At 72.5% G+C, this 54,035-nt stretch carries 41 protein-coding genes and 2 pseudogenes; 18 read left to right on the top strand and 25 right to left on the bottom strand.

Annotation, left to right across the window (positions count from 1 at the left end):
- From AB0917_RS10840 to AB0917_RS10830, 3 genes are all read right to left on the bottom strand, one after another.
- The coding region (locus AB0917_RS10840) for a DUF3509 domain-containing protein (protein ID WP_366819174.1) at positions 1–83 on the bottom strand (83 nt) is incomplete at its 3' end.
- Positions 84–110: 27 nt separating this feature from the next.
- Entirely contained in the window at positions 111–992 is an 882-nt protein-coding gene (locus AB0917_RS10835) for a hypothetical protein (RefSeq protein ID WP_366819172.1), read from the bottom strand.
- Between the two features lie 4 nt (positions 993–996).
- On the bottom strand, positions 997–1,608 hold the full coding sequence (locus tag AB0917_RS10830; RefSeq protein WP_366819171.1) for a papain-like cysteine protease family protein: 612 nt from the start codon (positions 1,606–1,608) through the stop codon (positions 997–999).
- Between the two features lie 227 nt (positions 1,609–1,835).
- On the opposite strand from AB0917_RS10830, the gene AB0917_RS10825 reads away from it, so the two are divergent.
- Positions 1,836–2,762 carry a hypothetical protein gene (locus AB0917_RS10825; protein ID WP_366819170.1) on the top strand — a complete coding sequence of 309 codons (927 nt, stop codon included), beginning with the start codon at positions 1,836–1,838 and terminating at the stop codon, positions 2,760–2,762.
- A 21-nt stretch (positions 2,763–2,783) separates the two neighbouring features.
- Here AB0917_RS10825 and AB0917_RS10820 read toward each other — a convergent pair whose 3' ends face one another.
- Together AB0917_RS10820 and uvrA are read right to left on the bottom strand one after the other, a co-directional pair.
- On the bottom strand, positions 2,784–3,212 hold the full coding sequence (locus tag AB0917_RS10820) for a Rieske (2Fe-2S) protein (protein WP_366819169.1): 429 nt from the start codon (positions 3,210–3,212) through the stop codon (positions 2,784–2,786).
- Positions 3,213–3,451: 239 nt separating this feature from the next.
- Complete coding sequence (uvrA, locus tag AB0917_RS10815) at positions 3,452–6,547, bottom strand: excinuclease ABC subunit UvrA (protein ID WP_366819168.1); 3,096 nt, start codon at positions 6,545–6,547, stop codon at positions 3,452–3,454.
- A 177-nt stretch (positions 6,548–6,724) separates the two neighbouring features.
- On the opposite strand from uvrA, the gene AB0917_RS10810 reads away from it, so the two are divergent.
- Positions 6,725–7,414 carry a maleylpyruvate isomerase family mycothiol-dependent enzyme gene (locus AB0917_RS10810; protein WP_366819167.1) on the top strand — a complete coding sequence of 230 codons (690 nt, stop codon included), beginning with the start codon at positions 6,725–6,727 and terminating at the stop codon, positions 7,412–7,414.
- A 77-nt stretch (positions 7,415–7,491) separates the two neighbouring features.
- Entirely contained in the window at positions 7,492–8,148 is a 657-nt protein-coding gene (locus AB0917_RS10805) for an MBL fold metallo-hydrolase (protein WP_366819166.1), read from the top strand.
- Between the two features lie 144 nt (positions 8,149–8,292).
- Here the strand turns inward: AB0917_RS10805 and AB0917_RS10800 are convergent, their stop codons facing one another.
- The 5 genes from AB0917_RS10800 to AB0917_RS10780 all read right to left on the bottom strand — a co-directional run bounded on the left by AB0917_RS10800 (position 8,293) and on the right by AB0917_RS10780 (position 15,372).
- On the bottom strand, positions 8,293–9,312 hold the full coding sequence (locus tag AB0917_RS10800; RefSeq protein ID WP_366819165.1) for a TerC family protein: 1,020 nt from the start codon (positions 9,310–9,312) through the stop codon (positions 8,293–8,295).
- Between the two features lie 242 nt (positions 9,313–9,554).
- Positions 9,555–11,612: a TerD family protein gene (locus AB0917_RS10795; protein WP_366819164.1), complete on the bottom strand. Its 2,058-nt coding sequence runs from the start codon at positions 11,610–11,612 to the stop codon at positions 9,555–9,557.
- Positions 11,613–11,739: 127 nt separating this feature from the next.
- Positions 11,740–12,318, bottom strand: coding sequence for a TerD family protein (locus AB0917_RS10790; protein WP_096629140.1), 579 nt, complete (start codon positions 12,316–12,318; stop codon positions 11,740–11,742).
- Between the two features lie 146 nt (positions 12,319–12,464).
- Complete coding sequence (gene uvrB, locus AB0917_RS10785) at positions 12,465–14,594, bottom strand: excinuclease ABC subunit UvrB (RefSeq protein WP_366819163.1); 2,130 nt, start codon at positions 14,592–14,594, stop codon at positions 12,465–12,467.
- A gap of 130 nt (positions 14,595–14,724) precedes the next feature.
- Entirely contained in the window at positions 14,725–15,372 is a 648-nt protein-coding gene (locus tag AB0917_RS10780; protein WP_366819162.1) for an MHYT domain-containing protein, read from the bottom strand.
- A gap of 232 nt (positions 15,373–15,604) precedes the next feature.
- Between AB0917_RS10780 and AB0917_RS10775 the strand changes: the two genes are divergently transcribed.
- The 5 genes from AB0917_RS10775 (at position 15,605) to AB0917_RS10755 (ending at position 20,724) form a co-directional block, all read left to right on the top strand.
- A complete protein-coding gene (locus tag AB0917_RS10775; RefSeq protein ID WP_366819161.1) occupies positions 15,605–16,492 on the top strand; it encodes a glycerophosphodiester phosphodiesterase family protein in 888 nt (295 codons plus the stop codon).
- Positions 16,493–16,651: 159 nt separating this feature from the next.
- Complete coding sequence (locus AB0917_RS10770) at positions 16,652–17,206, top strand: methylated-DNA--[protein]-cysteine S-methyltransferase (RefSeq protein WP_366819160.1); 555 nt, start codon at positions 16,652–16,654, stop codon at positions 17,204–17,206.
- 220 nt (positions 17,207–17,426) lie between these two features.
- Complete coding sequence (locus tag AB0917_RS10765; protein ID WP_366819159.1) at positions 17,427–18,707, top strand: MFS transporter; 1,281 nt, start codon at positions 17,427–17,429, stop codon at positions 18,705–18,707.
- Between the two features lie 164 nt (positions 18,708–18,871).
- On the top strand, positions 18,872–19,801 hold the full coding sequence (locus AB0917_RS10760; protein ID WP_366819158.1) for a pseudouridine-5'-phosphate glycosidase: 930 nt from the start codon (positions 18,872–18,874) through the stop codon (positions 19,799–19,801).
- An 8-nt stretch (positions 19,802–19,809) separates the two neighbouring features.
- Entirely contained in the window at positions 19,810–20,724 is a 915-nt protein-coding gene (locus AB0917_RS10755; protein ID WP_366819157.1) for a PfkB family carbohydrate kinase, read from the top strand.
- Positions 20,725–20,737: 13 nt separating this feature from the next.
- On the opposite strand, the gene AB0917_RS10750 is transcribed toward AB0917_RS10755, so the two are convergent.
- Both AB0917_RS10750 and AB0917_RS10745 read right to left on the bottom strand, forming a co-directional pair.
- Positions 20,738–21,394 carry a uridine kinase gene (locus AB0917_RS10750; RefSeq protein ID WP_366819156.1) on the bottom strand — a complete coding sequence of 219 codons (657 nt, stop codon included), beginning with the start codon at positions 21,392–21,394 and terminating at the stop codon, positions 20,738–20,740.
- Between the two features lie 37 nt (positions 21,395–21,431).
- Positions 21,432–22,112 (bottom strand): winged helix-turn-helix transcriptional regulator, encoded by a 681-nt coding sequence (locus tag AB0917_RS10745; RefSeq protein ID WP_366819155.1) that lies wholly within the window; start codon positions 22,110–22,112, stop codon positions 21,432–21,434.
- A gap of 86 nt (positions 22,113–22,198) precedes the next feature.
- Between AB0917_RS10745 and AB0917_RS10740 the strand changes: the two genes are divergently transcribed.
- On the top strand, positions 22,199–23,410 hold the full coding sequence (locus tag AB0917_RS10740; RefSeq protein WP_366819154.1) for a pyridoxal phosphate-dependent aminotransferase: 1,212 nt from the start codon (positions 22,199–22,201) through the stop codon (positions 23,408–23,410).
- A gap of 36 nt (positions 23,411–23,446) precedes the next feature.
- Here the strand turns inward: AB0917_RS10740 and AB0917_RS10735 are convergent, their stop codons facing one another.
- The 6 genes and pseudogenes from AB0917_RS10735 to AB0917_RS10710 form a co-directional block, all read right to left on the bottom strand.
- Positions 23,447–25,096 carry a VWA domain-containing protein gene (locus AB0917_RS10735; RefSeq protein ID WP_366819153.1) on the bottom strand — a complete coding sequence of 550 codons (1,650 nt, stop codon included), beginning with the start codon at positions 25,094–25,096 and terminating at the stop codon, positions 23,447–23,449.
- A 131-nt stretch (positions 25,097–25,227) separates the two neighbouring features.
- A complete protein-coding gene (locus AB0917_RS10730) occupies positions 25,228–26,439 on the bottom strand; it encodes an AAA family ATPase (protein ID WP_366819173.1) in 1,212 nt (403 codons plus the stop codon).
- A gap of 377 nt (positions 26,440–26,816) precedes the next feature.
- Positions 26,817–26,902: pseudogene (locus AB0917_RS10725) on the bottom strand.
- A 34-nt stretch (positions 26,903–26,936) separates the two neighbouring features.
- Positions 26,937–27,668, bottom strand: coding sequence for a hypothetical protein (locus tag AB0917_RS10720; protein ID WP_366819152.1), 732 nt, complete (start codon positions 27,666–27,668; stop codon positions 26,937–26,939).
- Positions 27,669–27,746: 78 nt separating this feature from the next.
- Positions 27,747–29,099 carry an SWIM zinc finger family protein gene (locus AB0917_RS10715; protein WP_366819151.1) on the bottom strand — a complete coding sequence of 451 codons (1,353 nt, stop codon included), beginning with the start codon at positions 29,097–29,099 and terminating at the stop codon, positions 27,747–27,749.
- Positions 29,096–32,125, bottom strand: a complete 3,030-nt coding sequence (locus tag AB0917_RS10710) for a DEAD/DEAH box helicase (RefSeq protein WP_366819150.1) — start codon at positions 32,123–32,125, stop codon at positions 29,096–29,098. Before AB0917_RS10710 ends, AB0917_RS10715 begins: the two co-directional genes overlap by 4 nt.
- Positions 32,126–32,504: 379 nt before the next feature.
- Here AB0917_RS10710 and AB0917_RS10705 point away from each other — a divergent pair, with 379 nt between their 5' ends.
- Positions 32,505–32,861 carry a hypothetical protein gene (locus tag AB0917_RS10705; protein WP_366819149.1) on the top strand — a complete coding sequence of 119 codons (357 nt, stop codon included), beginning with the start codon at positions 32,505–32,507 and terminating at the stop codon, positions 32,859–32,861.
- Positions 32,862–33,173: 312 nt separating this feature from the next.
- On the opposite strand, the gene AB0917_RS10700 is transcribed toward AB0917_RS10705, so the two are convergent.
- Entirely contained in the window at positions 33,174–33,872 is a 699-nt protein-coding gene (locus AB0917_RS10700) for a class I SAM-dependent methyltransferase (RefSeq protein ID WP_366819148.1), read from the bottom strand.
- Between the two features lie 56 nt (positions 33,873–33,928).
- Here AB0917_RS10700 and AB0917_RS10695 point away from each other — a divergent pair, with 56 nt between their 5' ends.
- Complete coding sequence (locus AB0917_RS10695; protein WP_366819147.1) at positions 33,929–34,261, top strand: DUF6343 family protein; 333 nt, start codon at positions 33,929–33,931, stop codon at positions 34,259–34,261.
- Positions 34,262–34,303: 42 nt separating this feature from the next.
- On the opposite strand, the gene AB0917_RS10690 is transcribed toward AB0917_RS10695, so the two are convergent.
- The 3 genes from AB0917_RS10690 to AB0917_RS10680 form a co-directional block, all read right to left on the bottom strand.
- Positions 34,304–34,672: a tetratricopeptide repeat protein gene (locus tag AB0917_RS10690; protein WP_366819146.1), complete on the bottom strand. Its 369-nt coding sequence runs from the start codon at positions 34,670–34,672 to the stop codon at positions 34,304–34,306.
- 84 nt (positions 34,673–34,756) lie between these two features.
- The gene (gene coaE / locus AB0917_RS10685; protein WP_366819145.1) at positions 34,757–35,362 is read right to left on the bottom strand and encodes a dephospho-CoA kinase; all 606 of its coding nucleotides are present in this window, start codon (positions 35,360–35,362) and stop codon (positions 34,757–34,759) included.
- 139 nt (positions 35,363–35,501) lie between these two features.
- Complete coding sequence (locus AB0917_RS10680) at positions 35,502–36,440, bottom strand: PAC2 family protein (protein ID WP_326706410.1); 939 nt, start codon at positions 36,438–36,440, stop codon at positions 35,502–35,504.
- A 237-nt stretch (positions 36,441–36,677) separates the two neighbouring features.
- Between AB0917_RS10680 and AB0917_RS10675 the strand changes: the two genes are divergently transcribed.
- Positions 36,678–37,643, top strand: a complete 966-nt coding sequence (locus AB0917_RS10675; protein ID WP_366819144.1) for a right-handed parallel beta-helix repeat-containing protein — start codon at positions 36,678–36,680, stop codon at positions 37,641–37,643.
- A 106-nt stretch (positions 37,644–37,749) separates the two neighbouring features.
- Here the strand turns inward: AB0917_RS10675 and rpsA are convergent, their stop codons facing one another.
- Positions 37,750–39,261, bottom strand: a complete 1,512-nt coding sequence (gene rpsA, locus AB0917_RS10670; protein ID WP_018512105.1) for a 30S ribosomal protein S1 — start codon at positions 39,259–39,261, stop codon at positions 37,750–37,752.
- A 432-nt stretch (positions 39,262–39,693) separates the two neighbouring features.
- Between rpsA and AB0917_RS10665 the strand changes: the two genes are divergently transcribed.
- Complete coding sequence (locus tag AB0917_RS10665; RefSeq protein ID WP_366819143.1) at positions 39,694–40,551, top strand: class I SAM-dependent methyltransferase; 858 nt, start codon at positions 39,694–39,696, stop codon at positions 40,549–40,551.
- Between the two features lie 202 nt (positions 40,552–40,753).
- A pseudogene (hrpB, locus tag AB0917_RS10660) lies at positions 40,754–43,262 on the top strand (ATP-dependent helicase HrpB).
- 159 nt (positions 43,263–43,421) lie between these two features.
- Here hrpB and AB0917_RS10655 read toward each other — a convergent pair.
- Positions 43,422–45,140, bottom strand: coding sequence for a lytic murein transglycosylase (locus tag AB0917_RS10655; RefSeq protein WP_366819142.1), 1,719 nt, complete (start codon positions 45,138–45,140; stop codon positions 43,422–43,424).
- A 202-nt stretch (positions 45,141–45,342) separates the two neighbouring features.
- Between AB0917_RS10655 and AB0917_RS10650 the strand changes: the two genes are divergently transcribed.
- Positions 45,343–46,221: a DUF4184 family protein gene (locus AB0917_RS10650; RefSeq protein ID WP_366819141.1), complete on the top strand. Its 879-nt coding sequence runs from the start codon at positions 45,343–45,345 to the stop codon at positions 46,219–46,221.
- Positions 46,222–46,389: 168 nt separating this feature from the next.
- Here AB0917_RS10650 and polA read toward each other — a convergent pair whose 3' ends face one another.
- Complete coding sequence (gene polA / locus AB0917_RS10645; RefSeq protein ID WP_366819140.1) at positions 46,390–49,101, bottom strand: DNA polymerase I; 2,712 nt, start codon at positions 49,099–49,101, stop codon at positions 46,390–46,392.
- Positions 49,102–49,221: 120 nt separating this feature from the next.
- Between polA and AB0917_RS10640 the strand changes: the two genes are divergently transcribed.
- From AB0917_RS10640 to AB0917_RS10630, 3 genes are all read left to right on the top strand, one after another.
- A complete protein-coding gene (locus AB0917_RS10640) occupies positions 49,222–51,504 on the top strand; it encodes an FdhF/YdeP family oxidoreductase (RefSeq protein ID WP_366819139.1) in 2,283 nt (760 codons plus the stop codon).
- Between the two features lie 89 nt (positions 51,505–51,593).
- Positions 51,594–52,064 (top strand): hotdog fold thioesterase, encoded by a 471-nt coding sequence (locus AB0917_RS10635; protein ID WP_366819138.1) that lies wholly within the window; start codon positions 51,594–51,596, stop codon positions 52,062–52,064.
- A 627-nt stretch (positions 52,065–52,691) separates the two neighbouring features.
- Positions 52,692–53,927 carry a branched-chain amino acid ABC transporter substrate-binding protein gene (locus tag AB0917_RS10630; RefSeq protein WP_366819137.1) on the top strand — a complete coding sequence of 412 codons (1,236 nt, stop codon included), beginning with the start codon at positions 52,692–52,694 and terminating at the stop codon, positions 53,925–53,927.
- The last annotated feature ends 108 nt before the right edge of the window (positions 53,928–54,035 follow it).

Here is a 54,035-nt window from a genome sequence, read left to right as displayed (position 1 = left end):
GGGCTGATCAGGCGCTTGGCCACCACGCCCTGATCGTCGGACAGGGTCAGCATGATGCTGCCATCGAGCCGCTCGATACTCAGGTTGACCCGGCCCCCGGAGCGCTCGGCTCAGGCGTCCGGCGCGGGGGTGCGCCGGGTGCGGCTCCGGCGGCGTACGGCGGCGGCCCCGCCGAGGGCCAGGGCGAGCAGGGCCCCGGCTCCGGCCATCGTGGAGACGGCGGTCAGGGCGGTGTCCGGGGTGCCCGCGCCCGCCGCGTCGGCGAGGACGGGGCCGGGGGCGGGCGCCGGGGCCTGGGCGGCGGGGGCCGCCTCGGGGCCGTAGCCTCCCGCCCGGCCGGACTTCGCGTACCCGGAGCCGGGCAGCTTGTCGCCGTACGCCTCCTTCACCCGCGCCCGGTAGGCGTCCAGCGTGGTGCCCCTGGCTCCCACGGCGGCCGTCGCGTCCTCGTCCAGCGGGAGCACCCGGGAGGCGTCGTGGACGTACCAGGCGTCGATCTGCGGTTCGCGGAACACGGTGCCGCCGGGGAGCTTGCGGGCCCCCTCGGCGGTGTAGTGGGCCTCGTCGTCGCCGGTGGCGATGTTCACCACCTGCCACTTCCCGCTCCCGCCGGCCCTGGGGACGGTCCACAGCGAGGCCTTCTGGCCGTCGGAGGAGACGGCGGTGGCGGCGAGGTAGTCCAGGGTGCTCGGCGCGGCCCCCGGCTTCCCGGCGACGAACGCGGCGGAGAGCGTGCGTACGGGGACGGTCCTCGTCTCGATGCGCGGGGCGGCGGCCGTACGCGCCACCGCTCCCTCCCGGGCGAAGAACCGGGACAGGGTCTCCAGGGTGGCCGGTGCGGAGGCCGCCTCGTGGGCGGCTTCGAGGGTGGCGGCGGTCGGCTTCGTCAGTGCGGCGTGGCCGTCGTCGGCGGTGGCCACGGGGGCGGCGGCGAGCAGGGCGGCGGCGGTGAGAGCGGTGGCGACGGCGAGGCGCCGGGTGGTCGTGGTCATGTCCTCACGCCCCGATCCGGTAGAGCGAGTGGGTCCAGGAGAACTGGTTGTTGTTCACGTACCAGGAGTGCGAGGCCCAGTTGTAGCGGTCGCTGGAGGGCCACGGGTCGCCCCAGTAGACCCAGCTGTTGGCGTCGTCGTAGCCGTAGATGACGTGCATGTGCCCGCCGCCGGACGACCACTGGATGCGGGTCTCGATGGGCCGCCGGGCCGCTATCTCGCTCTGGACGGTCGGGTAGCGCAGCCAGCCGGTGACGTAGCTGCCGGGCCGGACGCCGGTCCAGGACAGGCCGGTCTGGACGTTGCCGAGGGTGGCCTGCGAGTTGGGGCAGTCGTAGCCCTGGGAGCGGTTGAAGGCGGCGTTGCAGAACTGGTTCTGGGAGTAGGTGCGGCCGAACCAGGCGGCGATGGTGTTGCCGCCGGCCGCCCAGCACCAGTTGCTCTTCTGCTGGGCCTGCATGGTGATGTCGAGGCGCTGCGCGGCGGCGATGCCCACACCGCCGTCCTGGGACGGGGACTGGGCCGCGGTGGCGGTGGCCGCGGGGACGGCGAGGAGGGCGGCGGCCAGGAGGGCGGTGAACGACAGCCTTCGGGGCCGGATTCTTCGGTTACGCATGGCGTTCCTCCCAAGGCGGGGGGTGGGGATCGGAGGAGCGCGTCCGGACGCTGATGAGGAGCATCGACCGTTGTCCGGAGCAGGTCAACACGCTTCAATGCGGAGTGACATCGCGGTGTGAACGGCACGGCGCCCGTGTGAACGGAGCCGCCCCGGTCACCTGCTCCCCCGCATGCCCCGGGGGCGGTGTCCCCTCTCCCCCACGTGAACGTTCACCGGAGGCCCTCATGCGGCACACCGAGAGAGAACTGGACCGGGTGCTGCACACCGGCCCCTTCCATCTGGCCCTGCGCACCGCCCTGTCGGTGCGCGGGCTGCCGCTCCACCGGGTGCAGCACCATCTCGCGCACCGGGGCGTCAAGCTGGGGGTGACCAGCCTGAGTTACTGGCAGCAGGGCGTACGGCGCCCTCGCCGCCCGGAGTCGCTGCGGGCCGTCCGCGCGCTGGAGGACGTGCTCGCGCTGCCGGACGACTCGCTGCTGCGGCTGCTGCGGGGCGACGGTTCCGGCGGCGGCGGGGAGCGCCCGGCGGCGCGCTCGTACCGCTCGCTGCTGGAGTCCTCGGGGGCGGTGGAACGGCTGCTGGCGGGGATGGAGTCACCGGTGGACGGCGGGCTGCACACCGTGGACCACCAGGAGCGGGTGCGCATCGGTCCCCGGCGCGAGCTGGCGGGCCGCACCTCGCTCCATGTCGTACGGGCGCACCGGGACGGGATCGACCGCTATCTGGCGGTCCACCGGGGCGACGCCGGGTGCGACCCGTCGCGGATCGCGGTGCGGGCCGGGGAGAACTGCCGGACCGGGCGGGTGCGCTGGGACGCGGAGGCAGCGGTGCTCGTGGCGGAGCTGCTCTTCGACACGCGGCTGCGGTCGGGCGAGACGTACCTCTTCGGCTACGGCTTCGAGGACGGTACGGGCGGGCCCAGCGACGAGTACGTGCGGGGCTTCACCTTCGGCGGCGGGCAGTACGTGCTCCAGGTCGGCTTCGACGAGGCCGCGCTGCCGGTGCGGTGCCGCCGGTTCGAGCAGTCCTCGGCGGGGGCGGCGCGCGCCGCCCGCAGGGACCTCACGCTCACCGGGCGGCACCGGACGGTGCACGTGGTGGAGGAGGGGGTGCGGCGGGGGCTCGTCGGCATCGACTGGGACTGGGACTGACCCCCGGCGTCGGGCGGTGGGTCAGGCTCCCGGGCCCGCGACGAGCTTTCCGCCCTCGGCCGTGACCGGGACGGCGGGCAGCGGCACGGTGGCCGGGCCCTGGACGACCTTGCCGGTGGTCGTGTCGAAGCGGCTGCCGTGGCAGGCGCAGTGGCCCTCGGTGCCCTCGATCTTGGTCAGGACGCAGCCGCCGTGGGTGCACTGGGCGCTGAACGCCTTGTACTCGCCCTTCGCCGGGCAGCTGACGACGAGGCGCTGCTCGCGGTAGAGCTTGGCGCCGCCGACGGGCACCTCGGAGGCCTCGCCGAGGTCGACGGGGGCGGTGGGGGTGGGCTCCTTGGCGTGGCCGAGCTTGGATTCGGTCGAGCAGGCGGCCGCTCCCAGCCCGGCGACGCCGGCGAGCGCGGCGCCCTTCAGCACGGTACGGCGGGGGGCGGGCAGGCCGGGCATGCGGACTCCACGGGTCGTTGTTCGGGGCGGGGCGGGGTGGATCAAGTGGATCAGGTGGATCGGGGTGCGTCGGGTCACGCGGTCACCGGGCGGGCCGGGAGGCGGTGGAGGCCGTGGCCGCCGGTGACACAACCGACAATACCGGCGGCGGACCGACGGCCCGCGGCCGGGCCGGTCCCCCGCCGGTCCGCACACGGCTGTGGCCCCCTCCCGGGCGGGAGGGGGCCACAGCCGTCGGCTCACGCTTTGCGGGCGCGCGTCGCCTTCTTCGCGGCGGTGGCCTTGGTGGCGGTCGCCTTCTTGGCGGTCGCCGTGGCCTTCTTGACCGTGGCGGTGGCCTTGGTCGCCGTGGCCTTGGTGGCCGTCACCTTCTTGGCCGTGGCCTTGGTGCCGGTCGCCTTCTTCGGCGCCGCGGACTTCCTCGCCGTGGTGGTCCTGCGGGCGGCGGTCCTACGGGCCGGCCCCGAGGGCACCGCGGCCTCGCTGATCCGGTCCGCGTCCAGGATGCCCTGGAGGAACTTCCCGGTGTGGCTGGCGGGGACCGAGGCGACCTCCTCGGGCGTCCCCTCGGCGACGACCAGGCCGCCGCCGTTGCCGCCCTCGGGGCCCATGTCGATGACCCAGTCGGCGGTCTTGATGACGTCCAGGTTGTGCTCGATGACGATCACCGAGTTGCCCTTGTCGACCAGGCCGGAGAGGACCGTGATCAGCTTGCTGATGTCCTCGAAGTGGAGACCGGTGGTCGGCTCGTCCAGGACGTAGACCGTGCGGCCGGTGGAGCGCTTCTGGAGCTCGCTCGCCAGCTTGACGCGCTGCGCCTCACCGCCGGAGAGGGTCGGCGCGGACTGCCCGAGCCGGACGTAGCCGAGGCCGACGTCGTTCAGCGTACGCAGGTGGCGGGCGATGGCCGGGACGGCCTCGAAGAACTCCAGGCCCTCCTCGATCGGCATGTCCAGCACCTCGGCGATGGACTTGCCCTTGTAGTGGACCTCCAGGGTCTCCCGGTTGTAGCGCGCACCGTGGCAGACCTCGCACGGGACGTACACGTCGGGCAGGAAGTTCATCTCGATCTTGATCGTGCCGTCGCCGGAGCAGTTCTCGCAGCGGCCGCCCTTGACGTTGAAGGAGAAGCGGCCCGGCAGATAGCCGCGCACCTTCGCCTCCATCGTCTCGGCGAAGAGCCTGCGGACGTGGTCGAAGACCCCGGTGTACGTCGCCGGGTTGGACCGGGGCGTGCGGCCGATCGGCGACTGGTCGACGTGGACCACCTTGTCGACGAGGTCGTCGCCGTCGACCCGGGTGTGACGCCCGGGGACCGACTTGGCGCCGTTCAGCTCGCGCGCCAGGTGGGTGTAGAGGATGTCGTTGACCAGGGTCGACTTCCCGGACCCGGAGACTCCGGTGACGGCGGTGAGCACGCCGAGCGGGAAGGAGACGTCGATGTCGTGGAGGTTGTTCTCCCGGGCGCCGTGGACGGTGAGGCTGCGGGAGGGGTCGACCGGGCGGCGGACGTCCGGCGTCGGGATGGCCCGCTTGCCCGACAGATACTGGCCGGTGATCGACTCCTTGTTTACCAGCAGTTCCTTGAGCGAGCCGGAGTGGACGACCTCGCCGCCGTGCTCACCGGCGCCGGGGCCGATGTCCACGACCCAGTCGGCCACCTTGATGGTGTCCTCGTCGTGCTCGACGACGATGAGCGTGTTGCCCATGTCGCGGAGCCGGACCAGGGTCTCGATCAGGCGGTGGTTGTCGCGCTGGTGCAGCCCGATGGACGGCTCGTCCAGGACGTACAACACGCCGACCAGGCCGGAGCCGATCTGGGTGGCCAGCCGGATGCGCTGGGCCTCACCGCCGGAGAGGGTGCCGGCGGCGCGGTTGAGCGAGAGGTAGTCCAGGCCGACGTCGACCAGGAACTTCAGCCGCTCGTTGACCTCCTTGAGGACCCGCTCGGCGATCTTCTTGTCGCGCGCGTTCAGCTTGAGGCGGCCGAGGAACTCGGCGCACTCACTGATGGACATCGCGGAGACCTCGGCGATGGACTTCTCCATCACCGTCACCGCGAGGACGATCGGCTTGAGCCGGGTGCCCTCACAGGTGGGGCAGGGCACCTCGCGCATGTAGCCCTCGAACCGCTCCCGGCTGGAGTCGCTCTCGGCCTCGGTGTGGCGCCGCTTGACGAACTGGACCGCGCCTTCGAAGGCGGGCGTGGTGTAGGCGCGCTCGCGCCCGTAGCGGTTGCGGTAGCGGACCTCGGTCTGGATCTTGTGGCCGTACAGCAGGGCCTTCTTGGCCCGCTGCGGCAGTCCGGCCCAGGGGATGTCCGTGCGGAAGCCGAGCGCCTCGGAGAGCGCGCCGATCAGCCGGCCGAAGTATTCCTTGGTGTGCCCGTGCGACCAGGGGTGGATCGCCCCCTCGTCGAGCGACTTCTCCTCGTCCGGGACGATCAGCTCCGGGTCGACCTCCATGCGCGTACCGATGCCCGTGCAGTCGGGGCAGGCGCCGAAGGGCGAGTTGAAGGAGAAGGAGCGCGGCTCCAGCTCCTCGAAGGAGAGGTCGTCGTACGCGCAGTAGAGGTGCTCCGAATACATCCGCTCGCGCTCGGGGTCGTCCTCGGGGAGGTCGACGAAGTCGAGGACGACCATGCCGCCGGAGAGGCCCAGCGCGGTCTCGACCGAGTCGGTGAGCCGGCGCTTGGCGCTGTCCTTGACGGTGAGGCGGTCGATGACCACCTCGATGGTGTGCTTCTCCTGCTTCTTGAGCGTGGGCGGCTCGGAGAGCTGGATGGTGGTGCCGTCGACCCTGGCCCGGCTGTACCCCTTGGTCTGGAGGTCGGCGAAGAGGTCGACGAACTCGCCCTTGCGCTCGCGCACCAGCGGCGAGAGCACCTGGAAGCGGCTGCCCTCGGGCAGGCCCAGGACCTTGTCCACGATGGCCTGCGGCGACTGGCGGGCGATGGGGCGCCCGCACTCGGGACAGTGGGGCTTGCCGATCCGGGCGAAGAGCAGCCGGAGGTAGTCGTAGACCTCCGTGATGGTGCCGACCGTCGAGCGCGGGTTGCGCGAGGTCGACTTCTGGTCGATGGAGACAGCGGGGGAGAGACCCTCGATGAAGTCGACGTCCGGCTTGTCCATCTGGCCGAGGAACTGCCGGGCGTACGAGGAGAGGGACTCCACATAGCGCCGCTGGCCCTCGGCGAAGATCGTGTCGAACGCGAGGGACGACTTGCCCGACCCGGAGAGCCCGGTGAAGACGATGAGGGAGTCACGGGGGAGATCGAGCGAGACGTTCTTCAGGTTGTGCTCGCGCGCGCCACGGACGATGAGACGGTCGGCCACGCCGGTCCGCACCTTTCTAGAGAGAAACGGGGGAACTCAGCCCCCGTTCCAGGTTATGGGGGGCGCCACAGCGATGTGGGAAGCTTTGTCTCCTCCGAGCGTATAGCACGCACATTCGATTTACGGACGCCCTTGGGCACCTTCACCCGAATGGGTGGCGGAGCTAGGCTCGGCCGCATGATTGATCACGCGCACGACCTGGGAGCTGTACGCGAAGCGACCGATCGGCTGCTCAGCGAAGCGGGTAAGTGGGACAACGCCGCACTCGCCGAGCCGTCACGGCTGCCCGGATGGAGTCGGGGCCATGTTCTGGCCCACCTGTCACGTAACGCCGACGCGCTCGGAAATGTTCTCCGGGGTCTCCCGATGTACGCGAGCAGCGAAACCAGGGACGCCGACATCGAGGCCGGCGCCCCGCGCCCCCTGGCCGAGCAGCTGGCCGACTTCGAGGAGAGCGCGGACCGCTTCCGGGCGGCGGCCGCCGAACCGGCCGACTGGTCCCGTACGGTCACCCTCCGCAACGGCGTGACGGACTCCGCTTCCCGGGTCCCCTTCCGCCGGCTGATCGAGCTGGAGATCCACCACGTCGACCTGGACGTCGGCTACGAGCTGGAGGATCTGCCGGAGGCGTTCACGGAGCGGGAGATCGCCTTCCTCACCGACCGCTTCACCGGCCACCTGGCCGTCCCCGCCACCACGGTGACCGCCGAGGACGGCCGCACCTGGACCACGGGCGGCGGGGCGGACGGGCCCGCCGTGTCGGTACGGGGGACGGCCGCCGGTCTCCTGGGCTGGCTGGCCGGCCGCCGCGACGGCTCCGCCCTGACCGTGACCGGGGGCGCACTGCCCGCGCTGCCTCCGCTGTAGGCGGGTTCCCGCCGGGGCCGGTGCGGCTCCTCCAGGACACCGTCCGGTCCCGGCGGCGACGGATTAGGGTGAGCCGCATGACGTACAGCGGAGCGGTGAAGGTCGGCGGACCGGCGAGCGTGCACGAACTGACGGATCTGATGATCTCCAAGGTCGCCGTCGGCGCCATGGACAACAACGCCTATCTACTGCGCTGCCGGGCCACCGGCGAGCAGCTCCTGATCGACGCGGCGGCCGAGCCGGCGACCCTGCTGGCGCTGATCGGTGACGACGGCATCGCGTCCGTCGTCACCACCCACCGCCACGGCGACCACTGGCAGGCGCTGGCCGAGGTGGTGGCGGCCACCGGCGCCACCACGTACGCGGGCCGGTACGACGCCGAGGGCATCCCCCTCGCCACGGACGTGCCCGTGGAGGACGGCGACACGGTCACGGTGGGCCGGGTGGAGCTGACCGCCCGCCACCTGACCGGCCACACGCCCGGCTCGATCGCCCTGGTCTACGACGACCCGCACGGGGCCCCGCACCTGTTCACCGGGGACTGCCTCTTCCCCGGCGGGGTCGGCAACACGCACGACGACCCCGAGGCGTTCGCGAGCCTGCTGCACGACGTCGAGACGAAGCTGTTCGACCAACTGCCGGACGAGACCTGGGTCTACCCGGGCCACGGCGACGACACGACCCTCGGCGACGAACGTCCCCACCTGCCCGAGTGGCGCGCCCGGGGCTGGTAGGCGGACCGGAGCGGTGGCCCGGGGGCTGTGTCTGACCGCGGGCCTCTGATGGGGGCGTACGCACAGCGGCCGGGACGGACGGCTCTCGCCGTTCCGTCCCGGCCGCTGCCGGTGGGTCCCTGTGCCGCCCCCGGCGGCCCGGGGTCAGCTGCTGACGCTCTCGGTCTCCTCGTCGGCCACACCGGCGCTCTTCGCCTTGGCGGCCGCCTCGGCCTCGGCCGTCTCCTGCTTCTTGTTGGCGATCAGGCTGGTGATCGTGGTGACCACCAGGACGCCGCAGATGACGGTGAGGGAGAACGGGATGGAGATCTCGGGCACGTGCACCCCGGACTCGTGCAGGGCGTGCAGCACCAGCTTGACGCCGATGAAGCCGAGGATCACCGACAGGCCGTAGCTGAGGTGGACCAGCTTCTTCAGCAGGCCGCCGATGAGGAAGTACAGCTGGCGCAGGCCCATCAGCGCGAACGCGTTGGCCGTGAAGACGATGTACGGGTCCTGGGTCAGGCCGAAGATGGCCGGGATCGAGTCCAGCGCGAACAGGACGTCGGTGGTGCCGATGGCGAGCATGACCACCATGAGCGGGGTCAGGACGCGCTTGCCGTTGCGCTGGATGAAGAGCTTCGTGCCGTGGTACCGGTCGGCGACGCCGAAGCGCTGCTCGATCTTCTTGAGGAGACGGTTCTCCTCGAACTCCTCTTCCTCCTCGCCGGCCCGCGCCTCCTGGATGAGCTTCCAGGCGGTGTAGATCAGGAACGCGCCGAAGATGTAGAACACCCACGAGAAGTTCGCGATCACGGCGGCACCGGCGGCGATGAAGATCGCCCGGAGCACCAGGGCGATCAGCACACCGATGAGCAGCACCCGCTGCTGGAGGTGGGAGGGCACCGAGAACTTCGCCATGATCAGGACGAAGACGAAGAGGTTGTCGACGCTCAGCGACTTCTCGGTGATGAAGCCCGCGAAGAACTCGCCGGACGCCTGGCTGTTGCCGAAGACCAGCAGGCCGAGTCCGAAGAGGATGGCCAGCGCGATCCAGACGACCGTCCAGATTCCCGCTTCCTTGGTCGACACGTCATGGGGCTTGCGCCCGATGAAGAAGTCGACGGCGATCAAGGCTGACAGACCAAAGATGGTCAGGGCCCAAAGGGTCCATGAAACGTCCACTGCGCCTCCGGCAGTTCGCTACGGCAACTGATCAGCGTCGTCGCTGCCGGAGGTCTCTTCCACCCTGGCGCACGGGATGCGCGCCGGGCCGACGCCCCGGGACCGGTCACGGTCCGTACTGACGGGAACGTCGCGTAAGGAGTACTCCCCTCCGTGGGCCGAACAGTACAGGCATGACCAAGAAAAGGTAAAGAAAAGAGTAAAGAGCCTATCAAAAGGGCAGTTCAGAGCCGATTCGAAGCTCAGCGGCCGGCAGCTTTACGGGCGGCTGTGACCGCCGCGAGAACCTGCTCCAGGACGCGGCTTCCCGGCGGTGTCACCGGCGGCTCATACGTCCAGGCGTGACCGACCCAGGGGTCGGCGAGGTGGTTGTCCGCGACCGGTGTGATGCGCAGCAGCGAACGCCACAGGGGGTCGAGCACCGGTCCGTACTCACGGGCGTCCTCGCGGTCCGCGACCATCAGCAGGTGCACGCCGACCGAGGGGCCCTCGTCGGCGAGGTAACGGAGCTGGGTGACGGCCCGGTCGTCGAAGCCGTGCGGGAAGTCGTTGACCACCAGGAGCTGCTCGCCGGTGTCCAGGTCGGCCGGGAGCGAGTCGGCCGCGCCGGCCCGGACCGCCATCTGCACCAGGTCCACGCGCCGGGTGAGATGGGCGAGGACCGAGGCCACTCCCTGGGGCCCGGCGGCCGGCGGTCCGGCGAGGACGCCCGCGTCGACCAGCGGCGCGAGTGGTCCCGCCGCCGCGCCCGCCGGGTCGATGACGTGCACCGAGAACTCGCCGGGCGGGTAGACCGCGAGCAGCCGGGCGGCGTGCAGGACGGCGGTCTCCATCGCGAGGCGGCGCAGCCGGTCGCTGTCCACCAGGGTGGCGGCCTCGGAGGCCGTGCGCCCGCTGTCCACCCACATCCCCCGTTCCAGCGGCAGCCGGACCAGCAGCGGGATGCGCAGCTCGGTGCGCTCGGGCAGATGGAGGTCGCCCAGGCGCAGGGCCATCGGCAGCTCCATCGGGATGCGGTGGGCGTGCCAGACGGGGTTGTCCCAGCCCGCGTACGCGGCGGGGAGCGCGGGCTCGACGACGGCGGCTTCGGCGGCCAGCTGGGCGAGGTCGCGGTCGAGGACCTCGCGGGCCCGTGCGATCAGCTCGTCGCGCTTGGCGCGGGCCTCCTCGCGGGCGCGGTCGCCCGCACCGCCGATCCGGTTGCGCGGGTCGGACAGAGACCGGTCGAGCTCCTGGCCCATGCGGGACTCGGCGAAGTCCACGGCGCTGCGGTAGGCCGCAGCGGCCCGTGCCAGGTCCTCGAACATGCCCCAGATCTGGTTGTAGAGCCGCTCGTCCATCGACCAGCCGGTCGCGTCCCCGGCGACCGGCTGCGCGGCCTGTCCGGGCTGGGCGGGCGGCTCGGCGGGCGGCGGCGGGGGCGGAGCCGCGTGCTGTCGGCGGGGGTGCGCGTAGTTGATGGGGCCACCGGGGGCGGGAGTGGGCGTGGGCGTGGAAGCCGCATCAGGGGTGGAAGCCGCGCCGGGGGCGGTGCCGGGGGTGGCGCCGCCGGAGGTGGCGCCGGGGCCGGTCGGCGGGGGTGTGGGGGTGGCCGTCGAGGGTTGTGCGGGCGTGGCGGTGTGGCCGGGCGTGGTCGGTGGGTGCGCGGCCGTCGGACCGGTCGGTGGGGGCGTGGCCGTCGGTCCGGAGGCATGGCGTACGCGGTCGCCTTCGGGGGTGCGGGGCGGTGGCGGGGCCACGGAGCGGGCCAGGGACCGGGCGACCGCCTCCTGGATGGACGCGGCCAGCTCGGCCGCACCGGCCAGGCCCTGGTCGGTGAGCATCTCGGCCAGCCCGGCCGCGTACCCCTGTCCGACGGCCCGGACCTTCCAGGCGCCCTGGCGTCGGTAGAGCTCCAGGGCACTGATCGCCGACTCGGCGTCCAGGCCGGTGAGCGTGAAAGTGGCGATCTCGGTGCCGTCGAGCCCGGTGACGGCGACGAAGGGCGCGGCGGTGGCGCCGAACCTGGCCGGGCCGCCGACGCCCACCGGGAGGGCGAGCAGCACGGTGACGCGGTGCGCCTCGGCGGGCAGGGCCTCCAGGTCGACGGCGAGGCGGTGGGCGGCCGCGGCCTGCTGGGAGACCTCCAGCCCGGGGAGCCGGTGCGCGCCGGGGTGGGCGACCCACTCGACGCCGCGCACGGTGCCGTTCTCGTCGCCGAGGGTGGCGCCGGCCACGACGGGTGAACCCGCCGATATCCGGATCTCCAGACGGGTCCGGGACAAGGCGTGGTTCTGCCCCCGGACCAGTTCGGCCGTCATTGCGCTTGTTCCCCCTGGACGATGTGTGCGATGGGTGCTGCGCCGGTCCCGGCGCGGTGCAGCTCCCGGAGGCGGGTGCCCCCGGGAGCTGCACGTGCCGGTGCCGGCCTGGTCCGGTCCGGTCCGCCTACAGGTGCGGCAGGATGGACGGCATCAGGTCCTGGAACGTGCGGCCGTTGGCCGGGTTCCCCAGGGCCGTCATCTGCCATCCGCTGCCCGCGCGGTGCACCTTCGCCATGATCTGGGCGGTGTACTGGCCGCCGCCGTCCAGCGTGTACCGGGCGAGCTCCTGGCCGTTGGTCTCGTCGACGATGCGGCAGAAGGCGTTCTGGACCTCCTGGAACGTCTGTCCGGTGAAGGAGTTCACCGTGAAGACGATCTGGTCGATGTGGACCGGGACGCGCTGGAGATCGACGAGGATCGCCTCGTCGTCGCCGCCGGAGCCGGCGCCGCCGACCAGGTTGTCACCGGTGTGCTTGACCGAGCCGTCGTCGCTGACGAGGTGACGGAAGAACACGACGTCGACCGGCTGCTTGTCGGCGAAGAGCACCGCAGAGGCGTCCAGGTCGATCTCCCGGGTGCGCGAGCCGAACAGACCGCGGCGCGGAGCCGCCTGCCAGCCGAGCCCCATCCGTACCGCGGTCAGGGTCCCCCCGTCGCTCTTCTGCAGGCTGATGGCCTGACCCTTGGTCATATTGACCGTCACGCGCTGTCCCCTCTCGGCATTGCCCCGCAACCGTACGTGTGCGGTTTCCCCGCACCCTACGCATTCCCCCGGGGACGGCAGCAGGCTCGGTCCGCTTTTGTGTCGTTCTTGCAACACACCGGGCGCGGCACGCCCGGTGTGCCGGGTCAGGCGAGGCCCGCCTCCTTCATCTGGCGCAGCTCCTTCTTCAACTCGCCCACCTCGTCGCGGAGCCGGGCGGCCACCTCGAACTGCAGGTCGGCGGCGGCGGCCCGCATGCGATCGGTCATCTCCTCGATGATCCCGGCCAGTTCGGTCGCGGGGCGGTCGCTGACCACCGCGCCGGGCGACGCCCCCTTGCTCTTCGCACCGGTCTTGGCGGCCTTCGCACCGAGCGTCGGCACCGGGGCCTTGGCCTCCTTGCCCTGCCGGTAGCCGGTGCCCAGGAGCTGCTCGGTGTCGACCTCCTCGCGGTGGATGGTCGCGACGATGTCGTTGATCTTCTTGCGCAGCGGCTGGGGATCGATGCCGCGCTCGGTGTTGTAGGCGATCTGCTTCTCGCGGCGGCGGTTCGTCTCGTCGATGGCCTGCGCCATCGCCGGGGTGACCTTGTCCGCGTACATATGGACCTGGCCGGAGACGTTACGGGCGGCGCGTCCGATGGTCTGGATGAGGGAGGTGCCCGAGCGCAGGAAGCCCTGCTTGTCGGCGTCGAGGATGGCCACGAGGGACACCTCGGGGAGGTCGAGGCCCTCACGCAGCAGGTTGATGCCGACCAGGACGTCGTACTCGCCGGAGCGCAGCTCGCGCAGCAGCTCGATGCGGCGCAGGGTGTCGACGTCGCTGTGCAGATACCTGACCTGGATGCCGAGCTCCAGGAAGTAGTCGGTGAGGTCCTCCGACATCTTCTTGGTGAGCGTGGTGACCAGGACCCTCTCGTCGCGCTCGGTGCGCTTGCGGATCTCGTGCACCAGGTCGTCGATCTGGCCCTCGGTGGGCTTGACGACGATCTCGGGGTCGACCAGTCCGGTGGGGCGGATGATCTGCTCGACGAAGCCGTCGCCGCGCGAGAGCTCGTACTTGCCCGGGGTGGCGGAGAGGTAGACCGTCTGGTCGATCCGCTTCAGGAACTCCTCCCACTTCAGCGGGCGGTTGTCCATGGCGGACGGCAGCCGGAAGCCGTGGTCGACCAGGGTCCGCTTGCGGGAGGCGTCGCCCTCGTACATCGCGCCGATCTGCGGCACGGTGACGTGCGACTCGTCGAGGACGAGCAGGAAGTCCTCGGGGAAGTAGTCGAGGAGGGTGTTGGGGGCGGTGCCGGGGGCGCGCTCGTCGAAGTGCATCGAGTAGTTCTCGACGCCGGAGCAGCTGCCGATCTGGTGGAGCATCTCGATGTCGTACGTGGTGCGCATGCGCAGCCGCTGGGCCTCCAGCATCTTGCCCTGCTTCTCCAGCTCGGCCAGGCGCTCCTGAAGCTCCTGCTCGATGCCGCGGACGGCCCTCTCCAGCCGCTCGGGTCCCGCGACGTAGTGGCTGGCGGGGAAGACGTACAGCGACTGGTCCTCGCTGATGACCTCGCCGGTCAGCGGGTGCAGGGTGGAGAGGGCCTCGATCTCGTCGCCGAACATCTCGATGCGGACGGCGAGCTCCTCGTAGACCGGGAAGATCTCGACGGTGTCGCCCCGGACCCGGAAGGTGCCGCGGGTGAACGCGAGGTCGTTGCGCGTGTACTGCATCTCCACGAACCGGCGCAGCAGCTGGTCGCGGTCGGTCTCCTCGCCGACCTTGAGCTGGACCATGCGGTCCACGTACTCCTGGGGCGTGCCGAGGCCGTAGATGCAGGAGACGGAGGCGACCACGACCACGTCGCGCCGGGTGAGCAGCGAGTTCGTCGCCGAGTGGCGCAGCCGCTCGACCTCCTCGTTGATGGAGGAGTCCTTCTCGATGTAGGTGTCCGACTGCGGGACGTACGCCTCGGGCTGGTAGTAGTCGTAGTACGAGACGAAATACTCCACCGCGTTGTTCGGCAGGAGCTCGCGGAACTCGTTGGCCAGCTGGGCGGCGAGCGTCTTGTTCGGCGCCATCACCAGGGTGGGGCGCTGCAGCTTCTCGATCATCCAGGCGGTGGTCGCCGACTTGCCGGTGCCGGTCGCGCCGAGCAGGACGACATCCTTCTCACCTGCGCGGATACGCCGCTCCAGCTCGGCGATGGCCGCCGGCTGGTCGCCGCTGGGCTGGTAGGGACTGACGACCTCGAAGGGCGCCACCGAACGTTCGATCTTGGAAACGGGCCGCATGCAACCACCGTACGGCCCCCCACTGACAACGGCCTCGGATAGGCGCCACGCGCACCGCCCCTGCCCTCGCGCCCGTGGTCTCGCCGCCCGTCCCTCGTCCCGGTGGCCCTGCGCGGGCGCGGCGGAAGCGTCAGTCCGGTGGGAGGCCGTCCGCGGCGGGACCGGACACGGCGGGGTGCAGGTGCACGTCGAGCGCGGCCATGCCGGTGTAGTGCATCCCGGTCACCGCGAGGGCCATCATGACGCCCGCGCCCAGGCCGGAGAGGAGGACGCGGGCGGAGAGGGAGGCCCTCAGCGCCGCCGTGGCGGCGGCCGCGGCGATCAGGACCGAGAGGACGACGAGGGGGGTCTCGTACGTGAAGTGCCCCCGGAAGCGGATGCCCGCCATGCCGAGGTAGTGCGTGGAGGCGATGCCGAGGCCGGTGAGGGCGCCGCCGGTGATCAACGCCATGCGGGTCGCGCCCCGGTACCCGACGATGAAGAGGCCGACGCCGGCCATCACGACGGCCACGGCCAGGCCGGCGAGGATGTAGGGCCTGTCGTGGGAGAGCGGTGCCTCCTGGACGGTGAAGCCCCTCATCGCCACGTAGTGCATGGTCCAGATCCCGGAGCCGATGAACAGCGCACCGAGCGCCAGCCGGCCCGTCCCGAAGGAGCGTTCCGTGGGCCGGGACCTGACGGTGAGGCGGAGGCCGAGAGCGGCCCCCAGACAGGCCACGAGGAAGGCCAGGACCGGCATCACCGGGCCATGGGTGAATCCGTCAACCGTTCCCTGCACGCCGGCACGCCCTTCGAGAAAGCCCGGGTTCGAGGGGGGTCCCCAGGGCCCGACAGGCATATGTAGGGAACACATTTTATCGGTACACGGCCGTGCTCCTGGCCCCGTCCGTCCTCCCGGCCGCTCCGGTGGCACGGATCGCGTTCACTCCGCGGCCATCGCCGCACCGCCCGGTGTTGGCGGACCGCTGCCAGTCTCGTCGTGTCCGCACACTCCGATACGAGGGGTCCCCGTGTCCGTACGCACCGCAACCGCATCGACCGCCGCCGCGGCCCTGCTCGGCGCCGCCGCCCTGCTGCCCCCCGCCCAGCCGCGGGCGACGGACGCCCGGACCCCGGACCGGCAGGCGAGCCCGGTCGTCGTGGCCCACCGGGGCGCGTCGGGGTACGCGCCGGAGAACACGCTCGCCGCCGTGGACGCCGCGAAGGCGCTCGGCGTCGACTGGGTGGAGAACGACGTCCAGCGCACCAGGGACGGTGTGCTGGTCGTGCTGCACGACACCGACCTGAAGCGCACGACGAACGTCGAGGAGGTGTTCCCCGGCCGTGCGCCGTGGGCGGTCAAGGACTTCACCGCCGCCGAGATCGCCCGGCTGGACGCCGGCAGCTGGTTCGGGGCGCGGTTCGCGGGGGCCCGGGTGCCGACGCTCACCCAGTTCGTGAACCGCCTGGAACGCAACCGGCAGAAGCTGCTCCTGGAGATCAAGAGCCCGGCGACCTACCCGGGCATCGAGCAGGACATCCTGCGCGTGCTGGGCAAGGAGGGGTGGCTGGACCGCTCCCACGTGCGGGACCGGCTGGCCATCCAGAGCTTCGGCGCCGACAGCATCAAGAAGGTGCACGCCCTGCGCCCCGACGTCACCACCGGCTTCCTGGGCACCCCCGCGGTGGCCGACCTTCCCGCGTACGCGGCGTTCACCGACCAGATCAACCCCTCGTACGCGACGATCGGCGCCGACTACGTGGCGGCCGTACAGCGGCTCAAGGGCCCGCACGGCAAGCGGCTGCGGGTGAACACCTGGACGGTCGACGACGCGGCGGACGCGGCGAAGGCCCGCGCGTACGGCGTCGACGGCATCATCACCAACTTCCCGGACGTGATCCGGGACACCACGGGCTGAGGCGGTGGGGGGAGCGTTCTTCCGCTGGTGGGCGGGGCGGGCGCGGCGGGGTGGACTTGCTGACTCTTCCGCCGGTGGACCTGTCGTTGTCGCCGGTGGGCTGTCGGCCTGTCCGCCGGTGGGCCCTCGTTGTCAGTGGCCGGTCGTACCGTGGACGGCATGAACAGCTACGGGTCCGGAGAGCCGGCCGTCGAGTGGTCCGTCGTGGAGAGCGCCATCGGACCGCTGCTGCTCGCCGCGACCTCCGCCGGTCTGGTGAGCGTCGCCTTCCATGCCCGCCCCGACGTGCGGGACGCGGCACTCGCCCAGCTGCGCACGCGGCTCGGCGCGGAGCCGGTGGAGGCACCCGGCTCCGCGCGGCTCGCCGAGCCGATACGCCGGCTCGCGGCGTACTTCGCGGGCGAGCGGCAGGACTTCGGCCTTGAGCTGGACTGGTCGATGACGGCCGGCTTCCACCGCGAAGTGCTCCGCGAGCTGGAGTCCGGGGTGCCGTACGGGACGGTCGTCGGGTACGGGGAGCTGGCCGCGCGGGTCGGCCGGCCGGAGGGGGCCCAGGCGGTGGGGGCCGCCATGGGGGCCAATCCCCTGCCGGTGGTGGTGCCCTGCCACCGGGTGGTGGAGAGCGACGGCGGCCTCGGGGGGTTCGGGGGCGGGCTGGAGACGAAGCGGCAGTTGCTGGCGCTGGAGGGGGTGCTTCCGCAGCCGTTGTTCTAGGGCGACCGCTGGTGCGGAGCGGTCGCCGCTGCTCCGGGGAGGTCCGTGTTCCGGGGAGACCGGTGTTCCGGGAGCGCGGGGCCGCGCTGTGCTGGGAGCGTCCTGGGAGCGCTGTGCGCTGTATCGCGGCAGGCTGCCGAAGCGCGCGATCCCGGACGTCCGGCGGCCGGTTCACCCGTCCGGGTGAACCGCAGGGTGCCCCTGATGGCACACTGCGCCGGTGACACCACCTCTCCCCCGCTCCGCCGTCCCCCCGGTCACCGCCGCCGCGCTGCCCGCCCTCCAGCGCCGGACATCGGCCGTCCTGGTCGTCAGCCAGATACTCGGCGGCCTCGGGGTCGCCATCGGCATCGCCCTGGCCCCGATGCTGGCCACCGAGGTGACCGGTTCCGAGGCCGTGTCCGGGCTGGCCCCGACCGCGTCCGTCGCCGGTACGGCGCTGCTGTCGCTGCCGCTGGCCGCCCTGATGGCCTCGCGCGGCCGGCGTCCCGGCCTGGTGCTCGCCTACCTGATCGGCGCGCTCGGCGGCGCTCTGGTGGTGCTCGGCGCGGTGGTGCGCAGCTTCCCGTTGCTGCTGCTCGGGATGGCCGCGTTCGGCGCGGGGTCCTCCGCCAACCTCCAGGCCCGGTTCGCGGCGGCCGATCTGGTCGGGCCCGAGCGGCGGGGCCGGGCGATCTCCACCGTCGTCTGGGCCACCACGATCGGCTCGGTGGTGGGCCCCAACATCGCGGCCCCGGCGGGCCGGCTGTTCCGCGGGGGCCCGGTGCCCGAGACCGCGGGCCCCTACCTCTGGTCCGCGGTCGCCTTCCTGCTCGCCGGAGTGGTCGTGGCCGTGGCGCTGCGCCCGGACCCGCTGCTCACGGCGCGCGCCCTCGCTCCGCAGAGCGCCGGAGGAGAGCGGAAACGGTCCCTGCGCGCCGGGGTCGCGGCCGTCCGGGAGTCACCGATGGCCAAGCTGGCCCTGGGAACGGTCACCGTGTCGCACACCGCGATGGTGTCGATCATGGTCATGACCCCGGTCCATCTGGGCGGGCACGGCGCCGGCCTCCAGCTGATCGGGCTGGTCATCAGCGGCCACATCGCGGGCATGTACGCCTTCTCCCCGGTGATGGGGTGGCTGTCCGACCGGTTCGGCCGACTCTCGGTGATCGGCCTCGCGGTCGGCCTGCTGAGCTGCGCCGCACTGCTGGCGGGCACCGCGGGGCCCCGGCACGGCCAGACCGCCCTGGGGCTGTTCGTGCTCGGCCTCGGCTGGTCGGCGGGGATGATCGCCGGTTCGGCGCTGCTCACCGACTCCGTACCGCAGGCCGCCCGAGCAGCCGTGCAGGGCCTGTCGGACCTGACCATGAACACGGCGGCGGGCGTCGGTGGGGCGGCGGCCGGGGTGATCGTCGCCCAGTGGGGGTACGGCCCGCTGAACGCGATCGGCGCCGCCCTGCTGCTGCCGGTGGCCGCGCTCGCGCTGCGCCGAAGCCTGCGGCCGTCGGACGCGAAGGCCTGAAGCCGCCAAGCCGCTAAGCCGTGAAGACGTCAAGGCGTGAAGGTGTCAAGGCGTCAAGGTGTCCGGGGCGGGGGCCGCCGCTTCCGGCCAACCCGCCGCCAGGACCGGCCGGAACCCGTCCTCCCGTGGTTTGCCGCCCTCCCGCCCGCGACAGGGATGGGGGCATGCCACAGAACAGCGACACCTCCTACGAGCCGGTCCTCTCGACCGAGGTACGCGCGGCCCTGGCAGGCGGACTGCCCGTCGTGGCCCTGGAGTCGACGATCATCGCGCACGGGCTGCCGCGCCCCCGCAACCTCCGGGTGGCGCTCGAACTGGAAGGCATCGTCCGGTCAGCCGGTGCGGTCCCGGCGACCGTCGCCGTCCTGGACGGGCGGGCCCGGGTGGGGCTGGAGAAGGACCGGTTGGAGCGGGTGGCCAACGATCCGGCGATCCGGAAGCTGGGCCACCGCGATCTCGCCCCCGCCCTCGCGCTCGGGGCGAGCGGAGCGACGACGGTCTCCGCGACGGCGTTCCTGGCGGCGCGGGCGGGCCTGCGCTTCTTCGCCACCGGCGGGCTCGGGGGCGTACACCGGGAGTGGGCCGATTCCCAGGACGAGTCGGCCGATCTGCCGCTGCTCGCCCGCACCGGGATCACGGTGGTCTGCGCGGGCGTGAAGTCGATCCTGGACGTCCCGGCGACGCTCCAGCGCCTGGAGACCCTGGGGGTGGGCATCGTCGGTTACGGCACCGACCACTTCCCCGGCTTCTACCTGAGCAGCTCCGGGCTGCCGGTCGACTGGACCGTGCACAGCCCCGAGGAGGTGGTGGAGGTGGTCCGGGCGAAGGAGGCGCTGGGCGGCCCGGAAGCCGCGTTGATCGTCGCCAATCCCGTACCGGAACAGGACCAGTTGGACCCCGCGCTGCACGACCGGGTGCTCGCGGAGGCGCTCGACGCGTGCCGGGAGCGCGGGATCACCGGGCAGGGCGTCACCCCGTTCCTGCTGGAGGAGCTGATGCGGCGGACCGAGGGCGCGTCGCTGGAGGCGAACCTGGCGGCGGTGCGCGGGAACGTGCGGCTCGCGGCACGGATCGCCGCCGCGGCCGTCCGGTGAGCCTCCCGATGGCGGGGAGCGGGCTCCTCGTCGTGGGGGACGTGGTCACCGACATCGTGGCGCTCCACGGCTCCGCGCTCGTCCACGGCACGGACACCGCGGCCCGGATCCGCACCCTGCCGGGCGGCGCGGGGGCCAACGTCGCGTGCTGGGCGGTGCGTTCGGGGTGTACGGAGGTGGCGCTGCTGGCCAGGGCCGGGGCGCGGTCCGCCGGCTGGCACCGGGACGCGCTGGAGCGGGCGGGGGTGCGGGCGCTGCTGGCGGTGGACGAGGAGGTGGCGACCGCGACCGTCATCGCCCTGGTGGACGCCGCCGCCGAACGGACGTTCCTCACCGACAGCGGGGCCGTGCTGCGGCTGGCCACCGACGACTTCGCGCCCTCGATGCTGGACGGCATGGGGTGGCTGCACCTCTCCGGCTATCTCCTGTTCGCCGCCACGAGCCGCGCCACGGCGCTCCTCGCCCTGCGTACGGCCCGGGAGCGGGGTGTTCCGGTGAGCGTGGATCCGGCCTCCGCCGGGTTCCTGGCGGAGCTGGGGCCGAAGCGGTTCCTGGAGTTCGCCGAGGGGGCGCAGTTGCTGCTGCCGAACGCGGACGAGGCGCGGCTGCTGACCGGCCTGCCCGAACCGGCCGAAGCGGCGGCCGAGTTGAGCCGTACGTTCCCGCGCGTCGCCCTCACGCTCGGCGACCGGGGCGCGGTGCTGGCCGCCGGGGGCGCGGTGACGGGGCGGGTCCGGGCCCGGCCGGTCCGGGACCCGGTCGACTCGACGGGGGCGGGTGACGCGTTCACCGGCGGCTTCCTCGCGGCCCTGCTCGCCGGGGCCGACGACCGGGCGGCCGCGGCGGAGGGCTGCCGGGCCGGGGCCGAGGCGGTCGCCACGGTGGGCGGGCGCCCGCCGGACACCCGCCGATCACCCGCGTGAACAACGCTGCGCGTCAATACGCCTGGAGGCCGCCGTCCAGCCCCGACCAGGCCGGGTGGTTCGGGTCGTCCGCGCGTACGACCACGTCCGCCTGCTCGGCGGGCGCCACCTCCTCCTCGTACCGGGCGAAAGCGGGCAGCGTCCACCGCTCCGCCTGAGCCGTGCGCCGCCGCAACGCCCCCGGCGAGAGCCGCACATGGACGCTGAGGGCGAACGGGAACCAGTGGCCGAGCAGCAGCGGCCCGTGCACGATCACCACCCCGCCCTCCGGCAGCGGGTGGTACGGCGTACGGGTGGCGCGGTCGGTGACCGGGTCCCACAGATCGGGCAGCACCCGTCCGGAGCCGCCCGCCTCCAGCGGCCCGAACACCTCGCGCCAGAGCGCCCCCGTGTCGAACCAGCCGTCGGCGTACGAGTCCGGGTCCTCCTTGCCGTACTCGAAGCGCAGGCTCGCCGGGCGCAGGAACCCCTCGGTGGGGACGGTGAGCACCGACCGGCCGCGCAGCCTCAGCTCCTGGGCGAGCCGTTCGGCCAGGTCGCCGGTGCGGGCGGCCGGGGCGCCGTCGATGCCGAGGGTGAGCCAGGGGGCCCCGTCGGCGGCGGTCAGGCCGTCGCTGCGCCGGGCAAGCTCGCCGGCCAGCCGTTCCCAGGTGATCGCTTCGAGTCTCACGCCTCCATCATCCGCCCCCGGCGGCCGTGCGTCCCCGTCAGCCGCCGCCGCGCAGTTCGGCGGCGAGCGGGCCCTCCCCCGTCACCTCGACGCGGCCGTCCTTGACCGCCTCCGCGAGGGTGGTGCCGCCGCGCCCGAGCTCCAGGCACAGTTCGGCGTCGAGGGTGATGCGGGCGTCGGGCCGGGGCGCCGGGCCGAACCCGTACGGACCGCCCTCGGACTCCACCGCCGCTCCCCCTCCCGTACGGACATGGAACTCGCCCTCCTCCAGCCGGACTTCGAGGACGCCCTGCTGGGTGAGGCCGGTCAGGGCGCGCAGCAGCGGCAGGGCGAACCAGTGGGCGCGTACGGCGTCGGTGGGGCGGCGTTCGGTGAGGGCGGGGGCTCCCCAGTCGGCGAGGGCGGCGAGGACGGGGAGCAGGCCGTGGCCGCGCTCGGTCAGCTCGTAGACCGATGCGGCGGCGGGGGGCGGGAGTCTGCGGCGTACGGCGAGGCCACCCTGCTCCATGTCCTTGAGCCGGGAGGCCAGGACGTCGGTGGAGACGCCCGGCAGGTCGGCGTGGAGGTCGGTGTAGCGGCGGGGGCCGGCGAGCAGTTCGCGGACGATCAGCAGCGTCCACCGGTCGCCGACGGAGTCGAGGGCGCGGGCGGTGGCGCAGAACTGGTCGTAGCTCCGGCGTCTGACGGGGCGTTGGGCGGCGGGCTGCTGACGTGGCATGCGACGCAGTCTAGACATGTTGTTGGACTTTCCAAGCTCCAGCTTGGTAAAACCAAGTATCGCAGTTCGGCTCGGGGAGGCACCGCATGGAGTTCCGGCAGTCCAGCAAGCTCAACGAGGTCTGTTACGAGATCCGGGGCCCGGTCATCGAGCACGCCAACGCCCTGGAGGAGGCGGGCCACAGCGTGCTCCGGCTCAACACGGGCAACCCCGCGCTCTTCGGCTTCGAGGCGCCGGAGGAGATCGTCCAGGACATGATCCGGATGCTGCCCCAGGCCCACGGCTACACCGATTCGCGCGGCATCCTCTCCGCACGGCGGGCGGTCGCGCAGCGCTACCAGGCCATGGGGCTGACCGAGGCCGGCGTCGACGACGTCTTCCTCGGCAACGGGGTCTCCGAGCTGATCTCCATGGCCGTGCAGGCGCTGCTGGAGGACGGCGACGAGGTGCTGATCCCGGCTCCCGACTTTCCGTTGTGGACCGCCGTCACCACGCTCGCGGGCGGCAAGGCCGTGCACTACGTCTGCGACGAGGAGTCCGACTGGAACCCGGACCTCGCCGACATGGCCTCCAAGATCACCGACCGGACCAAGGCCGTGGTGATCATCAACCCGAACAACCCCACGGGCGCGGTCTATCCGCGCGAGATCCTCGAATCGATTCTGGATCTGGCCCGGCGGCACAACCTGATGGTCTTCGCGGACGAGATCTACGACCAGATCCTGTACGACGGGGCCGAGCACCACAGCGCGGCGGTCCTCGCCCCGGACCTGGTCTGCCTCACCTTCAGCGGGCTGTCGAAGACGTACCGGGTGGCGGGGTTCCGCTCCGGCTGGATGGTGGTGTCCGGGCCGCGGCAGCACGCCCGCAACTACCTGGAGGGGCTCACCATGCTGGCCTCCATGCGGCTGTGCCCCAACGCGCCCGCGCAGTACGCCATCCAGGCCGCGCTCGGCGGGCGGCAGTCCATCCGGGAGCTGGTGGCGCCGGGCGGCAGGCTGCACGAGCAGCGCGACCGGGCCTGGGAGCGGCTCAACGAGATCCCGGGGGTCTCGTGCGTGAAGCCGAAGGGCGCGCTGTACGCGTTCCCGCGCATCGATCCGAAGGTGCACCCCATCGTCGACGACGAGAAGTTCGTGCTGGACCTGCTGCTGCGGGAGAAGATCCAGGTGGTGCAGGGCACCGGCTTCAGCTGGCCGCGCCCGGACCACTTCCGCATCCTGACCCTCCCGTACGCCGACGACCTCGACGCGGCGATCAGCCGCATCGGGCGCTTCCTGAGCGGGTACCGGCAGTGACCCGTGGTCGGGGCCGGTCCCGGTCGGGTCTTCGGTTCAGATGAGGCGGAACAGGTCGGCGGCGGCGTGGACGTCGGTGAAGTCCTCGATGGAGCGGAGGTTGTCGCACAGGGCGTCCAGGACCGAGCCGGCCTCGGCGGCGCCCGGTGCGCCGACGGCCACGCCGAAGACGCGGAAACCCAGCAGGTGCCTGGCCTCGTTCCAGCCGCGCATCCACTCCTCGGTGACGCCGCACTCGTCGTCGGTGATCATCACGATGTCGCCGCGCGGGGTGGCGGCGCCGTCGAACTCCTCCTCCAGCAGTTCGCGGGCGGCCGTCAGGGGCGCCTGGTAGCTGGTGCCGCCGCCGAGGAAGGTCTCCGCGAAGTCGAGGACCTGGTCGATGCCGGCGGACCGGCCGGCCGGGAAGCGGAAGACCTGGACCTTGTCGGCGGCGGAGAACAGGATGCCGACGAAGTCCCGCTCGGCGTGGCGGGCCTGGTCCAGCAGCGCCAGGGCGCACGCCTTGGCCCACGCCTCCCGGGTGACTCCGCCGGGTCCTGCCGCGTACATGGAGTGGGAGGTGTCCACGCACGCGATGACGGCGCCCCGGCCCGTGCTCTGCTCCCCCTGGCTGTCGTAGAGCATCAGCTCCCCGGCGGCGTACCGCGCGGCGAAGACGGCACGCAGTCCGGGCAGGCCGAGGTTGGCCAGCTCGGAGGGGATCAGGCGGGAGAGGTCGTCGCCGAGCGTGACCCCGACCAGCTCCCCGGTGGCGTTCTCCACCTTGCGGGCGCGCTCGCCCTCGGCCATCTGCCGGAAGCGGCCGATCAGTTCGGCCCACTGGGCGAGCCGGCCGGTGCGCAGCCGCTCGGCGAGCCGGGCGCGCCGGTCGAACGGCATCCGCTCCAGCTCGCCTGCCCCGACGCCCCAGGCCCGCATCAGGGCGGCCTCCTCCCGTACGGCCTCGGCGGCCTGGGCGGCGGCCCGGTGCGCGGAGGCGCGGATACCGGGGACCGCCGCCGCGCCCTGGGCCGCGTCCTGGGCGGCCTGCCGTGCGGCGGCCCCGGTGGCCTCGGCGGTCTCGATCGCCCGGTGGACGGCTTCGGCCGCGGAGGGCGGTACGGTGCCGTCCTCTCCGGTCTCGTCGGCGGCCTGTCGGAGCGCCTCGGCCACGTCGGCCGCCGCGTTCTCGGCGTCCTGCCGGGCCCGCGCCGCCCGCTCGGCCTGCCCCTGGGCGTCCCCGGAGCGCTCCAGCAGCCGGCGCAGCGCGGCGGACTGGGCGAGCACGGCCAGGGCCGCGGCGTAGGGGTCGCCGACGGTCTCCCGGCGCAGCTCGGCGAAGTCCGGTGACTCCACGAGCGAGGTGATGACCTGGTGGTTGACCAGCCGGGAGGAATCCATCTCCGTACGCTCGCGCAGCCGGAGGCCCACCTTGTAGGCGGCCAGGAACACGTCGGTCAGCAGGTCGGTGGCGTGGGCGTGGCGCCCCTCCAGCTCCTCGGCCAGCTCGCGCAGTCCGGCCGACTGCTCGTAGGTGTCGCGCCAGGTGATCCGTTCGAACCGGTCCGCGACCACGGCCCCGGTGTTCCGCTCGGGAGCGGCGGTGGCCAGGCCCAGCCACTCCCCGGCCCGGCCCGTCAGCGCGTCGAGTCCGCCCGGTGTCGTTCCCGTGCTGCTGGGCTTCCCAGCCGTTTTCCCGGTCATCCCGGCCGTGCTCCCGGCCATCCCGGCCGTGCTTTCGGTCCCTCCGCCCGTGCTCCCGGTCTCCCCGCCCGTCCGCCCGGCCTCCCCTGCTTCCCCTGCTGCCCCGCCCATGTTCCCGGTCCTCCCGGCGTTCAGAGCTGGGCCTGCACCATGCTCGCGTCCATGCCGAGGGCCTCGGTGAGAACGCGGGCGCGGACGGCGCGCCGACGGCTGGTGACCCGGTCGATGGCGGTGGTGGAGCGGCCGGCGGCCACCGCCTCCTCGCGCAGCTTCTCCAGCCGCTTGCCCGCCATGGCGAGCTTGTTGTGGGCCTTCTTGATGACCCACTCGCTCAGCGCCTCGCGGGACTGCCCGGCCATGGCGTCGAGCTGGGCCTCCAGCTCGTCCAGGGCGTCGGCCAGGTCGAGCGCCTCCTTGGCGTCCGGGTTGACCAGTTGCAGCACCTCGCGCTCGACGGTGGGGCGCTGGACCGGGGAGTCCCACAGCACATGGGTCAGCACGGACAGGTCGCTCTCGGCGACCTCGGCACGGCCGTCGAGGTACGCGGACGCCTGGAGCAGCCCCACCGCCTGCCGCCAGCGGCGGTCGGAGGCGACGAGTTCCTTGCGGCGCAGGGCGGCCCGCAGCGTACAGACCGCGTCCACGATGGCGTCGGGCACGTCCACGGCCGGGACGCCCACCGTCACGGCGTGCTGCAACGCGGCCAGCTCGACGGTGGTCCGGACCGGGGCGGCCGGGCGGCTGACGGCGGAGCGGACCAGCGCGGCGAAGTTGGAGGGGTCCGCCAGGTACCCGACCTCGATCCGCACCAGCAGCCGGTCGTAGATCGCGGCCGTGTCCTCCCCGACGGGCAGTTCGTTGCTCGCCGTGATGGCGCCGATCAGCGGGCAGCGGATCGGTTCGCCGCCGCTCTCGGGGTGGTAGATCCGCTCGTTGAGGTAGCCCAGGGTCTCGTTCAGCGCGGCGGTGGAGCACTTGAAGATCTCGTCGATGAAGGCGACATGCGCGGTCGTGGCACGGCCCTCGTAGACCTGCCGGTACTCGCCCCGGGCCAGCGCGGCGACGTCGATGGGACCGAACATCCTCGTCGGCGCGGTGAACTTCGACAGCAGGATCTCCCAGTAGGCCGCCCCGTCGACCCTGCCGGTGAGCTCCCGGGCGATCTCGGACTTCGCCGTTCCGGGCGGGCCGAGGACCAACGAGTGCTGACCGGCCAGCAGCGCCACCACCAGCGTCCGCACCACGTCGGCCCGCTCGTAGAACCGGTCCGACACCTCGTCGCAGATCGCCCTCAGTTTCCCGGCCGTGTCCTGCGCGTCCCCTGTTTCATGCACGTTCCGCATTGTGCCCTGTGCGGGCCGGGCGCCCGAGCCCGGCTCCATGGTTCCGGCGGCCCGGCGGGTGGCCGGACCGGGCCCCTGGGCCGCCCGGGGAACGGGAACGGGAGCGGGCCCGGAGGCGTAGCCGGCCTCCGGGCCCTGGGTGTGCCGCCCATCGGGCACGCCGGCACGTTTAAGGGTTCGGGTCAGTCATGATGTCGTCGCGTCCTGCCTTTGGACCACCGCAGATCGAAGCTCTGCGGGCCGGACTTGAACCGGCATCTCGACGCGCGCGGGCCCGAGCCCGGTCGATCCGGCGATCGGCGGCGAATGCTGAGTCTGGAGCAAGAGTCTGAGATTGACGGCGGTCTGCCTCTGCCTGCTTGGGCTACTCCGGCCCGTGCCGGAGGGAGGAGTCGAACCTCCACTGGAACCGCGCCTTCACGACAAGCTTCAGTTTCAGCTTGCGCTCCTCGCGCACCCCGGCCGCCTTGATCGGAGGCCGGGGAATCCATGGTCGGTCACCCGAAGAGGTAACCGAATACCGCATCACCCACCCGCTGGTCGGTGACCTCTGCGCCGTTGGCCTCCTCGCGGGCGAACTTCACGGCCTGCTGGAGCTTCTCGACCCGGTCCAGCAGCTCGTTGACGCGCCGCGCGGGCAGCGCCCCGGAGAACTTGACGGTGGTCCAGTACCCGATCGGGATGTCCTCGTAGTACACCTCGACCTGCGCCGGGTGCTTCTCGGTGGCCTCCGCCTTCACGTGGTTGCGGGGCACCTTCTTCGTACGGACCGTCCGGACCGGCTCGGTCTTCCAGGAGTCGGTCGACGGGTCCTGCACCCAGGACTCGGCGGCGTCCAGCACCGGCAGCTTGCGGACGAAGGTGTTGAGGTCGGTCAGCTGCTTCTCCAGGAAGAGCAGGTACGACACCGGCACCTCGGCCACCAGCACCCGGCCGTCGACCTTCACGTCCGCCCTGGCTGTGCAGTTCGCCCAGTCCTTCGTGGTGGTCACATCGAAGAGCCGGGTGAGCGTGGTCGCGGTCTCCCGCAGCACGTCCTCGGCCTTGACCTGGACCAGCGTCGACTCGGGCGGAAGCTGTTCGCCCTCCTCGTCCTTGGGCTGGTAGGTCCGGGAGATCCCGGCGAGCAGTCCGGCCTTCTGGAGGCCGTGGTGTGCTGCCGTCAGGTCCTGGTGTGCCTTGGACTTGACGCCCTTCTCCACTGCGATGATCTGATTGAGTTTCGCCACGTCGAGGACGCTAACAGCGCCAACTGCGCTGTGGCCAAGGGTTTTACCGTACGTACGTGTCACCGGCGTCTCCGGATGTCACCGGACGTACGAAGGGTCGGAGTCGGGGGCCGCCGTGACGGTGTCGCCGGCCAGCAGCGCTTCGAGAGCCGCGACCGGGTCGGGGTCCGGGGTGGCGCGGGGCCACCAGTCGTCGGCGCCGGGGTCGGACTCGTAGCCGTACCAGCGGGCGTCGTGGCCGAAGCGGAGCTGGAACGTGCCGCCCGGGTGGGTGAGGTGGTTGCGCCAGGGCGTCAGGCGGGGGAACTCGGCGGCGGCCAGCAGGGGCCGGGCCCGGTCGAAGGGGCCGGCCGGCGGGTCCCAGGGTGTCTCCAGGACCGCGAGCCCCTCGGCACCGCCCTGCCGCCAGGCGGCCACCGCGCGGGCCAGGTCGGTGGTGTTGCGGCCGGTGGCGTGGGCGAGCTCCCGGTAGAGCGCGCGGGTGGTGGCGGTGAGCCCGGCGGTCGGGCGTGAGGCGGCGATCCGGACGGCGTCCTGCCAGGGGGTGAGCCCGGCGAGCGGATCGCGGCCCGTCGTCAGGAGGGCGTGGGCGCGGGCGGCGGCGTCGGTGGCGAGGTGGTCCAGACCCAGCGGATCGCGCGCGCCCGGCAGGTCCGGGTAGGACGGTGGCTGCCCCGGATACGGCGGTACGGGCAGGGGGGCCGGGAGCGGCGGAAGATAGCGGTCCGCGAGGGCTTCCGCCGCCGGGACCGACGGGACGGCGGGAGCGGCGGGGCGCTCGCGGGCGGAGTGTTCGGCGTTGCGGCGGCCCAGCTCGTCCAGCAGCTCCCGCTCGCCCCGGCCCCGCATCAGCAGCAGGACGAACGGGTCGCTGTCCAGCAGCCGCGCGGTCTGGAAGCAGAGGGCGGCCACATGCTTGCAGGGCCGTCCGTGGTCGGGGCACGTACAGCTGGGGTCCAGGTCGTTGCCGCCGGGCAGCAGCCGGACGTCGGCCTCGCGCGCGGTGTCGGCCAGGGAGTGCGGCATCTCCTTCGCCAGCAGCGCGGAGAGGTGGCCGGGGTGGGCGGCGACCGCGTCGAGCAGGGTGTCCCAGCCGGTGTCGGTGTACGTACGCAGGCGCAGCTCGGCGCGGTAGGGGCGGGCACGGCTGCCGTGCACATAGGCGACGACGCGTCCCGGGGTGACGGTGATGGCGGCGACCTTGCCCTCGTCCGCGTACGCGCGGCCGCGGGCGAGCCGGGCCTCGTCCATCGACAGCGACTCCAGTGCGGCCACCCAGGCGCGGCCCCACCAGCTGTCCGCGAAGGGCTCGCCCTCCCGGGAGGTGCGGGCGGGCACCGCCTCGAAGGTGCGCCGCAGGTCGTCGGGGCCGGGGCGGGCGCGGGGGGCCGATCTCCGGGCGGCCGGGCCGGTGGTGGGTCGCGGGCTCATGCGGGCCTCCGCAGCGAGACGAGGTCGGCCAGATCGCGGTCGCTCAGCTCGGTGAGGGCGCTCTCACCGGTGGAGAGGACCGCGTCGGCGAGGGCCCGCTTGGACTCCAGCAGCTCACCGATCCGGTCCTCCACCGTGCCCTCGGCGATGAGGCGGTGGACCTGCACGGGCTGGGTCTGGCCGATGCGGTACGCCCGGTCGGTGGCCTGCTCCTCCACGGCCGGGTTCCACCACCGGTCGTAGTGGACGACATGGGCGGCCCGGGTCAGGTTCAGCCCGGTCCCGGCGGCCTTGAGGGAGAGCAGGAAGACGGGGACCTCGGCGGACTGGAAGCGGTCCACCATCCGCTCCCGCTCGGGCACCGGCGTACCGCCGTGGAGGAGCTGCGAGGGGATGGCCCGGGAGGCGAGGTGGGCGGAGAGGAGCTTGGCCATCGTCACGTACTGGGTGAAGATCAGGACCGAGCTGCCCTCGGAGAGGATCGTGTCGAGCAGCTCGTCCAGCAGGGCGAGCTTGCCGGAGCGGCCGGTGAGCCGGGTGGGCTCCTCCTTCAGATACTGCGCCGGGTGGTTGCAGATCTGCTTGAGCGAGGACAGCAGCTTCATGACCAGACCGCGGCGGGCGATGCCCTCGGCCGCCTCGATCTGCGCCATCGTCTCGCGCACCGCCGCCTCGTAGAGCGTGGCCTGCTCCCGGGTGAGGGAGACGGGGTGGTCGGTCTCCGTCTTGGGCGGCAGCTCGGGGGCGATGCCGGGGTCGGACTTCTTGCGGCGCAGCAGGAAGGGCCGGACCAGCCGGGCCAGCCGCTCGACGGCCTCCTCGTTGCCGAGGCCCGCGGCCGTCCCCGTGTTCTCCACGATCCGGGCGTGCCGGGCCCGGAACGCCTTGAGCGGGCCGAGCAGTCCGGGGGTCGTCCAGTCGAGCAGGGCCCAGAGCTCGGAGAGGTTGTTCTCCACGGGGGTGCCGGTCAGGGCGACCCTGGCCGGGGCGGGGATGGTGCGCAGGGCCTTCGCGGTGGAGGAGTGCGGGTTCTTGACGTGCTGGGCCTCGTCGGCGACGACCAGACCCCAGGTGTGCGCGGCGAGCTGGGGAGCGCCGGCGCGCATGGTGCCGTACGTCGTGAGGACGAAGCCGCCGTCCAGCTCGCCCAGGGTCCGGTCGGTGCCGTGGAAGCGGCGGACCGGGACGCCGGGGGCGAAGCGGTTGATCTCCCGGTGCCAGTTGCCGAGGAGGGAGGCGGGGCAGACGACGAGCGTGGGGGCCCGCTGCGCGCGGTGCAGGTGGAGCGCGATGAGCGTGATCGTCTTGCCCAGGCCCATGTCGTCGGCGAGGCAGCCGCCGAGCCCGAGCGAGGTCATCCGGTCCAGCCAGGCCAGGCCGCGCAGCTGGTAGTCGCGCAGGGTCGCGTCGAGGCCGGGCGGCGGTGCGATCACCGTGTCGTCGGCGAGGATGCGCGTACGGAGCGCGGCGAGGGCTCCGGCGGGGACGGCCTCGACCTGCTCCCCGTCCACCTCGGCGCTCCCGGTGAGGGCGACGGCCAGCGCGTCCACCGGGCCCAGCAGTCCCAGCTCCCGCTTGCGCGCCTTGCGCACGAGCGCGGGGTCGACGACCACCCACTGGTCGCGCAGCCGCACCACCGGGCGGTGGGCCTCGGCGAGGGTGTCCATCTCGGCCTCGGTCAGCCGCTCGTCCCCCAGGGACAGCTGCCAGTCGAAGGAGAAGAGCTGCTCGGCGTCGAAGAACGAGGTGCCGTCGGTGGCCGATCCGGGCGCGGGCCGCACGACGGCCGCCGCGGTGAGTGAGCGGGCCAGCTCGCGCGGCCAGTGGACGTGGACCCCGGCGGCTGCCAGCCGGGCGCCCGCGTCGCTCAGCAGCTCGTACAGCTCGTCCTCGGTGATCGCGAGCACGTCGGGGACGGGCTGGTCCAGCAGCCGTTCCAGCGGGGCCCAGACACGGGCGGCCCGGCGCAGCGCCAGCACCGCGTCGACCCGGGCACGCGGCCCGAACGGCTCGCCCGCCAGGCCGTTCCAGAGGGCGGCCGCGTCGACCACGTACGTCGGGTCGGCGAGGCTGTGCACCTGCACGACGGCCGCGGCGGCGTGGCGGGCCGCCGGGTCGTCCGGGGCGCTGGGGCCGGTCTCCTCGCCGGAGGCCGTGACGGCGTAGGTGTCGGCGGTGTCGAACAGCTCGTACGCGGAGAGGTCCAGCCGCAGCGAGACCCGTACACCCGCGTCCAGGCCGGAGGCCACCTCGACGGCCCAGGCGGCGGCGTGGGGCAGGTGCTGGGGCTCACGGGCGGCGAAGGGCGCGCCCATCGCGAAGGCGGCGGCCGGGGTGCGCGGGAGCGTGTCGGCGACCGCGTCCAGGAAGGACCCGATCAGCGCCTCCGGGTCGGGCAGCCGGGCCGGGGCCGGCCCCGGGAGCGGCACCGCGTACCCCTCGGACGGCATCGCCGCGGCGGTGGCCCGCAGGTGCGCGACGTCCTCGGCGTCCCGCGGGCCCGCCCGCCAGGCGTCGTGGCCGCCCGCCGTGAGGCCGGGCAGGAGCCTGCCGCGCGCGACCAGGTGGAGCGCGTGCAGCGCGGCGGCGCCCCAGCAGCGGGTGGCGGGGTGGGCGGACGCCTGGTGGCGGGCGCGGACGAGCACGGGGAGCGCGTCGGCCACGGAGAGCAGCGCGGCGGGCACCCCGTCGCTCCGGACACCGGGCCCCTCCCCGGGCCCTTCCCGGCCCGGCGCCCCGTCCCGCCGGACGACCGTCAGCTCGGCCGCGCTGTACGGCACGGCGTCGGCCGGGGCCCGGTCATCTGCGTAGGCCGCATCGTCCGCGTAGGCGAAGGAGGACCCGTCTCGCCCAGCCCCCTCCCCCGCGGCCCGGTCCCGCGCGTCCGCGTGCGGGTCCCAGAAGGCGATCCGCCCGTCGCGCGGGACCGGGCCCGGCAGGAAGACCGCCGCGCAGCGCAGCAGGCGGCCGATGTCCGCGCTCCGCGGCTCACCGCCACGCGGGTCCTGTGCGTCCTGTGCCGCCATTCCGGCCACCCCCTCCCTGCCTGATCCGCTGAGTCGGCCGACACCTTCCATGCTGACTCCGCGAGTCTAGGCGCGGGGTCTGACAACGCTCCCCCCGGCCGCGTCATCGCAGCTCAGAGAGGCATACGGCACGCTCGCGACCGGCCCGGAACCGGCTACGCCCCGTGATGGGCGGACCCCACCGCGCCCCAGGTGCACGGTCACCCCCTCCGGCGTACCGCTCCTCGCCCGGTCGGCCGCGCACCGGATGCCGGGGCGGTGGGGAGCGGGCAGGGTGGCCAGCGCCAGCACGTCTCCCCGGCCCGGCGACGAGAGCCGGAGCCGGAGGCGTACCGATGAGAGCCGGACGAGCACCGGACGAGCAGACGAGGACCCGCCCATGTCCGTGACCGCGCCCGATCCCCGCCGCCGACGCCGTCTCGGCACCGTCGCCGCAGCCTCGCTCCTCGCCCTCACCGTCTCGGGCTGCTCCGGCCTCGGCCGCACCGCGGTGGGTCCGGTGACGTACCACACCGACCGTGAGGCGGTGGTGGAGGTGAACAGCCCTTCGGTGCTCGGCTGCCACCGGCTGGACCCCTCCGGGGCCCGCGCGGTCGAGAACGGCACGCTGGTCGACATCGTCCTCTACCCCACGCCCGACTGCACCGGCGGCGGGACGACGTACCTGGCCACCACGTTCTCCGACGTGGCGGCCGAGAGCGGCCCGCCCTGGCGCAGCTACACCGTGGTGCACTGAGCGAGCCGCACACGGAGACTGCCACGACCGCGGGCGGAGACCGCCGGGACCCGTACGCGGGGTCTGGGGCGGCCGTACACGGAGACCTCCACGGCCGCACGCAGAGACCGCCGAGGCTGTACGCGGAGACCGCCGGGACCGTACGCGGGGACTGCTGCGGCCGTACGCAGGGTTCGTGGCGGCCGTACGCGGAGACCGCCAAAACCGTACGCGGGGACTCCGACAGCCGTACGCGGAAGCCGCCGCGACCGCAGGCGAGGGCCGCCACGGCCGCACGCGGAGACCCCCGCGACGGTAAGCGGAAGCTGCCCGTCAGGGGACCGGGCGGGCCAGCAGCCAGGTGCCGTCGTCGGTGAGGGTGCGCTCCACCGTCAGCCCCGCCGCCTCCACGTACCCGGCGAGCTGGTCGTCGGAGAGCTCCCGTGACAGGAACGTCTGCGTCCACCGGGCGTCACCGAAGTCGTACTCCGCGTGCACCGAGCGCACCCCGTCCCCCACCGGCTCCGCCGAGACGATACGGACGATGCCGCCGGACGGGTCGGTCCGCTCCCACGGCAGCTCGGACCGGTGTGCCGTACCCTCGCGCTGGATGAGGACGATCCCGTCGTCCTTCACGTGACCGCGGCAGACGCGCAGCATTCCGTCCCGCACCCGGTGCTCGCCCGCGTGGACCAGGAACGAGCCGAGCAGCACGACGTCGAAGCGCTCGGCGCCGAGGTCCAGCGTCTCGATGGGGCTGCGCACCGTGCGCGCCCCGACGATCTGCTCCAGCATCTCCGCCGACTCGTCGACCGCCGTCACGGCGAAGCCCCGCCCCACGAGCGGGTGCGTCACCCGGCCCGCCCCGCAGCCCAGCTCCAGAATGCTCGCGCCGGCGGGGGCCACCGACGCGATCACGTCCGGTTCCTCGCCGACGGACAGCCGCCGGTAGAGCTCGACGGCGCATCCGTCCGGGGTGATGGCTCCCGGGCCCGTCCCCGCATATCCCTCGCGTACCAGTGATCCACCCATGACCGGCCAACGATCCGGCCCGCGCCTCCGGTTCCCGCCACGGGGCTCCCGGGTACATGCTGGAGGGTGAGGTGATCGTCATGCGTACCGGCAGTGAACCCGCGACCGCCCGCAGTCCACTGCGGCTGCGACTCTGGCTGAGCCTGTGGGGGACGTTCTGGGCGCTCTTCGGCCTGGTGGCCTTCTTCCTGACCGGGCGGGTGGGCTGGGCGGTGGCCTGCGCGGTGCTCCTGGCCCTCACGCTCCTGGACCTCGGCGTGGTCACGTACCGCATGCGCCAGGGGGCCCGCTTCCAGCCGGGCCGGGACGTCCCGCCGTACGAACCCGGCCGGAGCGGGCGCTCCCGGCGGCGCGGAACGGACCCGGAGGACCGTACGAAACCCCCGTGACGCCGGGCCCCCGTGGCGGCGGGGCGGGCGGAGCGCGCGGGGTCAGTCCTCCGTGTCGAACCGGGCCGCCTTCAGGTACTCCGGCTTCGGGTCGAGCGCGGCGGCGAGCCGGAAGTGGCGTGTCGCCGCTTCCGGGCGGCCCGCCCGCTCGAGGGTGCGGGCCAGCGCGAAGTGGGCGAACGCGTTGTCCGGCTCGCGCTCCAGCACCAGCTCGAACTCCAGCTCAGCTGGGCGCAGTTGGGCGCCGGCGAAGAACGCGCGGGCCCGCAGCAGCCGGGCGGCGGTGTTCTCCGGATGCGCGGCGATCACCGAGTCGAGCAACTTGACCGCGCCCCGGGGGTCGCGGGCGTCGAGCAGTTGCTCGGCCGCGCGGAAGTCGATGACATGGGTTTCGGGGTTGCTCTCGGGCACGGTCGCGTCCTTTCCGCCGTCTCCGGGTATCCAACGTCCGCCCCGGGCCGGGTATTCCGGTGGGGCGGACGGGGGCGAGCGGGGTCAGCCGGTGGCGGCGGCCCTGCGCAGGAGTTCCTCCCAGACCCCGCGGACCTGCGACTCCAGGGCCTCCAGCGGCCCGTCGTTGTCGACGGTCAGGTCGGCGACGGCGAGGCGTTCCTCGCGGGTCGCCTGGGCGGCCATCCTGGCGCGGGCGTCGGACTCCGTCATTCCGCGCAGGTTCACCAGCCGGTCGAGCTGGGTCTCGGGGGAGGCGTCCACGACGACGACCAGGTCGTAGAAGGGCGCGAGGGCGTTCTCCGCCAGCAGCGGTACGTCGTGGACGACGACGGCGTCCGCCGCGGCCTCCCGTTCCAGCTCGGCGGCGCGGGCGCCGACCAGGGGGTGGATGATCGCGTTCAGGGCGGCGCGGCGGTCCGGGTCGGCGAAGACGATCGCGCCGAGCGCCGGACGGTCCAAGGTGCCGTCGGCGGCGAGGATGTCCGGCCCGAACTCCTCGACCACGGCCGCGAGACCGGGGGTGCCGGGCTCGACGACCTGGCGCGCGATCAGGTCGGAGTCGATCAGCACGGCGCCGTACTCGACGAACCGCCGCGACACTTCGCTCTTGCCGGCGCCGATCCCGCCGGTCAGGCCCACTTTCAGCATGGGCGGCAGCCTACGGGCCGGGCCGGTGCGGCTGGCCATCCCCCTCCCACTCGGGGACACGGCCATCCCCTTGCCACTCGGAGACGCGGCCATCGCCCTGCCACTCGGAGATCCGGCTGTCGAGCTCCCCCTCGGCCGTTCAGCCGTCGCCCTCCCGCTCGGCGAGGAAGCGCTCGAACTCGCGGCCGATCTCGTCGGCGGACGGCAGGTCGACCGGTTCGGCGACGAGGTTGCCGCGGGTCTCGGAGCCGGCGACGGCGTCGTACTGGTGCTCGAGGCCCTCGACGAGGGAGACGAGCTCCTCGTCGCCCTGGCCGATCTGCCGGTCGATCTCGGTCTGGGTGCGGTGCGCCTCGGTGCGCAGGGAGTGCGCGAGGGCGGGCAGGACCAGGCCGGTCGCGGCGGTGATCGCCTCCAGCGCGGTCAGGGCCGCGTCCGGGTAGGCGGACCGGGCGACGTAGTGCGGGACGTGGGTGGCGACCCCGAGGACGTCGTGGCCGGCCTCCATCAGCCGGTACTCGATGAGCGCCTCGGCCGAGCCGGGAACCTGGGCCTCGTCGAAGGGGCTGCGGTGGCCGGGCATCAGGTCGGTGCGGTTGCCGTGCGGGGTGATGCCGACGGGGCGGGTGTGCGGGACACCCATGGGGATGCCGTGGAAGTTGACCGTGAGGCGTACGCCGAGGCGCTCGACGATCTGCTCGACGGCGGCGGCGAACCGCTCCCACTCCACGTCCGGCTCCGGGCCCGAGAGCAGCAGGAAGGGCGCTCCGGTGGCGTCCTGGACGACCCGGACCTCCAGGGTCGGGGCCTCGAAGGACGTCCAGCGGTCGCGGCGGAAGGTCAGCAGCGGGCGCCGGGCGCGGTAGTCGACGAGCCGGTCGTGGTCGAAGCGGGCCACGACCTGGTGGGGCAGCGTCTCCAGCAGGCCGTCGACGATCTGCTCGCCGGTCTCACCCGCGTCGATGTATCCGTCGAAGTGGTAGAGCATGACCAGACCGGCCGACTCCTGGGCCAGCGCCATGTCGACGACGGCCAGTCCCTTCGGCTCCCATTCGTACAAACTCTGCGGATCAGGCACGGTTACCGCTCCTCCTCGTGTTCCCTGGGAAGAACGCGGCCGGCTCCATGGGCATTCCCCGCGAGGGCACTTTCCGGCAGGGGAGCTTCACGGCGTGTCAGCTATTGGTCCGTACCTTGACGCCCCCCGCCGCCGTCCCTACCGTCACTGGGCAACACATTCAGAGACACGTTCCGTATTCATGTACAGGAATGTACGGGAACGTCCTGGACCCCTCCGACGGGAAGGCATCCCCCCATGCGCCCCCGCACCCCTCTCACCGTCCTGCTCGCCGCCGCCCTCGCCACCGGCAGCCTCGCCCTGGCCGGCGCCGGGCCCGCGAACGCCGCCGCGGCCGTGATCGACGTGTCCACCGCGGCCCAGCTCAAGTCGGCGCTCGCCGCCGCCTCCCCCGGTGACACGATCCGGCTCGCCGACGGCACGTACACCGGGAACTTCAAGGCCACCCGGCCCGGCACCTCCGGCGCCCGGATCATCCTGACCGGCTCCAGCAGGGCGGTACTCACCGCGGGCGGCGGCTACGGGCTGCACCTGAACGGCGCCTCGTACTGGACGGTCCACGGGGTCACCATCAAGGGCGGCCAGAAGGGCATCATGGCCGACACGGCGAACGGGGTCGTCATCGACTCGGTGACCGTCCACGACCTCGACATGGAGGGCGTCCACTTCCGTAAGTCCTCGCGCGACGGCGTACTGAAGAACTCCCGCATCTACGACACCGGGCGCAACGGGCGCGGCATGGGCGAGGGCGTGTACGTCGGCACGGCCAACGACCTCTCCGACCGGAGCGACAACGCGCAGATCCTGAACAACACGATCGGGCCGGACGTCCGCGGCGAGAACGTCGACATCAAGGAAGGCACCACCGGCGCACGGATCATCGGCAACACCTTCGACGGCAGCGGGCTCACCGGCGCGAACTACGACGACTCCTGGGTCGATGTGAAGGGCAACGACGTCCTGGTCGAGGGCAACAGGGGGACCCGCACCACCAACAACGGCTACGAGACCCACAGCCAGCAGAGCGGCTGGGGGTGCGGCACCGTCTTCCGCGACAACACCTCGGACCTCTCCGGCGCCACCGGCGACAAGCAGCTCGCCATCAACGTCACCAACAACAGCGCCAGCTGCCGCACCACGGTCTACGCGAGCAACACCGTCACCGGCGGCAAGGGCCTGACCAACATCACCGTCACGCCCTGACAGGCACCTGCATACGCGAGTGAGGCCCGCCCCCCGAAGGGAACGGGCCTCACTCTCCGTGCTCTACAGCTTCACCGCAGCCGATGAGCCGCCGGGGGTCGGAGCGTCAGCTCTGGCCGCCCGCCAGCTTCTCGCGCAGCGCGGCCAGGGCCTCGTCCGACGCCAGGGCGCCGGAGTTGTCCGCCGACTCCGAGGAGTACGAACCGCCACCGGAGCCGCCGGAGGCGGCCGGAGCGGCGCCGGCCGGGGCGGCAGCACCCTCGGCAGCGGCGGCCTCGTCGGCCTCGCGGCTCTTGATGACCTGGGCCTGGTGCTGCTCGAAGCGCTGCTGCGCCTCGGCGTACTGCGTCTCCCAGACCTCGCGCTGCGCCTCGAAGCCCTCGAGCCAGTCGTTGGTCTCGGGGTCGAAGCCCTCGGGGTAGATGTAGTTGCCCTGGTCGTCGTAGGACGCGGCCATGCCGTACAGGGTCGGGTCGAACTCGACCGAGGCCGGGTCGCCACCGAAGGACTCGTTGGCCTGCTTCAGCGAGAGGCTGATGCGGCGGCGCTCGAGGTCGATGTCGATGACCTTGACGAAGATCTCGTCGTTGACCTGGACGACCTGCTCCGGGATCTCCACGTGGCGCTCGGCCAGCTCGGAGATGTGGACCAGACCCTCGATGCCCTCGTCGACGCGGACGAACGCACCGAACGGAACGAGCTTGGTGACCTTACCCGGGACGACCTGACCGATCTGGTGCGTCCGGGCGAACTGCTGCCACGGGTCTTCCTGCGTCGCCTTGAGCGACAGGGAGACGCGCTCGCGGTCCATGTCGACGTCGAGGACCTCGACGGTGACTTCCTGGCCGACCTCGACAACCTCGGAGGGGTGGTCGATGTGCTTCCAGGAGAGCTCGGAGACGTGCACGAGACCGTCGACGCCACCCAGGTCCACGAAGGCACCGAAGTTGACGATCGAGGAGACGACGCCGGAGCGGACCTGACCCTTCTGCAGGGTGGTGAGGAACGTCTGGCGAACCTCGGACTGGGTCTGCTCGAGCCAGGCACGGCGGGACAGGACCACGTTGTTGCGGTTCTTGTCCAGCTCGATGATCTTCGCCTCGAGCTCCTTGCCCACGTAGGGCTGGAGGTCGCGGACACGACGCATCTCGACGAGCGACGCCGGGAGGAAGCCACGGAGGCCGATGTCGAGGATGAGACCACCCTTGACGACCTCGATGACGGTACCGGTGACGATGCCGTCTTCTTCCTTGATCTTCTCGATGGTGCCCCAGGCACGCTCGTACTGAGCGCGCTTCTTCGAGAGGATCAGGCGGCCTTCCTTGTCCTCCTTCTGGAGAACCAGGGCCTCGATCTCGTCGCCGACCTTGACGACCTCGTTCGGGTCGACGTCGTGCTTGATCGAGAGCTCGCGGCTCGGGATGACACCTTCGGTCTTGTAACCGATGTCGAGGAGAACCTCGTCCCGGTCAACCTTGACGATGACACCGTCAACGATGTCGCCGTCGTTGAAGTACTTGATCGTCTCGTCGATCGCCGCGAGGAACGCGTCCGCGTCGCCGATGTCGTTGACCGCAACCTGCGGAGTGGTGGCGGTGGTCTCGGTGCTGCTCGTCATGTGGGAAAGGGCTCCGGTACGGACAGAGAGTCGTAGGTACTGCTACGCCGAAAGCCCGTATCGCCTCTGCAGAAGCCGGACAGCCTGGAAAGCGCGCAATCCGTTTCCGGAGAGACGCCTCGACAACCGAGGGGACATGCAACAGACGCGAGCGCGGCCTGCTAGGTCTGAGGCGCGCAGGCTCGCAGCGCAACTTGTAGCATACGGGGGCAGCCGGACAGGGTCAATGCGCGCGGGCACGGACCGGGGGCACAACGGCCCCGTACCGGAGCAACTCCTGCTCTCCGAGGCGTGTTCGGGCCGATCGACCCGAACACAATACGGCAGGTCGGCAAGGCGTCGCGCACACGCGTCCGTATCCCGGTACCGCCCCTGGTGGTCCCGGTCCGCACCGCGTGCGGCGAGTGAAGGCAAACTACAACGACGGGCACGATGAGCCAAGAGATCCACGGGACCCACTCCCACGAAACCGCAGGGACCGCCGGGACCGCCGGGGCCGAAGAACCCGAAGCGACCCGCCGCGCGGCGGACGAGGCCGAGAGCAGCCGGGCCAGCCGAGGATGGTGGGACCGGAACGCCGACGAGTACCAGCAGGACCACGGCGGCTTCCTGGGCGACGACCGCTTCGTCTGGGGCCCGGAAGGGCTCGACGAGGCCGAGGCCGCCCTCCTGGGCCCCGCCTCCGCCCTCGAAGGCCTCGACGTCCTGGAGATCGGCGCCGGGGCCGCGCAGTGCTCGCGCTGGCTGGCCGGGCAGGGCGCCCGCCCGGTGGCGCTGGACCTCTCCCACCGCCAGCTCCAGCACGCCCTGCGCATCGGCGAGGGCATCCCGCTCGTCGAGGCGGACGCGGGCCGGCTCCCCTTCCGGGACGCCTCCTTCGACCTGGCCTGCTCCGCGTACGGGGCGGTGCCCTTCGTCGCCGACCCCGTGCAGGTCTTCCGCGAGGTCCACCGGGTGCTGCGGCCCGGCGGGCGCTGGGTCTTCTCCGTGACGCACCCGATCCGCTGGGCGTTCCCCGACGAGCCGGGGCCCGAAGGCCTCTCGGTCGCCGCCTCCTACTTCGACCGCGTCCCCTACGTCGAGCAGGACGAGCAGGGCAACGCCGTCTATGTGGAACACCACCGCACCCTCGGCGACCGGGTGAGGGACGTGGTGGCGGGCGGGTTCCGCCTGGTCGACCTGGTCGAACCGGAATGGCCCGCGTGGAACGACCAGGAGTGGGGCGGCTGGTCCCCGCTGCGCGGCAACCTCATCCCGGGCACGGCGATCTTCGTCTGCGAGCGGGACTGACGGATCGGCGTCCCCCTCCCGTACGACACCGGGGCGTACTCCCGCACGACACCCGGGGCGTGATCCTGTCTGACACCGGGGCGTGATCCCGCACGACGCCGGGGGCGTCCTCCCGTCTGACACCGGGGGCATGATCCCGCACGACACCGGGAGCCTCCTCCCGTCTGACACCGGGGGCGTGATCCCGTACGACACTGGGGGCGTGATCCGTACCGAAGCCCTGGACCGCCTGCCCGTCCGCACCGCCGTGCCCGCCCTGCGGCGCGCGCTCGACGACCGGGGCGTCGCCGTCCTGTGCGCCCCGCCCGGCACCGGCAAGACGACCCTGGTGCCGCTGGTCCTCGCCGGGCTGACCGGGCAGGGGCCGGTGCGCCGGGTCGTGGTCGCCGAGCCTCGCCGCATCGCCGCGCGGGCGGCGGCCCGGCGGATGGCCTGGCTGCTGGGGGAGCAGCCGGGCGGACGGATCGGCTTCACGGTGCGCGGCGAGCGCGTGGTGGGGCGGGACACGGTGGTGGAGGTCGTGACCACCGGGGTGCTGCTCCAGCGGCTCCAGCGCGACCAGGAGCTGGCCGGGGTCGACGTGGTGATCATCGACGAGTGCCACGAGCGCCACCTGGACGCCGACACCGTGGCCGCCTTCCTCCTGGACGTACGGGAGGCGATCCGGCCCGATCTGCGGCTGGTGGCGGCCTCCGCGACGACGGACGCGCAGGGGTGGGCCCGGCTCCTGGGCGACGCCCCGGTGGTCGAGGCGCAGGGCGTCTCGTATCCGGTGGAGGTGGTCTGGGCGCCGCCCGCCCGGCCCGTGAAGCCGCCGCACGGGATGCGGGTCGATCCCGCGCTGCTCACGCATGTGGCCGCCACCGTGCGCCGGGCCCTCGCAGAGCGCGCCGGGGACGTGCTCTGCTTCCTGCCCGGTGTCGGGGAGATCGCGCGGGTGGCCGGGCCTCGCCGGGGTGGACGCCGAGGTGCTCCAGGTCCACGGGCGCGCCCCGGCCGCCGTGCAGGACGCGGTGCTCGCCGGGTCGTCCGAGGGGCGGCGGGTGGTCCTGGCGACCTCGGTGGCGGAGTCGTCGCTGACGGTGCCGGGCGTGCGGATCGTCGTCGACTCGGGCCTCGCCCGGGAGCCCCGCACCGACCACGCCCGGGGGCTCAGCGCCCTGACCACCGTACGGGCCTCCCGGGCGACCGGGCGGCAGCGTGCGGGACGGGCGGGGCGACAGGCGCCGGGGGCGGTGTACCGGTGCTGGGAACAGGCCGAGGACGGGCGGCTCGCGCGCTTCCCCTCCCCCGAGATCAAGGTCGCCGACCTCGCGGCGTTCGCGCTCCAGGCGGCGTGCTGGGGCGATCCGGACGCCGCCTCGCTCGCCCTGCTGGACCCGCCGCCCGCCGGGGCGATGGGCGCCGCCCGCGAGGTGCTGGAGGCGATCGGCGCGGTGGACGCCCGGGGCCGGGTCACCGACCGGGGCGTACGGATGTCCCGCCTCGGGCTGCACCCCCGGCTGGCCCGCGCCCTCCTGGACGGCGCCCGGGAGGCCGGGGCGCGGCGGGCGGCGGAGGTGGTGGCCCTGCTGAGCGAGGAGCCGCCGAGGGAGTACGGGGACGATCTGGCCGCGGCGCTGCGGACCGCCCGCCGGGGCCAGGACGGTTACGCGGGGCGCTGGAAGCAGGAGGTGCGGCGGCTGTCGTCGTCGCTGGGCTCCGCGTCCTCCGGCAGGAAGGACGGCGGCGGCTCCGACGACGCCGTCGTCGGTCTCGTCGCCGCGCTGGCCTTCCCCGAGCGGGTGGCGCGGGCCCGGGGCGACGGGGCCTTCCTCATGGTGTCGGGGACGGGCGCGGAGCTGCGGGACGGGTCGCGGCTGCGCAGCGCCCCCTGGCTGGCCGTCGCGGTGGCGGACCGGCCCTCCCACGCGGCCTCGGCCCGGGTGCGGCTGGCGGCGGTGGTCGACGAGTCCACCGCGCTCCTGGCCGCCGGGCACCTGCGGGTGCGGGGCGAGGAGGTCCGCTGGGTGGACGGCGAGGTGGTGGCCCGGTCGGTGGACCGGGTGGGGGCGGTGGAGCTGGCGGTGCGTCCGCTGAGGCAGCCCGATCCGGAGCTGGTGCGCGGGGCCCTGGTGGAGGGGCTGCGGCGGGAGGGGCTCGGGCTGCTGCGGTGGACCCGGGACAGTGAGCAGGTGCGGCTGCGCCTGGCGTTCCTGCACCGCGTGGTGGGCGCGCCGTGGCCCGACGTGTCGGACGAGGCGCTGCTGGCGGAGACCGGGGCGTGGCTGGAGCCGGAGCTGTCGCGGGCCCGGCGCCGGGCCGACCTGGGCCGGATCGACGCGGGGCAGGCGCTGCGCCGGCTGCTGCCGTGGGCGACGGGCGAGGCGGTGCGGCTGGACGAGCTGGCGCCGGAGCGGATCGAGGTGCCGAGCGGTTCCCGTATCCGGGTCGAATACGGCGGCGAGCAGCCCGTACTCGCGGTGAAGCTCCAGGAGCTGTTCGGGCTGCGCGAGACGCCCCGGGTGGCCGGGGTACCGGTCCTGGTCCACCTGCTCTCCCCCGCCGGACGCCCGGCGGCGGTCACGGCGGACCTGGCCTCGTTCTGGCGGGAGGGCTACAAGGCCGTACGGGCGGAGCTGCGCGGCCGCTACCCGAAGCACCCGTGGCCCGAGGACCCCGCGACCGTACCGGCGACGCGGTACACCTCGGCGCGGCTCAAGCGCTCGTAGCGCGCTCCGGCGACAGCCCCGCGAGCCGTGGACTCGTCGGCCGCGGAACCGGCGGCCGTCCGAGCCGATGGGCCGTCAGGGGTGGGTTCCGTAGCGCCCCGAGCGCGAGGACAGCCCCCGCGCCGGGTGGGCGCGGGGGCTGCCGGGAGAGCGGGTGGGTCAGGCCTCGGGGGGCGCCGTCTCCTCGGGCGCCTCCACGGTCAGCTCGACGGCGACCGTGGCGCCGCCCTCGGCGGTGAGGAGCAGCTTGTACGTGCCCGGGTTCTCGTCGGCGAAGAGGGCCGGCAGCTGGAGCAGGCCGTCGGCGTCCGTCGTGAGGGTCAGGGTGCGCAGCGGGTTGCCGGCCGCGTCCTTGAAGTACGGGCCCTTGCCGTTCCCGACAGGCTTCCCCTCGTCCGTGACCAGGGTGGCGGTGACGGCCACTCCGGCGGCGGCCGCGCCCTTGTACGTGGCCTTGACGGTGACGGCGTCCGCGAACCTCTCGCCGGGCGCGGCGACGAGCGCCTTGCCGTCGGTCCGTACGATCGCGTCGGCCTGGCGGGCGGTGACGCTCGCCGCGTAGGTCAGGGTGCGCGGCCGGGCGGTGCCCGCGGTGGCGGTCACCGTGAACTCGCCGGCCTGCTCGCCTGCCTCGAGCACCGGTGCGGTGGCGGTGCCGTCCTCCCCGCTGACGACCGTGACCGTCTTCCTGCCGCCCTCGAAGAGGGTGCCGGTGGACCCGGTGACGGTGAAGGTGACGGGCACCTCGGCCATCGGTGCGCCGAGGGCGTTGCGGGCGCGCACGGAGACCCGCTCGTCGAACGTCCCGCCGGCGGTGGCGGTGAGGGGTCCGGTGCCCGCGTTCTCCAGGGAGCCGAAGGTCTCGGACGGCGACGGGGTCGGAGTCGGAGTCGGCGTGGGGGTGGGCGTGGGCGTCGGGGTCGGGGTGGGGGAACCGCCGGGCTTGGAGGGGCTCGGGCTCGGCTTCGTCGCGCCGGGCTTGGACGGGGACGGGGACGGCTTCGTGCTCGGCGTCCCGCCGGGGGTCGGGGTCGGCAACGGGGTGCTGGGCGCGGTGGGAAGGACTCCGCTGCCGTCGGGCACCTCGTGCGTGCCGCGCTGGTAGTACGAGAACCAGGAGCGGACCGTACGCAGGTACTCCGTCGACTGGTTGTAGCTCAGCACGGCCCGGTCGAGGTCGTCGGCGACCGCGAGGTTCCGACCGCCCGCGCAGAGGTAGAGGCCGGCGGCGAGCGCCGCGTCGTAGATGTTGTTGGGGTCCTTGCGTCCGTCGCCGTTCGCGTCCTGGCCCCAGGTGGCCCAGGTGGACGGGATGAACTGCATCGGGCCGACCGCGCGGTCGTGGACGGCGTCGCCGTCGTACGCCCCGCCGTCGGTGTCCTTGATCAGCGCGAAGCCCTGGCCGTTGAGGGCCGGGCCCAGGATCGGGGTGGGGGTGGTGCCGTTCGCGTCGACCCGGCCGCCACGGGCGTGACCGGACTCGACCTTGCCGATCGCCGCCAGGAGCTGCCAGGGCAGCCGGCAGGCCGGGTCGGTGGCGGCGACGCTCCGCTCGGCCTGCTTGTACGCGGCCATGATCGACGCCGGAATGCCCGCTTCCGCGCTGCCGGTGGCGGTCGGGAGGTTGCTGGACGAACCGGGCCTGTCGGGCGTGATGAGGGGCGGAAGGTCGGTGTAGTAGGGCGAGTTGCCCGTGGCGGCACCGTCCTCCGGGCCGCCCGAATCATCGCCCGCGCTCTGCTGGTCGCCTCCGCCCACGGGCCCTTCGGCCAGCGGAGCCGCAGGTGCCTGGGACGCCGCGAGCGCCGCCACGGCGGCCGCCGCCACCGCGGTGGTCGTGGCCCCCTTGCGCAGTCGTCGGCGAATGTGCGCTGCCATACGTTCCGGTCCCTCCCCCTCGAAGGCTGCTCGCGCTCCCCAGCGCAAGGACTCCAGCGACCCTACGGCACCTGGTGACACCCGGGCACCGCACCCTGACCGCTTCTTACTGTTCTTTCACGTTCCAGCACACACGTTGTCCGGGAGGGCAACGAAGGGTGCCCTGACGTGCGGCACCCGGTGCTCCCGCATACTTGCCGCCATGCCGTTCACGCTCAGCCACGCCGCCGCCGTGCTCCCGGCGATCCGCCGGAACGGGACCGCCCGCCTGGGGCTGCTCCCCTCGGCCCTCGTCGCCGGTTCGTTCGCACCCGACGTCACCTACTTCGCGGACACGGTGATCCCCGGGGCGATGAGGTTCGGCGGCTTCACCCACACCTTCCTCGGTGTGGTCACCGTGAACGTGCTGATCGCCGCCGTGCTGGTGGCGGTGTGGGTGCTGCTGCGGGAGCCGCTGGTGGCGCTGCTGCCGGCAGGCGTACGGGGCCGCGTCCACACCTTCGTACGGGGACAGCGGTGGCACCGGGGGGCGTTCGGGCCGTCCGCCTGGCTGTGGTTCGGGGCGTCCGCCGCACTCGGGGCGGCCACGCATGTGGTGTGGGACGCGTTCACCCATCACAGCCGGTGGGGGACGGAGCTGCTGCCGGTCCTCAACCGGAGCATCGGGGGCTTCCCGCTCTACCAGTGCGCGCAGTACGGCAGTTCGGCCCTGGCCCTGGCGGTGCTCGGCTGGTTCGTCGTCACCGGTCTGCGGCGCCCCGCCCCGGCCCCGGTCCCGGAGGTGCTCCCTACGCTCGGCCGGGGTGAGCGGTGGGGCGCGCTCGGCCTGCTGGCCGCCTGTGTGGTGCTGGGGGTCGTCCACCGGTGCCTGCGCTGGTACGCCCACTTCGGGCGCGTCGAGAACCCGCTCGACATCGTCCCGACCGCCTGCTTCGGCGCGGGCGCCGGGCTGGCGGCCGGGCTGCTGCTGTACGGGGTGTGGATGCGGCTGCCGCGCGGGCGGCGGGCGAGGGACGACGGTCCTGGGCGGGCGCCCGTGGCGGACGAGTCCCGTACGGGAGCGCCGGCCGACCGGACGTAGCCGCGAGGAACCGCGAACGGCCGCACGAAGGGGAAGGGCTCGGAACCGTGATCCGGTTCCGAGCCCTCCGGCTTCCCGTGGCTCAGCCTGCCGTGACTGCCTGTCGTGGCTCAGCCCCTGTCGTGACTGCCTGCCGTCGCTCAGCCTGCCGTGACTGGCTGCCCTGGCTCAGTGGGCCGCCGACTCCCAGTCCTTGCCGACGCCGACCGAGACGTCCAGCGGGGCGCGCAGCTCGACCGCGCCCGCCATCTCACGCCGCAGGATCTGCTCCACCTGCTCGCGCTCGCCCTTCGCGATCTCCAGCACGATTTCGTCGTGGACCTGGAGCAGCATCCGCGAGGCCAGCTCCGCCTCCCGCAGCGCCCGGTCCACCCGGAGCATCGCCACCTTCACGATGTCCGCGGCCGTGCCCTGGATCGGGGCGTTGAGCGCCATCCGCTCGGCGGCCTCGCGGCGCTGGCGGTTGTCGCTGTTCAGGTCGGGGAGGTAGCGGCGGCGGCCCAGGATCGTCTCCGTGTAACCGGTGGCCCGCGCCTCCTCGACGACCCGGTGGAGATAGTCCCGCACCCCGCCGAACCGCTCGAAGTAGGTGTCCATCAGCACCCGCGCCTCGGCGGGGTCGATGTTCAGCTGCTGGGAGAGGCCGAACGCCGACAGGCCGTAGGCCAGGCCGTAGGACATGGCCTTGATCTTGCGGCGCATCTCCGCGTCGACGGCGCTCTTCTCGACGCCGAAGACCTGCGAGGCGACCGTGGTGTGCAGATCCTCGCCGGAGGTGAACGCCTCGATGAGGCCGGCGTCCTCGGAGAGGTGCGCCATCACCCGCAGCTCGATCTGGCTGTAGTCCGCCGTCATCAGCGTCTCGAAGCCCTCGCCGACGACGAAGCCGCGGCGGATCGCCCGCCCCTCGTCGGTGCGGACCGGGATGTTCTGGAGGTTGGGGTCGGTGGAGGAGAGCCGGCCGGTCGCCGCCACCGTCTGGTTGAACGTGGTGTGGATGCGGCCGTCGGCCGCGATCGTCTTGATCAGCCCCTCGACGGTGACCCGCAGCTTCGCCTGCTCGCGGTGGCGCAGCATGAGGACCGGCAGCTCGTGCTCGGTCTGCGCGGCCAGCCAGGCCAGCGCGTCCGCGTCCGTCGTATATCCGGTCTTGGTCTTCTTCGTCTTCGGCAGGCCCAGCTCACCGAAGAGGATCTCCTGGAGCTGCTTGGGCGAACCGAGGTTGAACTCGCGGCCCACCGCCGCGTGCGCCTCCTTCACCGCCTGCTGCACGGTCCCGGCGAACTGCTGCTCCATGGACTCCAGGTGGGCCCGGTCCGCGGCGATCCCGTGCCGCTCCAGACGGGCCAGGAGGATCGACGTCGGCAGCTCCATGTCGTGGAGCAGCTCGGCCGCGCCCACCTCCTTCAGGCGGGCGGTGAACGCGTCACCCAGGTCCAGCACGGCCCTCGCCTGCGCCATCAGGGCGTCCGCCTCGGCCCGGTCGTCCGCCCCGAAGGCGAGCTGCCCGTCGGAGGCGGCGGCCGGGGCCAGCTCGCGGCCCAGGTACTCCACGGCCAGCGCGTCCAGGGCGAAGGAGCGGCGGCCCGGCTTCACCAGATACGCGGCGAGCGCGGTGTCCATCGCGACGCCTTCGAGCTGCCAGCCGTGCTCGGGGAAGACCCGCATCACGTTCTTCGCGTTGTGCAGGACCTTCGGCCGCTCGGGGTCGGCCACCCAGGCGGCGAACGCCCGCTCGTCGGCCTCCTCCAGCTGCGTCGGGTCCAGCCAGGCGGCGGCCCCGTCGGCGGCGGCGAGCGCGACCTCGGTCACCGTGCCGGCACCCAGGGACCAGGTGTCGACGGTCATGACACCGAGCGGCTGCCCGCCGTGCGCCTCCAGCCACGGGGCGACCTCACCCGAGCCGAGCACCGCACCGTCCAGCTCGACACCGGCCGCGGGCGCGGGCGGCTCGGCCTCCGCCGCCCCCGGGTCGACGGCGAGCAGACGCTCACGCAGGCTCGGGTTGCGGATCTCCAGTATGTCCAGGACACCGGTGACCGCCGTGCGGTCGTACGGAGCGCGCTCCAGGTCGGCCGGGGACTTCGGCAGCTCCACGTCCCGGACCATCTCCGTCAGCACCCGGTTCATCTTCACCGCGTCCAGGTGGTCCCGGAAATTCTGCCCGGCCTTGCCCTTGACCTCCTCGGCCCGCTCCACCAGCTCGGCGAACGAACCGAACTGGTTGATCCACTTCGCGGCCGTCTTCTCACCGACACCGGGAATGCCCGGAAGGTTGTCCGACGGGTCCCCGCGCAGGGCGGCGAAGTCCGGATACTGCCGCGGGGTCAGCCCGTACTTCTCGACGACCTTCTCCGGGGTGAACCGGGTCAGCTCGGAGACCCCCTTGGTCGGATACAGCACGGTCACGTTCTCCGTGATCAGCTGGAAGGAGTCCCGGTCGCCCGTGACGATCAGCACCTCGAACCCGGCCGCCTCGGCCTGCGTCGCCAGCGTCGCGATGACGTCGTCCGCCTCGAACCCCTCCACCGCGAACCGGTCCGCGTGCATCGCGTCCAGCAGCTCGCCGATCAGCTCGACCTGCCCCTTGAACTCGTCGGGGGTCTTGGAGCGGTTCGCCTTGTACTCCGGGAACTCCTGCGCACGCCACGTCTTGCGGGACACGTCGAACGCCACCGCGAAATGCGTGGGCGCCTCGTCACGCAGGGTGTTCGCCAGCATCGACATGAAGCCGTACACGGCGTTCGTCGGCTGCCCCACCGCCGTCGTGAAATTCTCCGCGGGCAGGGCGAAGAACGCCCGGTACGCCAGGGAGTGCCCGTCCATGAGGAGCAGGCGCGGTCGGTTGTCTGCCGTCTTCTTCGATGCCGTCTCAGCCACGCCCCCGATCCTGCCACGGCCCACTGACAATCCGGACCGGGCACGGCCCCCCACGGCCGTGACAGGATCGACAGCGAGGAAGAACGACCGTGGAAGAAGCGCTCGAAGGGGAGCAGCATCATGGCCAGCAAGCCGCCGACCGGTGACCCGGTCCAGGACGCCCCGCAGGTCGAAGCGGCCCCGCACGCCGCCGCCGGACTGCCCGCCGTCGCCCACTCACTGCGCATCGCCCAGCAGCAGATGGGCGTGCGCCGCACCGCGCAGACCCTCCTCAAGGTCAACCAGAAGGACGGCTTCGACTGCCCCGGCTGCGCCTGGCCCGAGGGCGACAAGCGGCACACCGCCGAATTCTGCGAGAACGGCGCGAAGGCCGTCGCCGAGGAGGCGACCCTGCGCCGCGTCACCCCCGGCTTCTTCGCCGCCCACCCCCTCGCCGACCTCGCCGGACGCAGCGGCTACTGGCTCGGCCAGCAGGGCAGGATCACCCAGCCGGTGTACCTCCCCGAAGGCGCCGACCGGTACGAGGCCATCACCTGGGACCGCGCCTTCGCGATCATCGCCGAGGAACTGACCGCCCTGGCCTCCCCCGACGAAGCCCTCTTCTACACCTCGGGCCGCACCAGCAACGAGGCCGCGTTCCTCCTCCAGCTCTTCGCCCGCGAATTCGGCACCAACAACCTGCCCGACTGCTCCAACATGTGCCACGAGTCGTCCGGCTCCGCGCTCACCGAGACCATCGGCGTCGGCAAGGGCAGCGTCTCGCTGGAGGACATCCACCAGGCCGACCTGATCATCGTCGCCGGACAGAACCCCGGCACCAACCACCCCCGGATGCTCTCCGCCCTGGAGAAGGCCAAGAACGCCGGAGCGAAGATCATCTCGGTGAACCCGCTCCCCGAAGCCGGCATGGAGCGGTTCAAGAACCCCCAGACACCGCACGGCATGCTCAAGGGCACCGCCCTCAACGACCTCTTCCTCCAGATCCGCATCGGCGGCGACCAGGCCCTCTTCCGCCTCCTCAACAAGCTGATCCTGGCCACCGAAGGCGCCGTCGACACCACCTTCGTCGACCAGCACACCCACGGCTACGAAGAGTTCGCCAAAGCGGCGGAGGAAGCCGACTGGGACGAGACCCTCACCGCCACCGGCCTCACCCGCACCGAGATCGAAGCCGCCCTCGCGATGGTCCTCGCCTCACGGCGCACCATCGTCTGCTGGGCCATGGGCCTCACCCAGCACAAGCACTCCGTGCCCACCATCCGCGAAATCGTCAACTTCCTCCTCCTGCGCGGAAACATCGGCCGCCCCGGCGCCGGAGTCTGCCCCGTACGCGGCCACTCCAACGTCCAGGGCGACCGCACCATGGGCATCTTCGAACGGCCCGCCCCGGCCTTCCTCGACGCCCTCGACAAGGAGTTCGGCATCACCTCGCCCCGCCACCACGGCCTGGACGTGGTGCGCGCCATCCAGGCCCTGCGCGACGGCGAGGCCAAGGTCTTCTTCGCCATGGGCGGCAACTTCGTCGCCGCCACCCCCGACACCGCCGTCACCGAGGCCGCCATGCGCCGCGCCCGCCTCACCGTCCACGTGTCGACCAAGCTCAACCGCTCCCACGCCGTCACCGGCGCCCGCGCGCTGATCCTGCCGACACTCGGCCGCACCGACAAGGACGTCCAGGCGAGCGGCAAACAGTTCGTCACCGTCGAGGACTCCATGGGCATGGTCCACGCCTCCCGCGGCAACCTCACCCCCGCAAGCCCCCACCTGCTCTCCGAACCGGCCATCGTCGCCCGCCTCGCCCGCGCGGTCCTCGGCACCGACTCCCGTACCCCATGGGAGGAGTTCGAGCGGGACTACGCCACCATCCGCGACCGCGTCTCCCGCGTCGTCCCCGGCTTCGAGGACTTCAACGCCCGCATCGCCCGCCCCGGCGGCTTCACCCTCCCCCACGCCCCCCGCGACGAACGCCGCTTCCCCACCGCCACCGGCCGCGCCAACTTCACCGCCGCCCCCGTCGAGTTCCCCGAACTCCCCGACGGCAGGCTCCTGTTGCAGACCCTGCGCTCCCACGACCAGTACAACACCACCATCTACGGCCTGGACGACCGCTACCGCGGCATCAAGGGCGGCCGCCGCATCGTCATGGTCAACCCCGACGACGCGAACGCCCTCGGCCTCACCGACGGCACCTACACCGACCTCGTCAGCGAGTGGAAGGACGGCGTCGAGCGCCGCGCCGAAGGCTTCCGCGTCGTCCACTACCCCACCGCCCGCGGCTGCGCCGCCGCCTACTACCCCGAGACCAACGTCCTGGTCCCCCTCGACTCCACCGCGGACACCAGCAACACCCCGGCCAGCAAGTCCGTCGTCGTGCGTTTCGAGAACACCCGGGCCGCCGGCTGAGAACCGCCACCCCCTAAGCGTCCGCTCAGCCGTCTGATAAGAACAGTGCACACAGCAATGAACCAGCGCAGACGATCGGAGCCGGAACCATGGGCGAGCCCACCGCACCCCTCTTCCCGCAGGAAGTCATCGACGAGTACGCGGCACTCGGCATCGACCTGCCCGCCCTCTTCTCCGCCGGCCACCTCGGCGAACGCATGGGCGTGACCATCGTCGAGGCCGCCGCCGACCGTGTCGTCGGCACCATGCCCGTCGAAGGCAACACCCAGCCCTACGGCCTCCTGCACGGCGGCGCCTCCGCCGTCCTCGCCGAGACCCTCGGCTCCATCGGCTCCATGCTCCACGGCGGCGCCGGCAAGATCGCCGTCGGCGTCGACCTGAACTGCACCCACCACCGCTCCGCCCGCAGCGGCCTCGTCACCGGCGTCGCCACCCCCGTACACCGCGGCCGCTCGACCGCCACGTACGAGATCGTCATCACCGACGAACACGACCAGCGGGTCTGCTCCGCCCGCCTCACCTGCCTCCTGCGTGACGCCCCCCGCCCCGACGCCGGCTGACACCCGCACCCCGACAGCACCCCCACCACCCCCGTACCACCCCCGCAAGACCACACCGCCCGGCCGGAATCGCACCCCGCATTCCGACCGGGCGGACTCATATCACCGCCAATCCCAGCCGAGTTGACCACCACCCTCGGTCAACACCCTTGACGGCGAACGCCCTTCCATGAGCCACTCAACAGCCACATTGGCCCCAACGGACTCGAACGCACCTTCGCCGTCGTAACACTCCGTAACAAGCACGAAATGCGGAACCCCACCGCCCACCCCGGCCCGAGGCCCCCGGGGCACCCCCTCACGCCCGACGCCACGCCCTCCCGCGTCAGCACCAAGATCACCCCAAGCCCCTTAGCAGAGCTGCGCGTTCTCAGCATGTGGTCATTCCGCACTCCATGCCAAAGCCACACATCCACACCCCGAAACCTCAAGCCTTGCTCAAGGGCATAACAAGAGCGTCACATCCGTCGCCGACCCATCCCGGACGCCCCCAGCTGCGCTTAGAGTCACCGCCAGTCACCGCGCCGCCGGGCGCGTCTGCTGCACGGCCCCTGTACCACCCAGTACGGCCCGGCGACCGACACGGCACCTCATGCAGAGGAGGCCGCGCCAGGGAAAGGACCTTTCGTGCGACACCGTTCTTTGCTCATACTCACTGCCGTGCTCACCACCGGAGCACTCACCCTCACCGCCTGCGGAACCCGCGACGGCGGCGACAACGGCAGCAGCGGCGACGGGGGCAACCAGACGGTCGTCATCGGCCTCGACGCCCCGCTCACCGGCGACCTCTCCGCCCTCGGCCTCGGCATCAAGAACTCCGCCGACCTCGCCGTCAAGCAGGCCAACGCCAAGAAGTACGTCGAAGGCGTCACCTTCAAGATCCAGGCCCTCGACGACCAGGCCCAGCCCTCCTCCGGCCAGCAGAACGCCAGCAAGTTCGTCGCCAACAAGGACGTCCTCGGCACCGTCGGCCCCCTGAACTCCTCCGTCGGCGAGTCCATGCAGAAGGTCCTCGCCGACGCCAAGCTCGCCCAGGTCTCCCCCGCCAACACCTCGCCCTCCCTCACCCAGGGCCAGGACTGGAACGGCGGCACCAAGACCCGCCCCTTCGACTCCTACTTCCGCACCTCGACCACGGACGCCGTCCAGGGTCCCTTCGCGGCGCAGTACCTCTTCAACGACGCCAAGAAGAAGAAGGTCTTCGTCATCGACGACAAGAAGACCTACGGCGCCGGCCTCGCCGGCACCTTCAAGGCCGAGTTCGAAAAGCTCGGCGGCACGATCGCCGGCACCGAGCACATCGACCCCGAGACCAAGGACTTCTCCTCGGTCGCCACCAAGGTCAAGAGCTCCGGCGCCGACGTCGTCTACTACGGCGGCGAATACCCCGCCGCAGGCCCGCTGAGCAAGCAGATCAAGAAGGCCGGAGCCAAGATCCCGCTCGTCGGCGGCGACGGCATCTACAGCGGCGAGTACCTCAAGCTCTCCGGCGCGGAGGGCGTGGGCGACCTCGCCACCTCCGTCGGCGCGCCGATCGAGACCCTCCCGTCCGCCAAGGAGTTCGTCGAGAACTACAAGAAGGCCGGCTACAAGGAGCCCTTCGAGGCCTACGGCGGCTACTCCTACGACGCCACCTGGTCCATCATCGAGGCCGTCAAGGCCGTCGTCGAAGCCAACGACGGCAAGATCCCGAGCGACGCCCGCGCCCAGGTCGCCGAGGCCATCGGCAAGGTCGACTTCGACGGCGTCACCGGCAAGGTCTCCTTCGACGAGTTCGGCGACACCACCAACAAGCAGCTCACCGTCTACGAGTACAAGGACGGCGACTGGGTGGCGGTCAAGTCCGGCGAACTGACCAGCTGACACCACCAGCCTGACCCACCACCGGCCGGGGGGGGGGGGGGGGGCCCCCCCCCCCCCCCCCGCCCGAAAGGGCCGCGAACCACGAGGACCCCCGGGGCGCGCACAGCG

Source organism: Streptomyces sp. NPDC007346, from assembly GCF_040703535.1.
GTDB lineage: Bacteria > Actinomycetota > Actinomycetes > Streptomycetales > Streptomycetaceae > Streptomyces.
Note: the sequence above shows the minus strand (reverse complement) of the source record. Positions and strands in the feature narration are given on the sequence as shown.

Coding starts and splice junctions, on each gene's coding strand:
- AB0917_RS10835 (WP_366819172.1), bottom strand. CDS start 992: ATGACCACGACCACCCGGCGCCTCGCCGTCGCCACCGCTCTCACCGCC.
- AB0917_RS10830 (WP_366819171.1), bottom strand. CDS start 1,608: ATGCGTAACCGAAGAATCCGGCCCCGAAGGCTGTCGTTCACCGCCCTC.
- AB0917_RS10825 (WP_366819170.1), top strand. CDS start 1,836: ATGCGGCACACCGAGAGAGAACTGGACCGGGTGCTGCACACCGGCCCC.
- AB0917_RS10820 (WP_366819169.1), bottom strand. CDS start 3,212: ATGCCCGGCCTGCCCGCCCCCCGCCGTACCGTGCTGAAGGGCGCCGCG.
- AB0917_RS10810 (WP_366819167.1), top strand. CDS start 6,725: ATGATTGATCACGCGCACGACCTGGGAGCTGTACGCGAAGCGACCGAT.
- AB0917_RS10805 (WP_366819166.1), top strand. CDS start 7,492: ATGACGTACAGCGGAGCGGTGAAGGTCGGCGGACCGGCGAGCGTGCAC.
- AB0917_RS10795 (WP_366819164.1), bottom strand. CDS start 11,612: ATGACGGCCGAACTGGTCCGGGGGCAGAACCACGCCTTGTCCCGGACC.
- uvrB (WP_366819163.1), bottom strand. CDS start 14,594: ATGCGGCCCGTTTCCAAGATCGAACGTTCGGTGGCGCCCTTCGAGGTC.
- AB0917_RS10770 (WP_366819160.1), top strand. CDS start 16,652: ATGAACAGCTACGGGTCCGGAGAGCCGGCCGTCGAGTGGTCCGTCGTG.
- AB0917_RS10760 (WP_366819158.1), top strand. CDS start 18,872: ATGCCACAGAACAGCGACACCTCCTACGAGCCGGTCCTCTCGACCGAG.
- AB0917_RS10755 (WP_366819157.1), top strand. CDS start 19,810: ATGGCGGGGAGCGGGCTCCTCGTCGTGGGGGACGTGGTCACCGACATC.
- AB0917_RS10745 (WP_366819155.1), bottom strand. CDS start 22,112: ATGCCACGTCAGCAGCCCGCCGCCCAACGCCCCGTCAGACGCCGGAGC.
- AB0917_RS10740 (WP_366819154.1), top strand. CDS start 22,199: ATGGAGTTCCGGCAGTCCAGCAAGCTCAACGAGGTCTGTTACGAGATC.
- AB0917_RS10735 (WP_366819153.1), bottom strand. CDS start 25,096: ATGACCGGGAAAACGGCTGGGAAGCCCAGCAGCACGGGAACGACACCG.
- AB0917_RS10730 (WP_366819173.1), bottom strand. CDS start 26,439: ATGCGGAACGTGCATGAAACAGGGGACGCGCAGGACACGGCCGGGAAA.
- AB0917_RS10715 (WP_366819151.1), bottom strand. CDS start 29,099: ATGAGCCCGCGACCCACCACCGGCCCGGCCGCCCGGAGATCGGCCCCC.
- AB0917_RS10710 (WP_366819150.1), bottom strand. CDS start 32,125: ATGGCGGCACAGGACGCACAGGACCCGCGTGGCGGTGAGCCGCGGAGC.
- AB0917_RS10705 (WP_366819149.1), top strand. CDS start 32,505: ATGTCCGTGACCGCGCCCGATCCCCGCCGCCGACGCCGTCTCGGCACC.
- AB0917_RS10700 (WP_366819148.1), bottom strand. CDS start 33,872: ATGGGTGGATCACTGGTACGCGAGGGATATGCGGGGACGGGCCCGGGA.
- AB0917_RS10695 (WP_366819147.1), top strand. CDS start 33,929: ATGCTGGAGGGTGAGGTGATCGTCATGCGTACCGGCAGTGAACCCGCG.
- coaE (WP_366819145.1), bottom strand. CDS start 35,362: ATGCTGAAAGTGGGCCTGACCGGCGGGATCGGCGCCGGCAAGAGCGAA.
- AB0917_RS10675 (WP_366819144.1), top strand. CDS start 36,678: ATGCGCCCCCGCACCCCTCTCACCGTCCTGCTCGCCGCCGCCCTCGCC.
- rpsA (WP_018512105.1), bottom strand. CDS start 39,261: ATGACGAGCAGCACCGAGACCACCGCCACCACTCCGCAGGTTGCGGTC.
- AB0917_RS10665 (WP_366819143.1), top strand. CDS start 39,694: ATGAGCCAAGAGATCCACGGGACCCACTCCCACGAAACCGCAGGGACC.
- AB0917_RS10655 (WP_366819142.1), bottom strand. CDS start 45,140: ATGGCAGCGCACATTCGCCGACGACTGCGCAAGGGGGCCACGACCACC.
- AB0917_RS10650 (WP_366819141.1), top strand. CDS start 45,343: ATGCCGTTCACGCTCAGCCACGCCGCCGCCGTGCTCCCGGCGATCCGC.
- AB0917_RS10640 (WP_366819139.1), top strand. CDS start 49,222: ATGGCCAGCAAGCCGCCGACCGGTGACCCGGTCCAGGACGCCCCGCAG.
- AB0917_RS10635 (WP_366819138.1), top strand. CDS start 51,594: ATGGGCGAGCCCACCGCACCCCTCTTCCCGCAGGAAGTCATCGACGAG.